The sequence below is a fragment of the Pseudorhodoferax aquiterrae genome (assembly GCF_014652235.1).
In the GTDB taxonomy this organism is placed as follows: domain Bacteria; phylum Pseudomonadota; class Gammaproteobacteria; order Burkholderiales; family Burkholderiaceae_C; genus Pseudorhodoferax; species Pseudorhodoferax aquiterrae.
The window spans coordinates 1-55,925 of sequence record NZ_BMYK01000016.1 but is presented as its reverse complement, the minus strand read 5'-3'; the positions used below and the strand labels follow the sequence as shown (position 1 = coordinate 55,925).

Annotated in this window: 50 protein-coding genes and 1 pseudogene (1 of these 51 running past the window's edge); 32 read left to right on the top strand and 19 right to left on the bottom strand. The window is 71.0% G+C overall.

Translation table 11 applies throughout. The features are described 5' to 3' along the window. The 4 genes from IE209_RS21455 to IE209_RS21440 form a co-directional block, all read left to right on the top strand. Positions 1-1,013 carry the 3' portion of an acyl-CoA dehydrogenase gene (locus tag IE209_RS21455; RefSeq protein ID WP_189689023.1) on the top strand. 163 nt of this gene lie to the left of the window's left edge, so 1,013 of the gene's 1,176 nt are visible here — the last part of the coding sequence; its start codon lies beyond the left edge, outside the window; it ends in the stop codon at positions 1,011-1,013. Continuing rightward, a complete protein-coding gene (locus IE209_RS21450) occupies positions 1,010-3,127 on the top strand; it encodes an acetate--CoA ligase family protein (protein ID WP_189688948.1) in 2,118 nt (705 codons plus the stop codon). Before IE209_RS21455 ends, IE209_RS21450 begins: the two co-directional genes overlap by 4 nt. A gap of 59 nt (positions 3,128-3,186) precedes the next feature. Continuing rightward, positions 3,187-4,194 (top strand): tripartite tricarboxylate transporter substrate binding protein, encoded by a 1,008-nt coding sequence (locus IE209_RS21445; RefSeq protein ID WP_189688947.1) that lies wholly within the window; start codon positions 3,187-3,189, stop codon positions 4,192-4,194. A gap of 119 nt (positions 4,195-4,313) precedes the next feature. Then, on the top strand, positions 4,314-4,886 hold the full coding sequence (locus tag IE209_RS21440) for a DUF3455 domain-containing protein (protein ID WP_189688946.1): 573 nt from the start codon (positions 4,314-4,316) through the stop codon (positions 4,884-4,886). Positions 4,887-4,901: 15 nt separating this feature from the next. Here the strand turns inward: IE209_RS21440 and IE209_RS21435 are convergent, their stop codons facing one another. Next, entirely contained in the window at positions 4,902-5,738 is an 837-nt protein-coding gene (locus IE209_RS21435) for a hypothetical protein (protein WP_189688945.1), read from the bottom strand. 136 nt (positions 5,739-5,874) lie between these two features. Beyond that, a complete protein-coding gene (locus IE209_RS21430) occupies positions 5,875-6,342 on the bottom strand; it encodes an Lrp/AsnC family transcriptional regulator (protein ID WP_189688944.1) in 468 nt (155 codons plus the stop codon). Positions 6,343-6,431: 89 nt separating this feature from the next. Between IE209_RS21430 and ilvB the strand changes: the two genes are divergently transcribed. Further along, complete coding sequence (gene ilvB, locus IE209_RS21425; RefSeq protein WP_189688943.1) at positions 6,432-8,219, top strand: biosynthetic-type acetolactate synthase large subunit; 1,788 nt, start codon at positions 6,432-6,434, stop codon at positions 8,217-8,219. Positions 8,220-8,289: 70 nt separating this feature from the next. Continuing rightward, positions 8,290-9,816, top strand: a complete 1,527-nt coding sequence (locus IE209_RS21420; RefSeq protein ID WP_189688942.1) for an MFS transporter — start codon at positions 8,290-8,292, stop codon at positions 9,814-9,816. 232 nt (positions 9,817-10,048) lie between these two features. Here IE209_RS21420 and IE209_RS21415 read toward each other — a convergent pair whose 3' ends face one another. Further along, positions 10,049-10,852, bottom strand: coding sequence for an IclR family transcriptional regulator (locus tag IE209_RS21415; protein WP_189688941.1), 804 nt, complete (start codon positions 10,850-10,852; stop codon positions 10,049-10,051). A gap of 186 nt (positions 10,853-11,038) precedes the next feature. Here IE209_RS21415 and IE209_RS21410 point away from each other — a divergent pair, with 186 nt between their 5' ends. The 6 genes from IE209_RS21410 to IE209_RS21385 all read left to right on the top strand — a co-directional run bounded on the left by IE209_RS21410 (position 11,039) and on the right by IE209_RS21385 (position 18,406). After that, the gene (locus tag IE209_RS21410) at positions 11,039-12,433 is read left to right on the top strand and encodes an alpha/beta hydrolase (protein WP_373305395.1); all 1,395 of its coding nucleotides are present in this window, start codon (positions 11,039-11,041) and stop codon (positions 12,431-12,433) included. A 56-nt stretch (positions 12,434-12,489) separates the two neighbouring features. Continuing rightward, positions 12,490-13,464, top strand: coding sequence for a tripartite tricarboxylate transporter substrate-binding protein (locus tag IE209_RS21405; protein ID WP_189688939.1), 975 nt, complete (start codon positions 12,490-12,492; stop codon positions 13,462-13,464). 94 nt (positions 13,465-13,558) lie between these two features. After that, on the top strand, positions 13,559-13,756 hold the full coding sequence (locus IE209_RS21400; protein WP_189688938.1) for a hypothetical protein: 198 nt from the start codon (positions 13,559-13,561) through the stop codon (positions 13,754-13,756). 22 nt (positions 13,757-13,778) lie between these two features. Continuing rightward, on the top strand, positions 13,779-14,723 hold the full coding sequence (locus tag IE209_RS21395) for a LysR family transcriptional regulator (RefSeq protein ID WP_189688937.1): 945 nt from the start codon (positions 13,779-13,781) through the stop codon (positions 14,721-14,723). Between the two features lie 89 nt (positions 14,724-14,812). Then, on the top strand, positions 14,813-17,149 hold the full coding sequence (locus IE209_RS21390) for an esterase-like activity of phytase family protein (RefSeq protein ID WP_229882983.1): 2,337 nt from the start codon (positions 14,813-14,815) through the stop codon (positions 17,147-17,149). Between the two features lie 99 nt (positions 17,150-17,248). After that, positions 17,249-18,406, top strand: coding sequence for a GGDEF domain-containing protein (locus IE209_RS21385; protein ID WP_189688936.1), 1,158 nt, complete (start codon positions 17,249-17,251; stop codon positions 18,404-18,406). Here IE209_RS21385 and IE209_RS21380 read toward each other — a convergent pair whose 3' ends face one another. From IE209_RS21380 to IE209_RS21370, 3 genes are all read right to left on the bottom strand, one after another. Continuing rightward, positions 18,407-19,750 (bottom strand): APC family permease, encoded by a 1,344-nt coding sequence (locus IE209_RS21380; RefSeq protein WP_229882982.1) that lies wholly within the window; start codon positions 19,748-19,750, stop codon positions 18,407-18,409. Continuing rightward, on the bottom strand, positions 19,747-20,673 hold the full coding sequence (locus IE209_RS21375) for an SAM-dependent methyltransferase (RefSeq protein WP_229882981.1): 927 nt from the start codon (positions 20,671-20,673) through the stop codon (positions 19,747-19,749). Before IE209_RS21375 ends, IE209_RS21380 begins: the two co-directional genes overlap by 4 nt. Positions 20,674-20,791: 118 nt before the next feature. Continuing rightward, entirely contained in the window at positions 20,792-23,203 is a 2,412-nt protein-coding gene (locus IE209_RS21370) for a DUF3772 domain-containing protein (protein ID WP_189688934.1), read from the bottom strand. A 57-nt stretch (positions 23,204-23,260) separates the two neighbouring features. On the opposite strand from IE209_RS21370, the gene IE209_RS21365 reads away from it, so the two are divergent. From IE209_RS21365 to IE209_RS21340, 7 genes and pseudogenes are all read left to right on the top strand, one after another. Beyond that, positions 23,261-24,367 carry an MBL fold metallo-hydrolase gene (locus IE209_RS21365; protein WP_189688933.1) on the top strand — a complete coding sequence of 369 codons (1,107 nt, stop codon included), beginning with the start codon at positions 23,261-23,263 and terminating at the stop codon, positions 24,365-24,367. A 155-nt stretch (positions 24,368-24,522) separates the two neighbouring features. After that, positions 24,523-24,957 (top strand): DUF1016 N-terminal domain-containing protein, encoded by a 435-nt coding sequence (locus IE209_RS34365; protein ID WP_308433204.1) that lies wholly within the window; start codon positions 24,523-24,525, stop codon positions 24,955-24,957. Next, positions 24,905-25,581, top strand: a pseudogene (locus tag IE209_RS34445) (PDDEXK nuclease domain-containing protein). Before IE209_RS34365 ends, IE209_RS34445 begins: the two are co-directional and overlap by 53 nt. Positions 25,582-25,713: 132 nt before the next feature. Further along, on the top strand, positions 25,714-26,082 hold the full coding sequence (locus IE209_RS21355) for a YciI family protein (RefSeq protein ID WP_189688932.1): 369 nt from the start codon (positions 25,714-25,716) through the stop codon (positions 26,080-26,082). 73 nt (positions 26,083-26,155) lie between these two features. Next, complete coding sequence (locus tag IE209_RS21350) at positions 26,156-26,584, top strand: YciI family protein (RefSeq protein WP_189688931.1); 429 nt, start codon at positions 26,156-26,158, stop codon at positions 26,582-26,584. Between the two features lie 15 nt (positions 26,585-26,599). Next, complete coding sequence (locus IE209_RS21345; protein ID WP_189688930.1) at positions 26,600-27,013, top strand: VOC family protein; 414 nt, start codon at positions 26,600-26,602, stop codon at positions 27,011-27,013. Then, positions 27,013-28,302: an RNA polymerase sigma factor gene (locus IE209_RS21340; protein WP_189688929.1), complete on the top strand. Its 1,290-nt coding sequence runs from the start codon at positions 27,013-27,015 to the stop codon at positions 28,300-28,302. Before IE209_RS21345 ends, IE209_RS21340 begins: the two co-directional genes overlap by 1 nt. On the opposite strand, the gene IE209_RS21335 is transcribed toward IE209_RS21340, so the two are convergent. Next, positions 28,299-30,350 carry a TonB-dependent receptor domain-containing protein gene (locus tag IE209_RS21335; protein WP_229882980.1) on the bottom strand — a complete coding sequence of 684 codons (2,052 nt, stop codon included), beginning with the start codon at positions 30,348-30,350 and terminating at the stop codon, positions 28,299-28,301. The genes IE209_RS21340 and IE209_RS21335 overlap by 4 nt on opposite strands. A gap of 108 nt (positions 30,351-30,458) precedes the next feature. On the opposite strand from IE209_RS21335, the gene IE209_RS21330 reads away from it, so the two are divergent. Both IE209_RS21330 and IE209_RS21325 read left to right on the top strand, forming a co-directional pair. Continuing rightward, positions 30,459-31,253 carry a response regulator transcription factor gene (locus IE209_RS21330; RefSeq protein ID WP_189688928.1) on the top strand — a complete coding sequence of 265 codons (795 nt, stop codon included), beginning with the start codon at positions 30,459-30,461 and terminating at the stop codon, positions 31,251-31,253. 47 nt (positions 31,254-31,300) lie between these two features. Beyond that, complete coding sequence (locus IE209_RS21325; RefSeq protein WP_189688927.1) at positions 31,301-32,632, top strand: sensor histidine kinase; 1,332 nt, start codon at positions 31,301-31,303, stop codon at positions 32,630-32,632. Positions 32,633-32,637: 5 nt separating this feature from the next. On the opposite strand, the gene gdhA is transcribed toward IE209_RS21325, so the two are convergent. The 5 genes from gdhA to IE209_RS21300 form a co-directional block, all read right to left on the bottom strand. Next, positions 32,638-33,981: an NADP-specific glutamate dehydrogenase gene (gdhA, locus tag IE209_RS21320; protein ID WP_189688926.1), complete on the bottom strand. Its 1,344-nt coding sequence runs from the start codon at positions 33,979-33,981 to the stop codon at positions 32,638-32,640. Between the two features lie 122 nt (positions 33,982-34,103). Next, positions 34,104-35,045 (bottom strand): PDR/VanB family oxidoreductase, encoded by a 942-nt coding sequence (locus tag IE209_RS21315; protein WP_189688925.1) that lies wholly within the window; start codon positions 35,043-35,045, stop codon positions 34,104-34,106. Then, a complete protein-coding gene (locus tag IE209_RS21310; RefSeq protein WP_189688924.1) occupies positions 35,045-36,511 on the bottom strand; it encodes an NAD-dependent succinate-semialdehyde dehydrogenase in 1,467 nt (488 codons plus the stop codon). The genes IE209_RS21315 and IE209_RS21310 overlap by 1 nt, the downstream gene beginning before the upstream one ends. Positions 36,512-36,516: 5 nt before the next feature. Then, a complete protein-coding gene (locus tag IE209_RS21305) occupies positions 36,517-37,491 on the bottom strand; it encodes a tripartite tricarboxylate transporter substrate binding protein (RefSeq protein WP_189688923.1) in 975 nt (324 codons plus the stop codon). Positions 37,492-37,517: 26 nt separating this feature from the next. After that, entirely contained in the window at positions 37,518-38,531 is a 1,014-nt protein-coding gene (locus tag IE209_RS21300) for a Rieske 2Fe-2S domain-containing protein (RefSeq protein ID WP_189688922.1), read from the bottom strand. A gap of 112 nt (positions 38,532-38,643) precedes the next feature. Between IE209_RS21300 and IE209_RS21295 the strand changes: the two genes are divergently transcribed. From IE209_RS21295 to IE209_RS21260, 8 genes are all read left to right on the top strand, one after another. Further along, a complete protein-coding gene (locus IE209_RS21295; RefSeq protein WP_189688921.1) occupies positions 38,644-39,393 on the top strand; it encodes an IclR family transcriptional regulator in 750 nt (249 codons plus the stop codon). Positions 39,394-39,582: 189 nt separating this feature from the next. After that, positions 39,583-41,691 carry an elongation factor G gene (fusA, locus tag IE209_RS21290; protein WP_189688920.1) on the top strand — a complete coding sequence of 703 codons (2,109 nt, stop codon included), beginning with the start codon at positions 39,583-39,585 and terminating at the stop codon, positions 41,689-41,691. A gap of 75 nt (positions 41,692-41,766) precedes the next feature. Continuing rightward, positions 41,767-42,240 carry an Rrf2 family transcriptional regulator gene (locus tag IE209_RS21285; protein ID WP_189688919.1) on the top strand — a complete coding sequence of 158 codons (474 nt, stop codon included), beginning with the start codon at positions 41,767-41,769 and terminating at the stop codon, positions 42,238-42,240. After that, positions 42,230-43,117 (top strand): NAD(P)/FAD-dependent oxidoreductase, encoded by an 888-nt coding sequence (locus IE209_RS21280; RefSeq protein ID WP_189688918.1) that lies wholly within the window; start codon positions 42,230-42,232, stop codon positions 43,115-43,117. Before IE209_RS21285 ends, IE209_RS21280 begins: the two co-directional genes overlap by 11 nt. A gap of 18 nt (positions 43,118-43,135) precedes the next feature. After that, entirely contained in the window at positions 43,136-44,590 is a 1,455-nt protein-coding gene (locus tag IE209_RS21275) for a sensor histidine kinase (protein WP_189688917.1), read from the top strand. Beyond that, the gene (locus tag IE209_RS21270; RefSeq protein ID WP_189688916.1) at positions 44,587-45,210 is read left to right on the top strand and encodes a response regulator transcription factor; all 624 of its coding nucleotides are present in this window, start codon (positions 44,587-44,589) and stop codon (positions 45,208-45,210) included. Before IE209_RS21275 ends, IE209_RS21270 begins: the two co-directional genes overlap by 4 nt. Positions 45,211-45,297: 87 nt before the next feature. Continuing rightward, complete coding sequence (locus IE209_RS21265) at positions 45,298-45,783, top strand: GlcG/HbpS family heme-binding protein (protein WP_189688915.1); 486 nt, start codon at positions 45,298-45,300, stop codon at positions 45,781-45,783. Further along, positions 45,780-46,463, top strand: coding sequence for an ankyrin repeat domain-containing protein (locus tag IE209_RS21260; RefSeq protein WP_229882979.1), 684 nt, complete (start codon positions 45,780-45,782; stop codon positions 46,461-46,463). The genes IE209_RS21265 and IE209_RS21260 overlap by 4 nt, the downstream gene beginning before the upstream one ends. A gap of 11 nt (positions 46,464-46,474) precedes the next feature. On the opposite strand, the gene IE209_RS21255 is transcribed toward IE209_RS21260, so the two are convergent. The 6 genes from IE209_RS21255 to tyrS form a co-directional block, all read right to left on the bottom strand. Continuing rightward, entirely contained in the window at positions 46,475-47,419 is a 945-nt protein-coding gene (locus IE209_RS21255) for an NAD-dependent epimerase/dehydratase family protein (protein WP_189688914.1), read from the bottom strand. After that, positions 47,416-48,435, bottom strand: a complete 1,020-nt coding sequence (locus IE209_RS21250; protein ID WP_189688913.1) for a fumarylacetoacetate hydrolase family protein — start codon at positions 48,433-48,435, stop codon at positions 47,416-47,418. Before IE209_RS21250 ends, IE209_RS21255 begins: the two co-directional genes overlap by 4 nt. A 24-nt stretch (positions 48,436-48,459) precedes the next feature. Beyond that, a complete protein-coding gene (locus tag IE209_RS21245) occupies positions 48,460-49,242 on the bottom strand; it encodes an SDR family NAD(P)-dependent oxidoreductase (protein ID WP_189688912.1) in 783 nt (260 codons plus the stop codon). Further along, positions 49,226-50,203 carry a Bug family tripartite tricarboxylate transporter substrate binding protein gene (locus tag IE209_RS21240; protein WP_189688911.1) on the bottom strand — a complete coding sequence of 326 codons (978 nt, stop codon included), beginning with the start codon at positions 50,201-50,203 and terminating at the stop codon, positions 49,226-49,228. Before IE209_RS21240 ends, IE209_RS21245 begins: the two co-directional genes overlap by 17 nt. 109 nt (positions 50,204-50,312) lie before the next feature. Next, entirely contained in the window at positions 50,313-51,218 is a 906-nt protein-coding gene (locus IE209_RS21235; RefSeq protein ID WP_189688910.1) for a helix-turn-helix domain-containing protein, read from the bottom strand. Between the two features lie 40 nt (positions 51,219-51,258). Continuing rightward, a complete protein-coding gene (gene tyrS, locus IE209_RS21230; protein ID WP_189688909.1) occupies positions 51,259-52,503 on the bottom strand; it encodes a tyrosine--tRNA ligase in 1,245 nt (414 codons plus the stop codon). 156 nt (positions 52,504-52,659) lie between these two features. Here tyrS and IE209_RS21225 point away from each other — a divergent pair, with 156 nt between their 5' ends. The 3 genes from IE209_RS21225 (at position 52,660) to IE209_RS21215 (ending at position 55,439) form a co-directional block, all read left to right on the top strand. Continuing rightward, positions 52,660-54,003 (top strand): M23 family metallopeptidase, encoded by a 1,344-nt coding sequence (locus tag IE209_RS21225; RefSeq protein WP_189688908.1) that lies wholly within the window; start codon positions 52,660-52,662, stop codon positions 54,001-54,003. Positions 54,004-54,010: 7 nt separating this feature from the next. Further along, positions 54,011-55,129 carry an anhydro-N-acetylmuramic acid kinase gene (locus tag IE209_RS21220; protein ID WP_189688907.1) on the top strand — a complete coding sequence of 373 codons (1,119 nt, stop codon included), beginning with the start codon at positions 54,011-54,013 and terminating at the stop codon, positions 55,127-55,129. 154 nt (positions 55,130-55,283) lie between these two features. Next, positions 55,284-55,439, top strand: coding sequence for a hypothetical protein (locus tag IE209_RS21215; protein ID WP_189688906.1), 156 nt, complete (start codon positions 55,284-55,286; stop codon positions 55,437-55,439). 20 nt (positions 55,440-55,459) lie between these two features. Here IE209_RS21215 and IE209_RS21210 read toward each other — a convergent pair. After that, the coding region (locus IE209_RS21210) for a transposase (protein WP_189688905.1) at positions 55,460-55,925 on the bottom strand (466 nt) is incomplete at its 5' end.

Genomic DNA, 55,925 nt, shown 5'->3' with positions numbered 1-55,925 from the left:
TGCGCGAGATGGGCGAGCTGGGTTTCCTGGGCGCGACCATCGAGGGCTTCGGCTGCGCCGGCATCAGCTATGTGGGCTATGGCCTGATCGCCCGCGAGTTCGAGCGCGTGGACACGGCCTTCCGCTCGGCGCTGGGCGTACAGAGCACGCTGTCGATGATGCCCATCTACCTGTTCGGCAGCCAGGCCCAGCGCGAGCGCTACCTGCCGGCCATGGCCAGGGCCGAGCGACTCGGCTGCTTCGGCTTGACCGAGCCCGACCACGGTTCGGACCCTGGCTCCATGGGGGCGCGCGCACGCCAGGTCGCAGGCGGCTGGCGCCTGTCGGGCACCAAGACCTGGATCACGCATGCGCCCATCGCCGACCTCATGGTGGTCTGGGCCAAGGACGACGAAGACGAGGTGCGCGGCTTCATCCTGGAGCGCGGCATGCAGGGCCTGGCCACCAGCAAGATCGAGGGCAAGTTCTCCGTGCGCGCCTCGCCCACCGGGCAGATCCTGATGGACGAGGTGTTCGTGCCCGAGGCGCAGCGCCTGCCCGGTGCCCAGGGCATCGGCGCGCCGTTCGCGTGCCTGAACAACGCGCGCTTCGGCATCTGCTGGGGCGCCATGGGCGCGGCCGAGTTCTGCTGGCATGCGGCGCGGCAGTACGCGCTGGACCGCCGGCAGTTCGGCCGGCCGCTGGCGGCCAACCAGCTGGTGCAGAAGAAGCTGGCCGACATGCAGACCGAGATCGCACTGGGGCTGCACGCCTGCCTGCAGCTCAGCCGCCTGCGCGACGCGGGCCGCGCCAGCCCGGAGATGGTCTCGCTCATGAAGCGCAACTGCGCCGGCAAGGCGCTGGAGATCGCGCGGCAGGCGCGCGACATCCATGGCGGCAACGGCATCTCCGACGGCTACCACGTGATCCGCCACGTGCTGAACATGGAAACCGTCAACACGCTGGAAGGCACCAACGACATCCACGCGCTGGTCCTCGGCCGCGCCCAGACCGGCATCTCGGCATTCGCATGAACCCCACCGACACCTCCCCCCGCGCTCAGGCCATCGCGCGCCTGCTGCACCCGCGCAGCATCGCCGTGGTCGGCGCCTCGGCCGACCTGGCCAAGGTCAACGGCCGCCCGCTCAAGCACCTGATCGACAAGGGCTTTCGCGGGCGCATCCTGCCGGTCAATCCCAAGTACCGCGAGATCGCCGGCCTGGCCTGCCTGCCCGACATCGCCAGCCTGCCCGAAGCTGTGGACCTGGCCATCGTCGCCGTGCCGGCCAGCGAGGTCGTGGACAGCATCGCGGCGCTGGGCGCGCGCGGCGTGCCCGCCGCCGTGGTGTTCAGCTCGGGCTTCGGCGAGATGGGCGCGGCCGGCCGCGCGCTGGAACAGCGCCTGGCCGACACGGCCCGGCGCGCCGGCGTGCTGCTGTGCGGCCCCAACTGCCTGGGCTTCATCAACGCGTTCGACAGCGTCTACGCCACCTTCAGCCAGTACGCCGACGGCGAGACCGGGCCGGGGCCGATCGCCTTCGTCACGCAGTCCGGCGCCTTCGGCACGGCCATCGCGGCGCTGGTGCGCCAGCGCGGCCTGGGGCTGGGCTACTTCATCAACACCGGCAACGAGGCCGACCTGCAGTTCGCCGAACTGATGCTGGCCGTGGTGGAGGATCCGCGCATCCGCGTGGCGGCCGGCTACCTGGAAGGCCTGAGCGATGGCGAGGGCCTGATGCGGCTGGCGCAGCGCTGCCGCGAACTGGGCAAGCCGCTGGTGCTGACCAAGGTCGGGCGCATGTCCAGCGGCGCCCGTGCAGCGGCTTCGCACACCGGCGCGCTGGCCGTGGAGGATGCGGTGTTCGATGCCGTGGTCCGCCAGCACGGCGTGCTGCGCGCGCGCAACGAGGAGCAGATGCTGGACATGCTGGAGGCGCTGGCGCAGCCGCGCGCCTGCGCCGGCTTCGGCCTGGGCATCGCCACGCAGTCCGGCGGTGCCGGCGTGATGATGGCCGACCGGGCCGAGGAGATGGGCCTGGCCGTGCCCGAACTGGGCGCCGCCACGCAGCAGCGCCTGGCCCGGGTGATGCCGGCCTTCGGCGCGGCCGGCAACCCGGTGGACGTGACGGGCCAGTTCGTCGCCCGGCCCGAGCTGCTGCGCGAAGCGGTGGTCACGCTGCTGGACGATCCACAGGTGCACGTGGGCATCGTCTGGCTGCAGCTCATGACGGCGCATGTGGACAAGCTGGTCGGCATCTTCGAGGAGATCCAGGCGCGCACCACCAAGCCCTTCTTCGTCTGCTGGGTGGCCGCGCCGGCGGCGGCGCTGCAGCGCTTGCGGGCGCTGGGCATCGTGGTGTATGGCGCGGGCGAGCGCGCGGTGGAGGCCGCCGCGGCGCTGGCGCGGCACCACGCCGGCCTGCGCAGTCCGCCGCCCGGCGCAGGGCTGGCCGCCATGGCCGCGCCCGCCGGGGCGGCCGAGCTGGAGGGCATGGTGCCGAGCGTGCAGGCCACGGCCTGGCTGCAGGCGGCCGGCCTGCCCATGGCCCCGGTGGTGCTCGCGCCCGATGCCGACGCCGCCGTGGCCGCCTGGCGCCGCTTCGGCGGGCCGGTGGCGTTGAAGATCGAATCGCCCGACATCGCCCACAAGACCGAGGTCGGCGGCGTGCTGCTGCGGCTCGACGACGAGGACGCCGTGCGCGCCGCCGTCGCCACGCTGCGGGCCAATGCCGCGCGCCATGCGCCGCACGCGCGCATCGACGGTGTCCTGGTGCAGCCCATGGCGGCCGGCCATGTCGAACTGGTGGTCGGCGTGCAGCGCGACCCGGTGTTCGGCATGGTGGTCATGGTGGGCAGCGGCGGCGTGCTGGTCGAGGTGCTCAAGGACGTGGCGTTCCGCCGCGCGCCGTTCGGCCCCGACGAGGGCATGGCCATGTTGGCCGAACTGCGCATGGGCGCGCTGCTGGACGGCGTGCGCGGCCAGCCGGCCGTGGACCGCCGCGCCATTGCCGGGCTGCTGGCCGATCTGTCGCGCTGGGCCGCGGCCACGCCCCGGCTGGCCGAGCTGGACCTCAATCCTGTGCGCGTCGGAGCCGAGGGGCCGGTCGCCGTCGACTGCGTGATGGTGCTGCGCGACCCGCCCGCCTGAGTTTCGCCCGCGCCCGGCCTGCGGCGCATCCCACGACCAACAAGCAAGGAGACAAGACCATGCACACGCGTTCATTCCTGCGGTGCCGGGCGCGGCGGCTGCTCGGCGCCGGCCTGCTGCTGCTGGCCCGCCTGGCAGCGGCCCAGGGCGGCTACCCCGACCGCGCCATCACCGTGGTGGCGCCCTACAGCGCCGGCGGCGACGCCGACCTGGCAGCGCGGACCTTCGCGGCCGCCGCCACGCGCGCGCTGGGCCAGCCGGTGGTGGTGCTGAACAAGGTCGGCGCCAGCGGCGTGATCGGCTCGGCCCAGGTCATCGCCGCGCCGCCGGACGGCTACACGCTGTTGCTCGCACGCACGGGTTCGCAAGCCATCCTGCCGGCCATCATGCCGACCTCCACCCGGTACAAGTGGGACGACTACACCTTCATCGGCACGCTGGAGCTCAATCCCTACGGCTGCGTCGTCAACGCCAGATCGCCCTACAAGACCTTCGGCGAACTGGTGCAGGGCATGAAGACGCGCGGCAAGGCGCTCAACTACGGCACGGCCGGCGTGCTGACCACCAACGACATGGGGCCGCGCCAGCTGTTCCGCCTGCTCAAGCTCACGGAGCAGACGCCGACCCAAATTCCCTACAAGGGCACCGGCGAGGCCGTGACCTCGCTGCTGGCCGGCCAGACGGAGTTCTCGTGCGGCAGCCTGGGCTCGTTCCTGGCCCACATCCGGGCCGGAAGCCTGCGCGCGCTGATGGTCACCTCGGCCGAGCGCATGGCCGAGCTGCCCGAGGTGCCGACCGCGCGTGAACTGGGCTACGAGGCCATGGAAGGCATCGTCGGATGGAGCGCGGTGCTGGCACCGCCCGGCCTGCCCTCGGACGTGCGCACGCGCCTGGTGGCTGCCATGCAGACCATCGCCAAGGATCCGCAATGGCGCGCGGCAACTGCGCAGACCGCCTCCGTTCCCTCCGTGAAGTCGCCCGAGGAGACGCGCGAGTTCGTGCGCCAGCAGTACGAGTTGTACCGGTCGCTGGGGGAGACGCTGGGCGTCACCGACGCCAAGATGTAGCCGCTCGCGGCAGCGGTGCAGAGGGGCAGGGGCGTTTACAAATTGTTTCGAGGGCCGCTGCATCCGGCCAGGCGCCTCGCCCGTAGTGGCAGCACCTTCAACAAGCCGGAGCCTCCCGTATGACCTCTTCGACCCTGACCCACCGCGCAGCCCTGGGCGCTGCCTTGTCCGCCACCGTGCTGCTGGCCGCCTGCGGCGCCATGCCGGGCGCCGGCGGCATGGGTTTCTCGCAGGCCAGCCTGCCCGCCAGCATCCAGGTGCCCGCCGGCAACCGCGTGGCCCTGGAAACCGTGGGCAAGGGAGAGATCCTGTACGAATGCCGCGACAAGGCCAACATGCCGGGCCAGACGGAATGGACCTTCGTCGGCCCCGAGGCCCGCCTCATGGACCGCAGTGGCAAGCAGGTGGGCCGCTACTACGGCCCGCCGGCGACCTGGGAGGCGAGCGACGGGTCCAAGCTCACCGCCACGCAGCTGGCCGTCGCGCCGTCGGGGCCGTCCAGCCTGCCCTACCAGCTCGTCAAGGCGAACCCGGCCATGGGCAGCGGGGCGATGAGCGGCGTGACCTACATCCAGCGCGTGGCGCTGCAGGGCGGCGTGGCCCCGGCCAGCATGCCGTGCACCATGGCCAGCAAGGGCCAGCGCGTGACGGTGCCCTACCAGGCCGACTACATCTTCTGGAAGGCCTCCTGACCCCAGCGGCCTGGTTCAGAACCCGGCCTGAAGGAACAGCTGCGGGCCGTTCATGCGGTACTTGATCTCGCCCGAGAAATTGCGCGCATCGGCGTCCACGCGCAGGTCGTGGTAGCGCCAGCCCAGGCCCAGTCCCACATGGGGCGTGAGCCTGTACATCGCGTTGGCCTGCAGGTTCACGAGGCGGCCGTCGTAGTCGCCGATGTGCAGCTTGAACAGGTCGACGCGCCCACTCAGCTCCCAGCGCCCGGCGCCGGGCCGCCAGCTGCCGTACACGCCCACCGTGGGCGCGGGCACGGTCTCCGAGCGCCGTTCGGTGAAGGCACCCACGGCCTGGCCGTTGACGATGGCGGCTCCCTGCACGCGCAGCAGGGCGTCGGTCACATGCGCGCCGAGCAGCACGCCGGCCTCGCGGTCCGGCTGCTTGAGGAAGGAGTAGCCCGCGCTGAGCCGGTAGGTCTGCGTGCGCATGCGCGTGTCGATGTCGGCCACGAACTGGCCGTCGCCGAAGCGGATGCCATCGGTCGTGGCGCTGCCGCTGCGGTCCAGCGAGAAGTACTCGAACTCGGCGCGCCAGCGCTCCGACAGCCGCCCGCCCAGCAGCACGGCCGGCACGGTCTTGCGGCGCGCCAGGCCGAAGTCGGTCTCGCCGTCCAGTGGCGTGCCCTGCAGCACGCTGTCGGTCTCGTCCAGCCGCACGCGCGAATCCATGTTGGGCCGGAAGGCCGAGACCTGCAGCCACACGCGTTGGTCCTGCGCGACCGTCAGGCCCTGGGCCAGCGCCCCGCTGCTGCAGGCCAACGCGGCCGCCGCCGCAAGACCCTGGGTGGGAAGCCGCCGACTGCTGCGCATGGTCTGCCTTTCTGTGCGTGGAATGTGCGCAACTTGCGGCGCATTTGCGCATGATCATGTGCAAATTCGGGGCGGTGACATGGCCAGCCGCCTGTGTCGCCGTCGGCCTGCAAGCCGCCGGCCTGTGCGCTGTGGCCTACACCGGCACCGTGGATTGCTTGAGCACGCGCAGCACGAAGTGCGACTTGCTGTGCCGAATGCCGGGGATCTTGTAGAGCTTCTCGCGCAACAGCCGTTCGTAGTCGCGCGTGTCGCGCACGGCGATGCGGATGTAGTAGTCGTAGTCGCCCGAGACCAGGTAGGCCTCCAGGATCTCGGGGATGGTCGCCAGCACCTGGCCGAAGGCGTAGAGCGTGTCCTCGGTGTGGCTCTCCAGCGTGAGCTGCACGATCACGGTGTCCTGGTAGCCCAGGCTGGCCGGGTCCACCTCCACCGTGTAGCGCTTGATCACGCCCTCGTCCTGCAGCCGCTTGATGCGGCTCCAGCAACTGGTGGGCGACAGGCCCACCTCGGCACCGATCTCCTGCAGCGTGCGGCGCGCGTCCTGCAGCAGGATGCGCAGGATGGCAAGATCGGTCTTGTCGAAGATTTTTCCGTCGGACACCTAATTCTCCGGATGAAATTCGGAGTTCAAGGCATGAACTTCGAAGAATCGGAAGCCTATTCTGCGCCATCGCCGAAAAAATGGAGGGCATGAAAACCTCCGACGTCCTCGATGCCCTGCCCGCCACCGTCTCCCCGGTGGCGCCCGCCGCTCCGCGCAACGGCGCCCAGGCGCTGCTGCACGCCCTGATCGAAGGCGGCGTCGACACGCTGTTCGGCTACCCCGGCGGTGCCGCGCTGCCGCTCTACGACGCGCTGCACGGCGAGCCGCGGCTGCGCCACATCCTCGTGCGCCACGAGCAGGCCGCCGTGCACGCGGCCGAGGGCTATGCGCGCAGCACGGGCAAGGTTGGCGTGGTGCTGGTCACCTCCGGCCCCGGCGTGGGCAACACCATCACGGGCCTGCTGGACGCGATGAGCGATTCCGTCCCCGTGCTGTGCATCAGCGGCCAGGTGGCCACGGCCGTGATCGGCACCCAGGCCTTCCAGGAAAGCGATGCGCTGGGCATGTCGCGGCCCGTGACCAAGTGGAACTTCCAGCCGCGCAGCGCGGCCCAGGTGCCCGACGCGGTGCGACGCGCGCTCAGCATCGCCGCCAGCGGCCGGCCCGGCCCGGTGCTGCTCGACGTGCCCAAGGACGTGCAGCTCGCGCCCGTGGGCCAGCCCGTGGTGGCGCGGCCGCTGCGCGCCGCGCCCGGTGGCAGCCTGCCGCGCGGCAGCCTGCAGCGCGCGGCCGACCTGATCTCCACCGCGCGCCGGCCCGTGTTCTACGGCGGCGGCGGCCTCGTCAACGCGGGCCCGGCGGCTTGCGCGGCCTTCGCGCAACTGGTGCGCCAGGTCGGCGGGCCCTGCACGCTCACGCTGATGGGGCTGGGCGCGTTCCCGGCGTCCGATCCCGCTTTCGTCGGCATGCTGGGCATGCACGGCACGCTGGAAGCCAACCTGGCCATGCACGAGGCCGACCTCGTCATCAACGTGGGCGCGCGCTTCGACGACCGCGTGACCGGCAAGCTCGACGAGTTCTGCCCGCACGCGCGCAAGATCCACATCGACATCGACCCCAGCGCCATCCACCGCACCGTGCAGGTCGACGTGCCCATCGTCGGCGACTGCGGCGCCGTGCTCGATGCGCTGCTGGCCCTGCCCGAGCTGCGCGGCCTGGACCCGGCGCGGCTGGCGCCCTGGTGGCAGCGCGTGGAGCGCTGGCGTGCCCAGCGCTGCCTGGACTTCGCGCCGCAGGCCGAGGCCATCCTGCCGCAGCAGCTCATGGCCAGCCTGCAGGCGCAGATCGCCGGACGCGAGGCCATCGTCTCCACCGACGTGGGCCAGCACCAGATGTGGGCCGCGCAGTACCTGCGCTTCGAGCGGCCGCGGCGCTGGCTGACCTCGGGCGGCGCCGGCACCATGGGCTACGGCCTGCCGGCCGCGATCGGCGCGCAGGTGGCGCACCCGGACGCGCTGGTCGTCTGCGTGAGCGGCGACGCCTCGGTGCTCATGAACATCCAGGAGCTGTCCACGGCCGTGCAGCACGCCACGCCCGTCAAGCTCGTGCTGTCCAACAACGGCTACATGGGCATGGTGCGGCAGTGGCAGGAGCTGATCCACGGCAACCGGTTGTCGCACAGCTGGAACGCGGCGCTGCCCGACTTCGTGGCGCTGGCCAAGGCCTTCGGCTGGGGCGCGCGGCGCGTGTCCGACCCGGCCGAGCTCGACGCGGCACTCACCGAATGCCTGGCCTGGGATGGACCGTTCTTCCTCGACGTGCAGGTCGCGGCGCAGGAGAACTGCTTCCCGATGATGCCGGCCGGCGCGGGCCACCACCGCGTGATGCTGGGCAAGGACCGGTGGTATGTGGACGAGGGGGGCGACGCAGCCTGAGCTTCGGCGCGTGTCGATCCTGGCACGCCTGCTTCGTCGAGAGGACATCCGCAGCCTGTAGATTCCGGCGATGTCTTCTGCTACCTCTGCCACGCGCGCCACGGCGCGCGAATGGACCGGCCTGGCCGTGCTGGCTCTGCCCTGCCTGGTCTACGCCATGGACCTCACCGTGCTGAACCTCGCGCTGCCCGTGCTGAGCCGCGAGCTGCAACCCTCCAGCGCCCAGCTGCTCTGGATCCTGGACATCTACGGCTTCTTCGTCGCGGGCTTCCTGATCACCATGGGCACGCTGGGCGACCGCATCGGCCGGCGCCGCTTGCTGCTGCTGGGCGCGGCCTTCTTCGCGGGCGCCTCGGCACTGGCGGCCCTGGCCCATACGGCCGAGCTGCTGGTCGCGGCGCGCGCGCTGCTGGGCCTGGCCGGCGCCACGATCGCGCCCTCGACCATGGCGCTGATCCGCAACATGTTCCACGACGCCGGACAGCGCCAGTTCGCGATCGGCATCTGGATCGCCGCCTTCTCGCTGGGCAGCGCCATCGGCCCGCTGGTGGGCGGCGTGCTGCTGGAGTTCTTCCACTGGGGTTCGGTGTTCTGGCTCAACGTGCCCGTGATGGCGCTGACGCTGGTGCTGGGCCCGCGCCTGCTGCCCGAGTACCGCGACCCGCAGGCGGGCCGGCTCGACCTGGCCAGCGTGGTGCTGTCGCTGGCGGCCGTGCTGCTCACGATCTACGGCCTCAAGCAGCTCGCCGAGCATGGCTCCGCCCTGGCGTCCTGGGCCACCACGCTGCTGGGCCTGGCCGTGGGTGCGCTGTTCCTGCGCCGCCAGGGCCGCATCGCCTACCCGCTGCTGGACCTGCGGCTGTTCCGGCATGCGCCGTTCTGCGCCGCACTGGCAGCCTATGGGCTGACCTGCCTGGCGATGTTCGGCGTCTACATTTTCATGACGCAGTACCTGCAGCTGGTGCTGGAGCTCACGCCGCTTGCGGCCGGCATCGCCACGCTGCCCTGGGCGCTGTCCTTCGTCGTGGGTTCGCTGGCGGCGCCGCGGCTGGCGGCGCGCTGGCCGCGGGCCCGTGTGATCGTCGTGGGCCTGGTCGCTGCGGCGCTGGGTTTCGGCCTGCTCGCGGCCGGGCAGGGCCTGTGGACACTGGTGCCGGCCACCGTCGTCATGGCGCTGGGCATGGCGCCGGTGTTCACGATCGGCAACGAGATCATCATCACCACGGCGCCGCCCGAGCGCGCGGGTGCGGCCTCGGCGCTGTCGGAGACGGCCTCGGAATTCAGCGGCGCGCTCGGCATCGCGCTGCTGGGCAGTGCCGGCATGGTGGTCTACCGCCATGGGCTGGGCGCCGGCTGGCCGGCCGGCCTGGAGCGGGAGTTGCTGCCGGCCGCCGGTGCTTCCCTGGGCGGCGCCGTGCACCTGGCCGAGGGCCTGCCCGCGGCCACCGCGGCGGCGCTGCTGCAGACGGCGCACGCTAGCTTCACCAATGCCTTGCAGGCCATCGCGCTGGCCGGCGCGGTGATGGTGGCCGGCGCCGCCTGGCTGGTCGCGCGCATGCTGCGCGGCGTGGACCTCTCGGCTGCGCCGCAGCACTGAGAACGTGTGAACGAACCGCTCACACCCACGCGAGGCCCCGATGAGCAGCCGTTTCCATCATGTTCGTTGCGCTCGGGGCCTCGCCCTTCGGGCCGGGGCGCGCCAGGCCGCATGCGGGCGTTGCGGTCCTTGCCCGGGCACGAGCCCGGGCGGCGGCCCGCGCCTACGCCTGCGGCCCGCCGCGCCCCGTCGTGGGCGCGATCGGTTCATTCACCCGTTCTGAGCGCCTGACCTACACCTCCTCGCTGCGCACGAAGGACTCCAGGCCCTTGACCATGCGCGCGAGTTGCGGGCCGATCTCCTGCTCCAGCAGTTCGCGCGGGAACTTGCTGGCCTGACCGCCCGCGTTGAGCGTGACGACGCGGCCGTCGGGCTGGCGGATGGCCGCGGCCACGCCGGCGATGTCGCTCTGCCAGTCGCGCACCACCACCGTGAAGCCGCGCGCCTGCCAGTGCGCACAGCCGGCCGCGATGGCCTCGCGCACCTGGGGCCAGCGTTCGCCCTCGGCCTGGCGGATCTCGGCCAGCAGGCGCTCGCGCTCGCGGGGCTCCATGACGGCCAGCAGCGCGTGGCCCATGGCGGTGTCGGCGATCGGGATGCGCGAGCCGATGTCCAACCCGAGCGAGAGCGGGGCGCCCGAGCGGCAGTTCTCCAGGTACAGCACCGACAGGCCGTGCCGGATGCCCAGCGACACCGAGATGTCGTAGCGCTCTGCCAGGTCCTGCATGTAGGGCCGCGCGATGCGCCGCAGCTTGAGGTTGGAGACCATGGTGATGCCCAGCGCGGCCGTGCTGTCGCCCAGCGCGTACTTGCCGCTTTCGCGCGAGTGCCGCAGGTAGCCCTGCACGCACAGCGTGTAGGCCAGGCGCACCACGGTGGGCTTGGGCAGGCCGGTGCGCGCGGCGATCTCGCTGTTGCTGAGCCACTTCTCGTCGACCTGGAACGCGGCCAGCACGTCCAGGCCGCGCGCCAGCGCGGTCACGAAGCGGCGGCTGTCCGCTCCCTCGTCGAAATCGATCTGGCTGGTCCTTCCCATGGCGGCCTTGGATTAATTCTGCTATGCGGAATTATTCGAGTGGCCTTGCCGAATCCTGTGTCATGGATTTCCCTAGGTAATCGCTTTCCATACGAGGTGGATACTGAAATTCTCCTGTTTTGACCGGTCGAGAATAATTCCGCTGAGAGAAACACGGCCCATAACCACCCCAAGGAGATGAACCCCGTGACTGTCTTTGCCCTGCGCGGCCGCCTGGTCGCCACCCTGTCCGTTCTTGGCGCCCTGGCGCTCACCGCCTGCGGAGGCGGCGACGACGGCCCGCCGGAGCCGGAGGAAACGCGGGCGCAGGACAGCCGGCAGTTCACCGTGGACGAAACCCGCCTGCCGTTCGCCGCCCTGGCCGGCGCACCGGAGACCGACCGCTGGTGGGGCGTGCTGGACGGCGCCGGCTACCGCGTGGAGGTGCCCAGGAACTGGAATGGCATGCTGGTCATGTACGCCCACGGCTATGGCGGCACGGGCGCGGCCCTCAGCGTGAGCGACGCGCCCATCCGCGCGCACCTGATCGCCAAGGGCTATGCCTGGGCCGCGTCCAGCTTCTCCAAGAACTACTACGACGTGCGCGCCGGCATCGAAGACACCAACGCGCTGGCGCTGGCATTCCAGCGCATCGGCGCGCAGAACGGCCGCACGCTGGCCGCGCCGACGCGGACCTACATCATCGGCACCTCCATGGGCGGCCACATCGCGGCCGCGGCCGTCGACGCCGAGGCCCTGGAGACCGCCAACCACAAGCTGCGCTACCACGGCGCCGTGCCCATGTGCGGTGTGCTCGGCGACACCGAGCTCTACAACTACTTCGGCGCCTCGCAGATCGCCGCCCAACAGCTCGCCGGCGTGCCCGTCACGGCCTGGCCGGTGGCCAACTGGAGCACGCTGGCGCCCCAGGTGCGCTCGGCGCTGTTCACGAGCTTCCCGGGCGCCACGACGCCGCTGGGCGACCAGTACAAGGAGATCGTCAAGCAGCTCACCGGCGGCGAGCGGCCGATGTTCAACGAAGGCTTCGCCGGCAGCATGAACGCCACCGTCTGGGGCACCTTCGGCCGCGACGGCACCATCAACGGCATCCTGAACAAGGACGGCTACGACACCACCGGCATCGTCTACCAGTTCGACAACGACCCGGCGCAGACCGCGGCCGAGGCCGCCTTCAACCAGGCCGCCTACCGGCTCAAGGCCGACCCGGAAGCCAACCGCCTGCGCCGCGACGGCCTGCGCTGGTTCCCCAAGACGAATGCGCGCATCAGCGTGCCGGTCGTGACCATCCACACGCTGGGCGACGTCTACGTGCCGTTCAGCATGGAGCAGATCTACAAGCGCCGTGCCGTGGCGCAGGGCACCGACCAATGGCTGGTGCAGCGTGCCATCCGCGGCGTGAGCCATTGCGACTTCACGCTGGACGAGCAGACCGCCGCCTTCGATGCGATGACGAACTGGGAGCAGAACGGCGTCAAGCCCGCAGGCGACGAGGTGCTCGACCGCGCCACCGTGGCCGACCCGGCCTACGGCTGCAAGTTCTCCTCGCCCACGCGCACACCCAACAGCTGCCCGGCCAGCTGAGCCTTTCCCCAACGGCCCGGCCTGCACCGGGCCATGTTTCCCTGGAAGTTGACACCATGAACGCACGTTTCCTGAAGCGCCTCACCCTGTCCCTGCTGCTGCTGGCCGCCGGCCTGGCGGCCGGCCCCGCCCTGGCGCAGGGCGACCGTTTCCCGAGCAAGCCGATCAAGATCCTGATCGGCTTCACGGCGGGGGGCTCCACGGACGTGCCGTTCCGCGTGCTGGCCGAGAACGCATCGAAGATCCTCGGCCAGCCCGTCATCATCGAGAACAAGCCCGGCGCGGGCGGCATCCTGCCGGCGCAGATGATGCAGAGCCTGCCGGCCGACGGTTACACGCTGGCCCAGGTGCCGCTGCCGGTGTTCCGCCTGCCCTACACGCAGAAGATCAACTGGGACCCGGCGACCGACCTGCAGTACGTGATCGGCCTGGCTGGCTACTCCTTCGGCCTGGTGGTGCCGGCGGATTCGCCGATCAAGACCATGCAGGAGTACATCGCCTACGCCAAGGCCAACCCGGGCAAGCTCAGCTACGGCACGCCCGGCGCGCTCACCACGCTGCACCTGACGATGGAGAACATCGCCATGCAGACCGGCATCACGCTGAACCACATCCCCTACAAGGGCAACTCCGAGTCGCTGCAGGCCGTGATCGGCAACCACGTGATGTCGGTGGCCGACACGCCGGGCTGGGGCCCCTACGTGGAGCAGGGCCGCCTGCGCCTCCTGTCCACCTGGGGCGAGAAGCGCTCTGCCAAGTTCCCGAACGCGCCCACGCTCAAGGAGGTGGGCATCAACCTCGTGCAGACCTCGCCGTTCGGCCTGGTCGTGCCCAAGGGCACCGACCCCAAGATCGCGCAGCAGCTGCACGACGCCTTCAAGAAGGCCATGGAGATGCCCAACTACAAGGAGTCGCTGGCCAAGTTCGACATGGACACCTACTACATGGACAGCGCCACCTACAAGCAGTACGCGCTGGACACCATGAAGACCGAGAAGGTGATCATCGAGAAGCTGGGTCTGGCGAAGTAAGCCCGCAGCGCGCCAGGTGGCACTGGCCCGCCATGGACACAGCCCGAGCCGCAGGTGTACAAACATCCGTGGCCAATTTTGTGCGGTACCCACCATGAAGCAGCAACAGCGTTTCTGGGAAGTCGACTTGATCGAACTGGTCAAGCGCTGGGCCGAGGACATGAAGACCTTCCTGCTCACGGTGCTGCTGTTCCTCGGGCTGTCGCTGCCCGTCGTGATCCCGACGCTGATCCTGTGGTACCTGGTCTCGATCGACTTCCGCGCCGTCGGCGGCATGACGCTGCCGCCCTGAGCGCCGCGGAGACAATGCGCGCATGGACGAACTCAAGACCATGCGCACCTTCGTCAAGGTGGTGGACGAGGGCAGCTTTGCAGGCGCGGCACGGGCGTTGAACGTGGCCAACTCGGTGGTCACGCGGGCGGTGGCCGAGCTCGAGGAATCGCTCAAGTCGCGGCTGCTGAACCGCACCACGCGCGCGCTCTCGCTGACCGACGTCGGCGCGCAGTACCTGGAACGCGTGCGCAGCATCCTCGAGGACATCGATGATGCCAACAACCAGGCCAGCGAGGCCACCGGCACCATCCGCGGCCAGCTGCGCGTAGCGGCGCCGCAGGACTTCCTGACGGCCAGCCTCGCACGGCTGGTGCCGCGCTTCGCGCAGCGGCACCCCGGGCTCAACATCCAGCTGCTGCTGTCCAGCCCCGAGGCCACGGTGCCCGACGACGCGGCCGACGTGACCATCCTGATCCACAACCCTGACCCGCTGGATGGGAACTTCGTCGCGCGGCTGCTCGCCCATGCCGAAGTCGTGCTGTGCGCCACGCCCGAGTACCTGCGCCAGCATGCGCCCATCGCCAAGCCCGAGGACCTGCTGCAGCACACCATCCTCGTGCCCGAATCGGCCTTCGAGCGCAAGGTCTGGCTGTTCCACTCCGACGGCCGTGACGGCACGCCGGAGACGGCCACGCTGCAGCCGCAGCGCTCTGCCATCTCGGCGCACAACGCGGCCGTGCTGATCGCGGCCGCGCGCGGCCACTTCGGCATCGCCGGCGCGCTGTCGCTGAACGTGGCCGACGACCTGCAGGCCGGCGCATTGCAGCGCGTGCTGCCGGACTGGGCCGCCGCCAGCTACCGCGTCTACGCGGCCGTGCCCAGCCGCAGCCACCTGCCGCGGCGCACGCGCGCCTTCATCGAATTCCTCGTGGAGCACTACGGCGGCGAGCCCAGCGACCCCTGGCTCAGCGGCAAGGTGCGCTGACAGGGCCGCAAGCCCGGCGCACACGGTGTCATCGCGGCGTCACGCCGCTGCCATACAACACCGCTCGCCCACAACCCGAGGAGAGCGTTTTGCACAAGAACTGGATGTCGCTGGCGGTCAGCGGCCTATCGGCCGTGGCCCTGGCGGCCGCGCTGGCGGCCTGCGGCAGCGACAAGGACGAGCCCGCCGCGTCGGTCCCCGCTGCCGACAAATTCTTCAACCGCACCGCGACCTTCACGGTCTGCAGCCAGATCGGCGCGTCCTGCGAAGCCGACGCGGTGACGGCGGCCGAGATCGTCGCGGCGAGCGAAGACGGCATGACGCTGGTCTACAGCAACAGCCCCAAGGGCGAGATCGGCTTCGTCGACATCGCCGACGTGAAGGCCCCCAAGGGCCTGGGCGCATTGGCCATGGGCGGCGAGCCGACCTCGGTCACCGTGCTAGGCGCACACGCCATCGTCGCCGTCAACACCTCGCCGAGCTTCGTCGCGCCCAGCGGCAAGCTGGTGGTGGTGGACATCGCCACGCGCAAGGTGGTCGCCGAGATCGCGCTGCCGGGCCAGCCCGATTCCATCGCGCGGAGCAAGGACGGCAAGTACCTGGCCGTGGCCATCGAGAACGAACGCGACGAGGACCTGGGCGACGGCGCGCCGCCGCAGCTGCCGGGCGGCAGCCTGGTGATCGTCGACGTGGCCGGCGCCCCCGGCACCTGGAAGACGCGCACGGTGGACCTGACCGGCATCGCCACGCTGTACCCGAGCGACCCCGAACCCGAGTACGTGGCCATCAACGACGACAACGTCGCCGTCGTCACGCTGCAGGAGAACAACCACATCGCGCTGGTCGACCTGGCCAGCGGCAGGCTCACGCGGCACTTCAGCGCCGGCACGGTCGACCTGACCCAGGTCGACCTGACGGACGCGCCGCGCCCCAACCAGGTCAGCTTCACCCAGTCCCAGGCGGGCCGCCTGCGCGAGCCCGACGGTGTGACCTGGCTGTCCAAGACCCGCTTCGCCACCGCCAACGAGGGCGACCTGAACGGCGGCAGCCGCGGCTTCACGGTGTGGAACACCGAGGGCAACGTGGTCTGGGACGCTGGCAACCAGCTGGAACACCTGGTCGCGCGTGTGGGCCATTACAACGACAAGCGTTCGGACGCCAAGGGCAACGAGCCCGAGAACGTGGCCTTCGGCCGCTTCGACGGCACGGACTACCTGTTCGTGGCCTCCGAGCGCTCCAGCGTGGTCTCGGTCTACGACATGAGCCGGCCCGACGTGCCGGCCTTCAAGCAGGTGCTGCCGACCGCGCTGGCGCCCGAAGGCGTGCTGGCCATCCCCTCGCGCAAGCTGCTGATCGTCGCCAGCGAGGCGGACGACCGGGCCAGCCTCGTGCGTTCCAGCCTCAGCATCTACCAGTACCAGACCGCCGCGCCGGCCTATCCGACCATCCAGTCGGCGGACCGCGCCGACGGCACGCCGATTCCATGGGCCGCACTGTCGGGCCTGGCGGCTGCGCCCAGCGGCTCCCTCGTCTACGCGATCGACGACAGCTTCTTCCGCGGCAACCGCATCTTTGAGATCGACACCGCCAGCAAGCTGGCGAAGCTGCAGCGCGAGATCCGCATCACCGACCCCGACCGCAGGATCGCCGCGCTGGCCGCGCTGCTTCCCGCCGCGAAGGACGCCAACGCCTTCGACGCGACCGACCTGGCGGCGCTGGTCAATGCCGACGGCACGGTCAACCTGGACCCCGAAGGCATCTCCTTGGCCAGCGACGGCGGCTTCTGGATCGCCTCCGAAGGCGCGGGCACGGTGGGCGAGGCCGCGCGTCCGGTGCTGTCGGCCAACCTGGTGTTCAAGCTCACGGCCACGGGCGTGATCCAGCAGATCATCCAGCTACCGGCCGAGGTCAATGCCAAGCAGCAGCGCTTCGGCTTCGAAGGCATCGCCGAATCCAACGGCAAGCTGGTCGTGGCCTTCCAGCGCGCCTGGGCCGGCGAGACGCGGCCGCGCATCGGCGTCTACGACCTGGCGGCCCGGACCTGGCAGTTCATGTTCTACCCGCTGGACGCCGTGGCCTCGCCCAACGGTGGCTGGGTCGGCCTGTCGGACATCACGGCCATGGGCAACAACCAGTTCATGGTCGTGGAGCGCGACAACCAGGGCGGGCCGGACGCGCGCATCAAGCGCCTGTACCGCATCGACCTCACCGGCCAGGCCGACGGCGCCGTGCTGACCAAGACGCTGGTGCGCGACCTGCTGCCCGATCTCAAGGCGCCGGGCGGCAACGTGGTCGAGAAGATCGAGGGCCTGGCGCGCCTGGCCAACGGCGAGTGGCTCATCGTGAACGACAACGACGGCGTGGACGACGGCGCCAACAGCGGCGAGACGTTGCTGATCCGGCTGGGGCAACTCGGCGGCGCTTGACGGCCGCCGCGCAGGCGGGGCAGGGCGCGGCGGGCCGGATACGGTACCCTCGCGCCTTTTCTTTCGCCCGGCCGTCCCGGCTGTTCTGCTTTCCGCGCCATGTTCGCCCTGGATCTGCGTTCCCTGACCCTGATGGCGTTCATGACCAGCGCGGCCATGGGCTTCGTGCTGCTCATGCTCCGGCGGCACTACCCGGGCTCGATCCGCGGCATGTGGCTGTGGGGCCTGGCGCCCGTGGTGGCAGCCTCCTCGACCGTGTTCTACGGGCTGGAGAGGCTGTTCACGCCGCTCGTGACCGTCGTCTTCGGCAACGGCCTGCTCATGAGCGGCTGCGCGCTGTTCTACTTCGGCACGCGGCGCTTCTACGGCCTGCGCAGCGGCTGGCGGCCCTGGGCGGTGGTCGGCATGCTGCTGCTCATGGGGCAGGTGTTCTTTCTCGTCGGCTACCCGGACTACCGTCTGCGCCTGGCCCTGTTCGCCAGCACGCTCTCCGTCGTGCTGGTGCTGCACATCCGGCTGCTGCTGCAGCGCGCGGGGCCCGGTTTCGCAGCGCGGTTCACGGCCGGCGTGCTCGCGGTGCAGACCCTGGTGCTGCTGGCGCGCGCGGTCTCCACCTTCTGGCTGGACACGCCCACCAGCCACCGCTTCGCGCCCTCGCCCATGCAGTCCGTCTACATCGCCACTTACAGCTTCTCGGTGCTGCTGGTCAGCGTGGGCGTGCTGCTGATGGCCAGCGAGCGGCTGCGCTCGGAGTTCGAGCATCTGGCCAACCACGACAGCCTGACCGGTGCGCTGGCCCGGCGCGCGGTGCTGGAGGACTGCACGCGCGAGTTCGGCCGCTGGCAGCGCTTCGACCATGGCTTCGCGCTGCTGATGGTGGACGTGGACCACTTCAAGTCCATCAACGACGGCCACGGCCATGCCGTGGGCGACCGCGTGCTCTCGCGCGTGGTCGACGCGCTGGGCCATGCGCTGCGCAACGTCGACCGGCTCGGCCGCTACGGCGGCGAGGAGTTCCTGGTGCTGCTGCCCGAGACCGGTGCCGGCGAGGCCCGCATGGTGGCCGAGCGCATGCGCCAGGCCGTGGCGCGCCTGCCGGCCACCGCCAAGGTGCCGGCCTGCACGGTCAGCGTGGGCGTGGCCTGCGTGCGCCATGGCGACGCCAGCCTGGCCGCCGTGCTGGCGCGCGCCGATGCCGCGCTCTACGAGGCCAAGCGGTTGGGGCGTGACCGGGTGGCCGTCGCCATGGACGCCTGATCAGCGCCTGGATGCACGCATCAGCCCCAGCACCACCAGCCCGCTGGCCAGCACGCCCACGCCGACCCAGGCCGCGTTGAAGCCGCCCAGCTGCTGCGAGTACACGTAGCCCAGGCTGGACCACAGCATGTAGGCACTGCTGGCGCAGAACAGCGCGGGCAGCACCGGGTACAGCGGCACGCGGAAGGGCCGCTCGCGCGCACCGTCGATGGCGCGCAGCCGGAACAGCGCGATGCCCACCAGCAGGAAGAACAGCCAGAACACCGGCGCCGTGTACTCCACCATGGCCTGGAAGCCGCCCTTGAAGGCCACGCCCAGCACGATCAGCACCAGCGCCAGCGCGCACTGGATCGGCAAGGCGTTGCGCGGCACGCGGCGCTCTTCGTCCCAGGCGGCCAGCAGCTGGAGCGCGGGCCAGTCCTGGCCCAGCGCGCTGGCGGTGCGCGCGCCCACGATCATGGTGGCGTTGATGGAGGTCAGCGCGGCCGCCGCGACCATGGCCGCGATGAGCTGGCCGGCGCCGGGGCCGAAGGCGGCCGCCAGCACGTCGGTGGCCACGGCCTGCGACTTGGCCATGCCGGCCAGGCCCAGCACCGACCAGTAGGCCCAGTTCACGAGCAGGTACAGCGCGGTCAGGAACAGCACCGAGATGAGCAGCGCGCGTGCGATGGCGCGCCGGTCCTTGAGGTCGGCGCTGATGTACGCCGCATCGTTCCAGCCGCCGAAGGTCAGCAGCACGAAGACCATGCCGAAGCCCACACCGGCCAGCGAAACCGGGCCGGGCGCGGCAGCCGGCGGCGGTGCGCTGCCGCCGCCCACGGCGAACCACAGCGCCGCCCCGACGATCAGCACCAGCCCGCCGACCTCCACGGCCGTGAGCCAGGACTGCGTCTCGGCACCGCTGCGGATGCCGCGCAGGTTGATCAGCGTGAGCACCACGGTGGCAATGGCCGCCCACAGCGCGCTGCTGTAGGGCCCGAGCGGCAGCAGCTGCGTCATGTAGTCGCCGAACACGAAGCCCAGAAGCGCGATCGAGCCCGTGGTGATGACCGCGAAGCGTGCCCAGGCGTACAGCAGCGCCGTGCCGCGGCCGAAGGCGCGCGAGAGGAAGTGGTATTCGCCGCCCGCGCTCGGGTAGGTGCTGGCCAGCTCGGCATAGCAGAGCGCGCCGACCAGCGCGATGAACCCGCCCGCCACCCACAGCGCGAACATCCAACCCGCGCTGGGCACGCTGCCGGCGACCAGCGACGGCGCCTTGAAGATGCCGGCTCCGATGACCACGCCCACCGTGATGGCGATGGCGTGGCGCATGGTCAGCGGCGCGGCGGCCGCCGGCGATGTCATCGGGCGGTGCTCGCGGCGAACGCGCTGGCTTCCTGTTCCGCCGCGGCCGTGGTGGGCGCGATCGGCGCGGCTTCGCCGGTGCGGCGCGCTTCAAAGGGCACGCCGGCCTGGCCGGGCCGCGTGGCCGTGCCCGTGATGCGGGCGCCATCCACCTTGCCCTCGAACTGCCAGAGCTGGCCCTTGGGATCGCGCAGGCCGAAGCCGATCTGCGCGCCCGTGATGCGCGGGCGCACCAGGCTGGCGCGCAGCTCGCCGAACACCGCGTCGCCGCTGAGCACCTGGTAGCGCTGTGCGATCGACAGCGCGGCCTCGGGCAGGCCGGCGCCGGTGAGCTTCCAGTTGCCCGAGGCGTTGGCCGGCACGTGCCACAGATAGACGTCGCCGTAGCCGGCGCGGGCGGTCTCGTCGGGCGTCCAGTCGCCCATCGTGAACGAGTGCGAGACCACGCGCGTGCCCGGCGCCATCTTGAACAGCAGCGGGCGCAGCCGCAGGTTGAGCGCGGGCAGCAGGTACATGGTGACCACGGTGGCGCTGGAGAAGTCGGCCTGGAAGATGTCGGCCTGGCGGAACTGCACCTTGTCCGCCACGCCGGCCTCCTGGGCACGCCGGTTCGACAAGCCCACCATGTCCGGGTTGTATTCGAGGCCGGTGGCGCGCGCGCCGAACTCGCGTGCCGCGGCAATCGCGATCTTGCCGTCGCCCGAACCGAGGTCGAACACGCGGTCCGTGGGCTGGACCTCCGCCATCTGCAGCATGCGCGTGACGGTCTCGTCCGGCGTGGGGATCCAGATCACGTCCTTGCCGGCCTGCCCGCGCTGCGGCTCGTAGCCGCTGTTCTGGGCCAGAGTGGCAGAGGCGGCGAGGCCGGCCAGCGAGAGCACGGCGAGCCGGCGGGACAGGGAAGCCTGGGCGGTGAAGGTCACTGGAGGTCCTTGCTTCTGGGGAAACAGTCCGCGGTGCCCCGTGCAGCGCGGCTGGGCCGGCGCATTGTGGGGGGACGACCGCGCCGCACGCGCGACGCCCCCAGGGTTTCTGCGGACTTCAGGCCGGCGCGGCAGGCGGCGGCGCCACCACCACGGTGGGCGGCGCGGCCATCGCCAGGCCGGCATCGCGGAAGGATTCCAGCATCGCGAACAGCAGGTCGCTGCGCACGCCACCGGCGGTGCGCGGCCCGTCCACGTAGCAGATGGCCTGGAACACCAGCATGCCGTTCTCCACGCCCTCCAGCGACAGCGAGGGCGCGGGCGTGGGCAGCACCTTGGGGTGGGCGGCGCAGGCCGCCAGCATGAGTTCGCGCACCTTGGGCGCGTCGGTCGCCAGCGGCATGGGCAGGCGGATCAGCACGCGGCCCTCGGCGTTGCTGAGCGTCATGTTGCGCACGGTCTTGGTGATGAACTCGGAGTTGGGCACGATCACGGTGGAGCGGTCGCCGAGCTGGATCTCGGTGGCGCGCACGTTGATGCGCTTGATGTCGCCCTCGGTGGTGCCCAGCACGACCCAGTCGCCGACCTTCACGGGCCGCTCGGCCAAGAGGATCAGGCCCGAGATGAAGTTCTGCACGATGGCCTGCAGGCCGAAGCCGATGCCCACCGACAGGGCGCTGGCGATCCAGGCGATGCGGTTCACGCCGATGCCCAGCGCCGACATGCCGGCCGCCACCACCAGCACCATGCCCACGTAGTTGAGCAGCGTGGCCAGCGAGCTCTGCATGCCCGGCTCCATCGTCGTGGTGGGCAGGTAGCGCTCGCGCAGCCATCGCTGGAACACGCGCAGCGCAACGAAGCCGCCCACCAGCACGGCGATGGCGCTGAACAGCGCGGCCGGCACCAGCTGGAACTCGCCGATCTTGAGCCCGCTGCCGATGCGGCCGGTCTGCTCCAGCACCTCGTCGGGCCGCGTGCCCAGCGGCGCCAGCAGCGCGATGACCATGTAGAAGAACAGCACCAGCCGCGCCAGCGCCGACAGCACCACGGCGGCCTGGTCCAGCGTGGCCGGCGCGAAGCCGAAACCGCGCTGCAGCCGCTGGCCGAAGTCGCTTTTGGAGGCCACCACGGCCATGCACAGGTCGTCGGCGAACTTGAACAGCACGTAGAAGGTCACGCCCACCAGGCCCGTCCAGGCCAGTTGGGAGGCCAGCAGGCTGCCGATGGTCATGTAGCCGGCGGCGGTGAGCACGATCACGCCGACCAGGGCCAGCGCCACCGCGCCCATCGCCAGGCCCACCCACAGGGGGCGGCCGGCCTCGGGCGGCGCCGCCTCGCCCTCGGCCGCGGGCGTGGCCGCCTGCGGCCCGTGCAGGCGCCGCAGCGCGCCCAGGATCAGCAGCGCCAGCGCCAGCGCCGTCACGATCTGCACCAGGTGCACGGCGGCCAGGCTCGCGCCGACGATCTCGACGATCTGCGTCGGAATCCAGACCAGCACACCGACCAGCGCGAACAGCCAAGGATAGGGGTTGAGCCGCAGCGCCAGCGCGTCCGGGATGCGCGGCAGCCGCCAGGACGGCCGCCGGTTGGCCAGCAGCGCGCGGCCCAGGCCGGTGACGAAGGCGATGAAGAGCATCGAGTCGTCGGCCAGCGCCACCAGCTTGCTGCTGAGCGGCCCGAAGGCGGCGTGCGCGCGCAGCTGCGACAGCAGGCCGCGCATGGCCACGGCCACGACCAGCAGGTTCACGGTCACGATGGCGATCACCAGCAGCGAGCGGCGCAGCCGCCCGCCGGGCAGCAGGCGCTGTGCCAGCCGGGCCAGGCCGTGCTCGGCCAGCAGGTCGCCCACCGTGATGGCCAGCACCGCGAGCGCCAGCGCCAGCAGCACGGGGCCGATGTGCTCCGGTTGTCCCATGCGCCGCACGGCGGCCTGCAGTTCGTCGAGCAGCGGGGCCAGGCGCGCCTGGTCTTCCGGCCAGGCGTCGGCCAGCTGCTGCCAGAACACGCTGCCCAGCGGCGAGGGCGCGCGGCCCGTGAGCTGGGCCTCGAACAGGTCGCGCTGGCGGTTGCGCAGGTCGTCGCTGCGCTGCTGGGCGTCGACGATCACCAGGCGCGCCAGCCGGATGTCGGCGTCCACGCCGTTGCGCTCGCGCGTGAGGCTCTGGCGCTGGCGCGTGATGTCGGGGTCTTCGCTGGCGCCGGCCGCCGGCGCCGGGCCCAGTTCGCCCAGGCGCGCGTTGAGGTCGTTGAGCTGGCCGGTGCGCGCCGCGATGACCTTGTTGGCGCTGGCGATCAGCGCGCCGTAGCGGCCCTGCAGCGCGCGCACGGCATCGGCGCCGACGGCGGTCTCGGGCAGTTTCTCGAAGTCGCTGCGCAGCGTGGCCACGTCGGGCAGGGATTCGGCCGGGGCGGGCGTCGCGGAGGCCGGCAAGGCCGGCTGCGCCGGGGTCTGGGCCTGCACGGGCTGCGCCTGCAGCGCCAGCAACAGCGAGAAGACAGCGGCCAGGGCGGCCAGGCGGATCCGGATCATGCGCGGATCATAGGTAAGCTCGCGCCGCGCCTTTTCGCGCTGCACCGTTCGTTTCCCATGCCTGCATCTGCTTTCCACGGGCGTCTTCTGGCCCGCGCCATCGGTCTGGTCGTCGTGCTGCTGCTGGGCGGCTGCGCCAGCACCCGCGCCTGCGAGGCCGGCCTGTCGGCCTCGCCCCAGTACGAAACCGAGGGCTGCCGCTTCCGCAATGCGGTCAATCCCGAGGCCAAACCCTCGCAGGAGGGCTGGCGCATCTGGAGCCGCTTCTTCTTCGGCAAGAAGGAGGGCACGGTGCCGGTGGACGCCATCCCCGTGCGCCCGCTCACGCAGGCCCAGCTCGCCGCACTGCCGGCGGACGCCAACCACATCGTGCGCCTGGGCCATTCCTCGCACCTGCTCAAGCTGCAGGGGCGCTACTGGCTGATCGACCCGGTGTTCGGCGAGCGCGTCTCGCCCTTCAGCTTCATGGGCCCCAAGCGCTTCCATGCGCCGCCGTTGGCGCTGACGGAGCTGCCGCCCATCGAGGGCCTGATCCTCTCGCACGACCACTACGACCACCTGGACGTGCCGACCATCGCGTACCTGAAAGACCGCGTGCAGCGCTACTTCGTGCCGCTGGGCGTGGGCCGCCGGCTGGTGGAGATGGGCGTGGCGCCCGAGCGCATCAGCGAATTCGACTGGTGGCAGGCGGCCACGCACGCCGGCGTGCAGCTCACGGCCACGCCCTCGCAGCACTTCTCGGGCCGCGGCCTGTGGGACCGCGACAGCACGCTGTGGTCGTCCTGGGTGCTCCAGGTCGGCGGCCAGCGCATCTTCTACAGCGGCGACTCGGGCTACTTCGGCGGCTTCGCGCAGATCGGCGCGCGCTTTGGCGGCTTCGACATCGCGCTCATGGAGAACGGCGCGTACGACGCCTGGTGGCCCTCGGTGCACATGACGCCCGCCGAGACCGTGCGCGCCTTCGGCGACCTGCGCGGCAAGACGCTCTACAGCGTGCACAACAGCACCTTCGACCTGGCCTTCCACCGCTGGCAGGCGCCGCTGGCCGAGCTGGCGGCGCTGGCCCAGGCCGCGGGCATCGACCTGGCCACGCCGGAGATCGGCGAGGTGCTGACGGTGGGAGTGCCACGGCAGAACCGGCTGTGGTGGGAGGGGTTGCGGTAACCACCGCACGTCCGAAGGGGCCGCTTGCTGCTGAGTACCATGTCGCTGCCCGCAACCGGTCAGAGGGTAGGCATGCAACAGAACATCCGCTCGAACGTCAACGTCCTCAGAGCCTGCGCGCCACAGCGATGGTGCCTCGTCGAGGGGATACCGGCATGAGCGGTGTGCCTGCCCCCACGTCCACCAGTCTGCACGCTGAACTGCGCGCGCTGATCGCCAGCAGTCGCCAGCGACTGGCCGGCGCGGTGAACGCCGAGCTGACGCGTCTTTACTGGAGCATCGGCCAGCGGCTTGATGCCCAGGTGTTGGGCGGCGAGCGTGCCAGCTATGGCCTGGCCCTGCTGGACCAGCTCGGCCAGCAGTTGTCGCAAGAGTTCGGGCGCGGCTTCGAAGCGCGCAACCTGCGCCGCATGCTCAAGTTCGCACAGGCCTTTCCGGATGCCGGGATTGTGTCGACGCTGTCGGCAAAATTGAGCTGGAGTCACCTGGTTGGCCATCGTGGGCCTCAAGACACAACCGGCGCGCCAGTTTTATGCCATGCAGGCGGCACAGGACGGCTGGAGCGTGCGCGAGCTGGCCCGACAGATTGAGCGCAAGGTCTTCGAACGCAGCACCATTGCCAGTGCCCAGGCACCGGCCGCTCTGCTCGGGGTGACGGCCCAGGATCTCGACGCTGCGCACGGCCCGGTCTTCAAAGACCCCTACTTTCTGGACTTTCTGGGCTTGCGCCAGAGCCATGACGAGGCCGACCTGGAGGCCGCCATCCTGCGCCAGCTCGAAGCCTTCATCCTGGAGTTGGGCCGGGTTTCGCCTTCGTCGAACGCCAGAAGCGCATGGTCATCGACGGGGACGACTTCTACCTCGACCTGCTGTTCTACCACCGTCGGCTGCGCCGCCTCGTGGCCATCGAACTCAAGCTGGGCCGTTTCAAGGCGGCGCACAAGGGCCAGATGGAGCTGTATCTCCAATGGCTGGACAAGCACGAGCGCCAGCCCAGCGAGGAGGCGCCTATCGGCCTGATCCTGTGTGCCGAATCCAGCCGTGAGCAGGTGGAATTGCTGCAGATGCACAAGGACGGGATCACGGTGGCGGAGTACTGGACCGAACTGCCACCGAAAGCGGAGCTGGAGCAGCAGTTGCACCAGGCACTGGTCGAGGCGCGGGAGCGGTTGGCGCAGCGCGGACTGTTGCTGGACGGCGGACAGGATGGATGAATCGAGGCCTGTCGTGAACGACGAACGGCCTGTACCGGCACACGCATCGCATGGCAACCGTGGGCCGATGCCGTGGGATCGACACCATGCTGCTTCTATGATCCGAAGCTTGTCTTGCACCGGACCTGCCGAATGTCCTACCTGCTGCTGATCCACGAACCCGTCGGCCAGCGCGCCACGCGCAGCGAGGCCGAAGGCCGCGCGGCCTACGACCAGATGCTGCGCTTCGGCGCCGACCTCAAGGCGCGCGGCCTGCTGGTGGCCGCCGAGTCGCTGGCCTCCGAGCATGCGGCCACGCGCGTGCAGCGCCGCGGCGGCAAGACCCAGCTGCTGGACGGCCCCTTCGCCGAGGCCAAGGAGATGGTGGGCGGCTTCTTCCTGCTCAACTGCGCCACGCGCGAGGAGGCGCTGCAGATCGCCGCGCAATGCCCCGCGGCCGAATGGTGCACGGTGGAAGTGCGCGGCCTGGCGCCCTGCTGGGACGACGGCCGGCCAGCCTGACAATTTTTTCGACGTCTCTGTCGAATCCGGGTCCGGCGTTTCGTCGTGCAGGCATGGTCACCAGGAGAACACCATGCGCTTCATGATTCTGGTCCGGTCCGTGCCGGCCTTCGATGCCGAGACCCAGCCGGTCTCGGGCGATCCGGCGCAAGCCGCCATGTACGCGGCCATGGCCGCTTACCACGAGGAGCTGGCCCGCGCCGGCGTGCTGCTGGATGCGGCCGGGCTCAAGCCCCAGTCCGCCGGCTGGCGCATCCGCTACGGGGAGGGCGACCGGCGCACCGTCGTCGACGGCCCCTTCGCCGAAGCCAAGGAGCTCATCGCCGGCTACACGCTGATCCAGGTCCGCTCGCGCGAGGAAGCGCTGGAATGGGCGCGCCGCTACCCCAACCCGGTCGGGGCCGGCCAGCCGGCCGAGATCGAGGTGCGCCAGCTCTACGAGATGGACGACTTCCCGCCGGGCGACACCACCGAGCGCTTCAAGAACATCGGCACACTGTAAACAGAGGAGACCCCCATGCCGCAGCAACACGCACAGATCTTCGTCAACCTGCCGATCAAGGACATGGCGCGCAGCCAGGCCTTCTTCCGCAGCCTGGGCTACGACTTCAATCCACAGTTCACCAACGAGCAGGGCGCCTCGCTCGTGCTGGGCGAGAACCTGTTCGCCATGCTGCTGGTCGAGCCCTTCTTCCAGAGCTTCACGAAGAAAACCATCGTCGATGCGCACCAGAGCGTCGAGGTGCTGGTCTGCCTGTCCTGCGCCAGCCGCGAGGAGGTGGACGGCCTGGTGCGCAAAGCCCGCGCGGCCGGGGCCACCGTGCCCGGCGAGCCGCAGGACTACGGCTTCATGTATTCGCACGGCTTCACCGACCTGGACGGCCATGTCTGGGAGCTGGTCCACATGTCGGGCGAACCGCCGCAGGCCTGATGCACGACGCTGCGCACGAGGCGACCCACCAGGCGATCGCGGCGGTCTGGCGCATCGAGTCCGCCAAGATCGTGGCTGTGGTCGCGCGCATGACGCGTGACATCGGCGTGGCCGAGGAACTGGCGCAGGACGCGCTGATCGCGGCGCTCGAACACTGGCCCCGCGATGGCGTGCCCGACAACCCGGCCGCCTGGCTCACGACCACGGCCAAGCGTCGCGCGCTGGACCACCTGCGCCGCGACAAGCTGGCGGCCGAGAAGCTGGAGCAGGTCGGCCATGACCTGGATGCACAGGAGGCCTTGATCGTGCCGGACTTCGTCGATGCGCTGGACGCCGCCCGTGCCGACCAGATCGGCGACGACCTGCTGCGGCTGATCTTCACGGTCTGCCACCCGGTGCTGTCGGCCGACGCGCGCGTGGCGCTCACGCTCAAGCTGCTGGGCGGCCTGTCCACGCAGGAGATCGCGCGCGCCTTCCTGGTGCCCGAGCCCACCATCGCCCAGCGCATCGTGCGCGCCAAGCGCACCTTGGGCGAGGCCGGCGTGGCCTTCGAGCTGCCGCAGGGCGCGGCGCTGGCCGAGCGCCTGGCCTCGGTGCTGGAGGTGGTCTACCTGGTGTTCAACGAGGGCTACACGGCCACGGCGGGCGACGACTGGATGCGGCCCGAACTCGTGCAGGAGGCGCTGCGCCTGGGCCGCATGCTGAGCGGCCTGGCGCCCGCCGAGCCCGAGGCCTGGGGCCTCATCGCGCTCATGGAGCTGCAGGCCTCGCGCGCTGCGGCGCGGCTGGACGCGGCCGGCCGGCCCGTGCTGCTGGCCGACCAGGACCGCGGCCGCTGGGACCGGCTGCTGATCCGCCGCGGCCTCGTGGCGCTGGAGCGCGCGGCTGCGCTGGGCGGGGCCGACGGCTTCTACGCGCTGCAGGCCGGCATCGCCGCATGCCATGCGCGCGCCCCCACGGCGGCGGACACCGACTGGGCCGGCATCGCCGCGCTGTACGGCCGGCTCGCACAGGTCGCGCCTTCGCCCGTGGTCGAACTCAACCGCGCGGTGGCGGTCGGCATGGCCGAGGGCCCGGCCGCGGCGCTGGTGCTGGTCGACCGCCTGCAGGGCGACAAGGCCTTGCGCAACTACCAGTGGCTGCCCAGTGTGCGCGCCGATCTGCTAGGCAAGCTGGGCCGCCACGCCGAGGCCCAGGCCGAGTGGCTGCGCGCCGCCGGACTGGCAGGCAACGGCGCGGAGCGCGCGCTGCTGCTGGCGCGCGCCGCGCAGGCCGCTGCGCGGGACTAGAAGCGCGCCGTCGCGCCGACGAAGTACATGCGTCCGCCGTTGTCGTAGTTGGCGCCGGTCTCGCGGGTCTGCTTGTCGCCCAGATTGATGACGCCGGCGCGCAGCGTCAGCGCCTCGTTCAGGCGGTAATTGGTCGCCAGGTCCACCGTGGTGTAGGCCTTGGCGAAGGTGGTCGCCGTGCCCGTCACCACCACCTCCTTGCCGGTGTAGCGCGCGCTGAGGTCGGCGCTCCAGTCCGGCCGGATCTGCCAGCTCAGCGCCGAGTAAGCCACCAGTTGGGGCACGGCCAGCAGGGCCGCGCCCGTGGTCAGGTTCTTGGACTCGAACATGCGCGTGAAGTTGTTCTTCCAGGCCAGGCCCTTGGCCAGCGGCACGTTCAAGTAGGCCTCCAGGCCGCGCGTGCGGGCGCGCTGGGCGTTCTCCATGCGCGTCCACCAGTAGCCGTTGAAGAAGCCCAGCGGCTGGTAGTCGATCTTGTTGCGGAAGTTGGTGTGGAAGTAGGTGGCCCCGGCCGACCAGCCGGCCTGGTCGTACCCCAGGCCCAGCTCGTGGTTAATGCTGGTCTCGGGCTGCAGGTCGGGGTTGCCGACCATGAAGCAGCCCGCCCTGCCTTCGGGGTCGCGGAAGCTGCTCGTCCAACCCATGCCGACCAGGCTGCGGCAGCCGTTGCCGCCGGACTGTGTGGCCGCGCTCGGCGAGTTCTCCTTGAGTCCCGGCGCACGGAAGCCGCGCGACACGCCGCCGCGCACGGTCCAGGCCTCGGCCGGGTGGTAGACCACGTAGGCGCGCGGGCTCCAGTTGGTGCCGTACTTCCTGTGCCGGTCCATGCGCAGGCCCAGCGTCAGCGCCAGGTTCTCGCGCAGAAACAGCGTGTCCTCGCCGAACAGCGCCCAGGTGCTGTTGCCGAGGGCCGAGCCGCTGACCGGCGCACCGGTGTAGTCGATCGGCGCTAGGCCGATGGTGTCGCGGTTCTCCAGTTCCTCGCGGCGCCACTGACCGCCCAGGGTCAGCGCGTGGTCCAGGCCCAGCAGCTTGAGCGGCAGGTCCACGCGGCCGTCCAGCGTGGTGTCGCGCGCGTTGTTGCCGACGGTGTTGCCCTCGTCCTCGTATCGGTGGTGCGTGAGGTTGAGCTTGGAGCGCACATCGCCCCACCTGCCGTCGTGGCTCAGGCCGAAGTGGGTGTGGACCAGCTTGGCCAGACCCCAGGCGCCGACCAGCGGATCGCCGTCGGCATCCACCGTCTTCGAATCGGTGGCGCGTTGCGTGCCCTGGCCGGCTTCGAAGCCCAGCACCTGGTCGGGCGTGAGCTGCCAGTTCAGCAGCGCGTGGAGGCTCTGGTTCTTCGCACCGGCGGTGGACTGGTAGCCGCCTGTGAAGCCACCCGTGGACTCATCGGCATCGCGCACCGTGTAGTTGCCGCCGAGGCGCAGGCCGATGCGGTCGGACAGCGACCCGCTGACGTTGAAGCCGGTCTGCTTGCGGTCGCCACGCTCCGAATCGCTGGGCCGGGAGTAGTTGGCCGTGACCGAGCCGCCCCAGCGCGTGCCGATCTTGCGCGTGATGATGTTGATCACGCCGCCCATGGCGTCCGAGCCGTACAGCGAGGACATCGGCCCGCGCACGACCTCGATGCGCTCGATCATCTCGGGCGTGATCCAGTCCAGGTCCTGCTGGCCCAGGTCGTCGCGGTAGTTCACGCCGGCCGAGCTGCCCTGGCGCTTGCCGTCGACCAGGATCAGCGTGTACTTGTCGGGCAGGCCGCGCAGCTTGATCTTCGACTGCGGGCCGGTGGCGGCCGTCCCGCCGGTCACGCCGGGGATGGTGGACAGTAATTCGCCGATGCTCGTGACGGGCTTTTTCTCGATGTCCTCGCGCGTGATCACGCTGATGCTGGCCGGCGCCTCCTGGATGTCCACGGCCTGGCCCGACGCCGTCACGACGACGGTCTGCAGCGACTGGGCAGTTCCGTGGTCCTGCGCAAGAGCGGGGGACAGCGCCAGGGACAGAAGGCAGGGCGCCATGGCCAGGCCTCGGGTGGTGTTTCGCACGCTCGGATTCCTCGTTGGATGGGGCTCTGCCGCAACAACCCGTGCGGCAAATGAGATTTATTCGCAACGGGGATAATAGGAATCGGAAACCTGCCGTTGATCTTTCTTATGAATTCTTTGCAAACCGTGTGGCGCGGCGCAGCCGGGGTGGCGGCAGCGTGCGGCCCGCTACCGCGCGTCCTGCTCGTCGACGACGACCTGGAGCTGTGCCGCATGCTGCAGGAGTTCCTGCAGGCCGATGCCGTGCAACTGGACTGCGTGCACGACGGCGGCGAGGCTGTCGAGCGGCTGGCGCAGGCGTGCTTCGACGTGGTGCTGCTCGATGTGATGCTGCCCACGCTGGACGGCTATGCCGTGCTGCACGCCCTGCGGACGCAAGCCCTGTCCATGCCCGTGCTGATGCTCAGCGCGCGCGGTGCCGAGGACGACCGCATCATGGGCCTGGAGGCCGGTGCCGACGACTACCTGCCCAAGCCGTTCAACCCGCGCGAGCTGCGGGCGCGGTTGTTCGCCATGCTGCGGCGGGGTCTGCGTCCCGCGGCCGAGGCGCCGGCGCCCGAGCCGGTGCTGTCCCTGGATGGGCTGCGGCTGCTGCCGGGCAGGGCGCTGGCGGCCATCGGCGAGATGACGGTGGCACTGACCGCGGCCGAGGCGCGCATCCTGGAGGCGCTCATGCGCGCGCCGAACCGGCCGGTTTCGCGCGCCCAGCTCACGCGCTGGGGCCTGGGCCGCGCGCTGCTGCCGGCCGACCGCAGCCTGGACACGCACGTGAGCAACCTGCGCCGCAAGCTGGGGCTGGACGGTGTGCGCGGCGGCGTGCCCGTGCTGCGCAGTGCGCGCGGTGTGGGCTACGTGCTGCATGCGGCCGGTCCGCAACGCGATGGTGCGGAGGTGCCTGCCTGAACACGCGGCTGTTCCGTCGCATCTTCCTGTCCTTCTGGGCGGGGCTGGTGCTGATCCTGCTCATCGGCATCGGCGTGACTTTGGCCGTGACCTCGGCGCGGCTGCATGCGCTGGATGGCGTCAGTTCCGCCCAGCTCACGCAGGCCGCGCGCCATGCGGGCCAAGGCGGCGATGCTGCGCTCGCACGCTGGGTGCGCCAGACCGAAACCCTGCATCCCACGCTGCGCGTGTTCCTGGTCGACCGCGCCGGTCGCGAACTGCTGGGCCGGCGGCTGCCCGTGCGTCTGCAGGATTGGGTCCAGCTCAACCTGGCGCAGACCGTGGCGCAATGGGAAGGCGGCGGCGGCATGGCCCAACACCGGGCGGCCGTGCCGGTGCCCGATTCCTGGTGGAACGTGCCCGCCATCGAGAGCGCCGGTGGCGGCGTGCGCTTCGCACTGTTCCTGCCCTTCGACTCTTCGGCCTACGAGGTGCTGGGCGTGTCCCATGTGCTGGTGCTGCTGTTCCTGTGCGCGGTCTGCGTGAGCGGCCTGGCCTGCTGGGTGGTGGCGCGCCACATCATGCGGCCGGTGCTGGGCGTGCAGCAGGGCTTGCGCAGCCTGGCGCGCGGCGAACTCGGCGTGCGCATGGCCCCGGCCCTGGCCGGGCGCCAGGACGAGCTCGGCGCGCTCGCGGCCGACTTCGATGCGACCGCGCAACGGCTGCAAGAGCTGGTGGCGGCACAGGAGATGCTGCTGCGCGACGTCTCGCACGAGCTGCGCTCACCGCTCACGCGCCTGCGGCTGGCCCTGGAGCTGGCGCGCCGCGGCGGCCCCGCCATGGCCGCACAGCTGGACCGCATCGAACGCGAATGCGGTCGGCTGGATGCCCTGACGGGCCAGGTGCTGCAACTGGCGCGCCTGCGCGAGCCGCGCGCTCCCACCCGGGTGCCGCTGGACCTCGTGGCGCTGGTGGCCGACACGGTGGCCGACGTGGCCTACGAGGCCGAGGCCGCCGGCAAGGCCGTGGCCTGGCGCCCGCCCGCCACGCCCGTGCCGGTGCACGGAGCCGCCGCCGAACTGGCCAGCATGCTGGAGAACGTGCTGCGCAATGCGCTGCGCTTCACGCCGCGCGGCGAGCGCGTGGACGTGGCGCTGGACATGCAGGCCGGCCTGGCCGTGCTGTCGGTGCGCGACCGCGGCCCAGGCATCGCGCCCGCCCACCTGGACCAGGTGTTCGCGCCCTTCTTCCAGTCCGACCCGGCGCGCAGCAGCGGCCACGACGGTGCCGGGCTGGGCCTGGCCATCGCCCAGCGCGTGGCGCAGCGCCACGCGGGCCAGATCCGGCTGGCCAACCGTGCGGGCGGCGGCCTGTCTGTGGACATCCGCCTGCCGTGCTGAGCGGCTTACAGCACGCCCTGGGCCAGCATCGCGTCGGCCACCTTCACGAACCCGGCGATGTTGGCACCGTCCACGTAGCTCACGCTGCCGTCCTTGCGCGTGCCGTGCTTGACGCAGGCGCCGTGGATGCTGCGCATGATCTCCAGCAGGCGTGCGTCCACTTCCTCGCGCGGCCAGCTGATGCGCATGGCGTTCTGGCTCATCTCCAGGCCCGAGGTGGCGACGCCGCCCGCGTTGCTGGCCTTGCCCGGCGCGAACAGCACGCCGCGTTCCTCGAACACCTTCACGGCTTCCAGCGTGGAGGGCATGTTGGCGCCCTCGGCCACGCACAGCACGCCGTTGTCGGCCAGGCGGCGCGCGTCCTCGCCGGTCAGCTCGTTCTGCGTGGCGCAGGGCAGGGCCACGTCGACCTTCACGCCCCAGGGCGTGGCGCCGGCCTGGAAGCGGCCACCGGCACGCTTGGCGTAGTCGCTCACGCGGCCGTACAGGTGGTTCTTGACGTCCATGAGCTCGGCCAGCTTCTCGGTCGTGAAGCCGTCCTCGTCCACCACGGTGCCGCTGGAGTCCGACACCGTGACCACCTTGGCGCCCAGCGCCATGGCCTTCTCGATCGCGTACTGCGCGACGTTGCCGGCGCCGGAGACCGACACGCGCATCCCATCCAGCGACTTGCCCTGGTGCGCCAGCATCTCCTGCGCGAAGTAGACCGTGCCGTAGCCCGTGGCCTCAGGGCGGATCAGCGAGCCGCCGAAGGCGAGGCCCTTGCCCGTGAACACGCAGTCAGCGCGGTTGGTCAGCTTCTTGACCATGCCGGCGATGAAGCCGACCTCGCGGCCGCCCACGCCGATGTCGCCGGCCGGCACGTCGGTGTCGGCACCCACATGGCGGAACAGCTCGCTGGCGAAGGCCTGGCAGAAGCGCATGACCTCGGCCGGGCTCTTGCCCTTGGGGTCGAAGTCCGAGCCGCCCTTGCCGCCGCCCATGGGCAGCGTGGTCAGCGCGTTCTTGAGGGTCTGCTCGAAGGCCAGGAACTTCAGGATCGACAGGTTCACCGAGGGGTGGAAGCGCAGGCCGCCCTTGTACGGGCCGATCGCCAGGCTGTGCTGGATGCGGTAGCCGCGGTTGACCTGGATCTGGCCATGGTCGTCCTGCCAGGACACGCGGAACACCACGATGCGCTCGGGCTCCACCAGCCGCTCCAGCAGGCTTTGCTCGGCATAGCGCGGATGCTCGGCGATGAAAGGCCACAGGCTTTCCATGACCTCGGTGACGGCCTGGATGTATTCGGGCTGGCCAGGGTTGCGCTGGGCAACGTGGGCCATGAAGGCGTGGCAATCGGCGTACGGCATGAGGCGATGCAAGGATGGAATAACGTTGGAGGGGCGCCATTCTCGTGCATTTGCGCACCAAAATGGGTTCATTGCCCCTGTGGTTCCGTCCGAATTGGTGCTCGCGCCTGGATTTGGTGCGCTCAAAGATCGAGCCGCAGCACCGGGCTGCGCGCGCCCGAGCAGCAGACCATCATGGTCCGGTTGCCGGCGCGTTCGGCCTCGCCGAGCACGCTGTCGCGGTGTTCGGGCACGCCCTCCAGCACGCGCGTCTCGCAAGCGCCGCAGATGCCCTGCATGCAGGAGTACGGGGCGTCGATGCCATGGGCCAGCAGCTGGTCCAGGATGGTCGTGCCGGGCGCGACCGGCAGGCACCGGCCAGAACGCGCGAGTTCCACCACGAAGCCGCCGTCCAGTGCCGGCGCCTGCTGCGCGGCAAAGCGTTCCAGGTGCACGCGCTCGGCCGGCAGGGCGGCCGTGGCCGCCTCGAAGGCCTGCAGCATGGCCTGCGGTCCGCAGCAGTAGAAGTGGGCGCCGGCCGGTGCGGCCTGCACGGTGCGTGCGAGGTCCATGCGGCCGCTGGCAGCGTCGCTGAAGTACAGGTGCACCTGCGCGCCCAACGCCTGCAGTTCGTCCGCGAACGCGGCGCCCGCGCGCGTGCGGGCGCCGTAGTGCAGCTCCCAGGGCCGGCCCAGCTGCGCAAGCCGGGCCTGCATGGCGCGCAACGGCGTGATGCCGATGCCGCCCGCGATCAGCACGCTGTGGCCAGCGTCCTCGTGCAGCGGGAAGTGGTTGCGCGGCGGGCCGATGGACAGCAGCGTGCCCGCGTGCAGGCGCTCGTGCACGCAGCGCGAGCCGCCGCGGCCGCCGGCATCCAGTGCCACGGCCACCACATAGCGCTGGCGCTCGGTCTGCGCATTGGTCAGCGAGTAGCTGCGCACCAGCCCGCCGGCCAGGTGCAGGTCGATGTGGGCGCCGGCCTGGAACGGCGGCAGCGCTGCGCCGTCCGGCCGGCGCAGCTCGTAGGAGTGCACGTGCTGGGCCTCGCGGCGCACGGCCTCCACGCGGACCACAATGGTCTCCATCAGCCCAGTCCGCCCAGGCACACGTACTTCACGACCAGGTACTCCTCGATGCCCTGGCGCGCGCCCTCGCGGCCGAAACCCGACTGCTTGATGCCGCCGAACGGTGCCACGGCCGTGGAGATCAGCCCGCTGTTGACGCCCACCATGCCGGTTTCCAGCGCATCGATGCAGCGCCAGATGCGCGCGTGGTCGCGGCTGTAGAGGTAGGCGCCCAGGCCGAATTCCACGTTGTTGGCCGCGGCGATGGCCTCCTCCTCGCTGCGGAAGCGGAACAGAGGTGCTACCGGTCCGAAGGTCTCCTCGCGCGCGAGCAGCATGCGCGCGTCGGCGTCCGCCAGCACGGTGGGGCGGTAGTACGTGCCGCCCAGCGCATGGCGCTCGCCACCGGCCAGCACGCGGGCGCCGTGCGCGCGCGCATCGGCCACGTGGCGTTCGACCTTGGCCAGCGCATCGGCGTCGATCAGCGGGCCGATCTGCACGCCGGGTTGCGCGCCCGGCCCGACCTGGAGCGCCGCTGCGGCGCGCGCGAGCCGGGCCGCGAAGTCGTCGTAGACCGCGTCGTGCACGTAGATGCGGTTGGCCGCGATGCAGGCCTGGCCCGCGTTGCGGAACTTGGCGGTCAGCAGGCCCTCGACGGCGGCGTCCAGGTCGGCGTCCTCGAACACCAGGAAGGGCGCGTTGCCACCGAGCTCCAGCGAGAGCTTCTTGAGCGTGGGCGCCGACTGGCGCATCAGCAGCCGGCCAACCTCGGTCGAGCCCGTGAAGCTGATCTTGCGCACGCGCGGGCTCGCGGTCAGCGCACCGCCGATGGCCACCGGGTCGCCCGTCACCACGTTGAGCACGCCGGGCGGAATGCCCGCGCGCAGCGCCAGTTCCATGAGCGCCAGCGCGCAGAGCGGCGTCTGCTCGGCCGGCTTGAGCACCAGCGTGCAGCCGGCCGCCAATGCCGCCGCGGCCTTGCGCGTGACCATGGCGTACGGAAAGTTCCAGGGCGTGATGGCGGCGCAGACGCCGACCGGCTCGCGCAGCGCGAGCAGGCGCCGGTCGCCGGCCGGGCCGGGGATCACCTCGCCGTAGGTGCGGCGCGCCTCCTCGGCGTACCAGGCGATGAAGGAGGCGGCGTAGCCGACCTCGGCGCGCGCGTCGGCCAGCGGCTTGCCTTGCTCGGCCGTCAGCAGCCGGGCCAGGTCCTCCGCGTGCTGCAGCACCAAGGCATTCCACTGGTGCAGCAGCGCGCCACGGGCGCCGGCGTCCAGCCGCTTCCAGGCCGGCAGGGCGGCCTCGGCCGCGTCGACGGCGCGCCCGGTCTCGGCCGCGCCCATCCGCGGCACCTGGGCCAGCAGCGCGCCGCTGGCGGGGTCGTGCACCATGAGGTGCCCCCCGTCGTCGGCGTCGCACCAGGCGGCGCCGATGCGGGCCTGCTGGCGCAGCAGTTGCGGGTCGTCCAGGACCAGGGGAGAGGGCATGGCGGTCACTCCAGTTCGATGCGGAATTTCTTGATCAGCGCGTCCCAGCGCGCGTGGTCGGCGCGCAGCAGCCGCGCGAACTCGACCGGCGTGGTGCCGGTGGGCTCGATCTCCAGCTCGCGCAGGCGCGCCGCGATGTCGCTCTGGCCGATCACGCTGCGCGCGTCGGCGGCGATCTTCTGCACCACGGCGGCGGGCGCGCCCTTGGGCAGGAACAGGCCGTACCAGCCGACCAGCTCGTAGCCGGGCAGGCCCGACTCCGTGAGCGTCGGCACCTCGGGCAGCGAGGCCAGCCGGTGCGGGCCGGTCACCGCGAGGATGCGCAGCGAGCGGTCCTTGTGCCGCGCAGCGGCCGTGGCCGAGGAGACGAAGCCCGTGGTCACGCGGCCCGAGATCAGGTCGATCAGCATCGGGCCTTCGCCGCGGTAGGGCACGTGTGGCAGGTCCACGCCGGCGCTGGCCTTGAGCAGCTCGCCGAAGATGTGGCCGGTGGAGCCGGCGCCGAAGGAGCCGTAGCTCGGCGGCGTGGTGCCGCTCTTCAAGCCCGCGAGCAGCGCGCCGACCGAGGTGTAGGGGCTGGCGTTGCCCACCGCCAGGCCCATGGGCTGGGTGCCGAGCTGGGTCACCGGCGCCAGGTCGCTGAACGGGTCGTAGGGCAGCTTGCGGTACAGGCTCGCGTTCTGGATGAAGCCCGTCAGGTGCAGCAGCACGGTGTGGCCGTCGGGCTCGGCGCGCATCACGAGCTGCGTGGCGATGATGCCGTTGGCACCGGTGCGGTTGTCCACCACGACGGGCTGGCCCCACAGGCGGGCGAGCTTCTCGGCGATGGGGCGGACCATGGCGTCGGCCGAGCCGCCGGCCGGGTAGGGCACGACGATGGTGACGGGCTTGGTCGGCCAGGTGGCGGCCGGGGCGGCGTGCGCGAAGGCGGCCGCGCAGAGCGCGGCGCACAGCAGCAGGCGTCTGGAGGGAGAAGGCATGGCGGTCGTGGGGCGGGTGGAGTGGTTCACTGCGCCTCGGCCTGGGCCAGGCGCGCGAGGATGCGGCGGGTGGCCAGCGGCGCCTGGTCCACGGCGATGTCGAACATCGGCGCGTCGGGGCCGTCGGTGCAGGCGTTGCGCCACTGGTCTTCCATGAGCACCTTGTCCTCGTTCAGCGTGACGAGGAAGGCGTCGGCCAGTTGCTGGGTGGTCGCCTCGTCGTCCTGCCCGAAGTCGCGGTACATGGTGGAGAACTTGAAGTGCGAACCGCGCGTCTGCGGCGTGCAGGGGCCGACCACGCGGATGCGGCGCACCTGGGCCGGGTCGGTGTTGCCGACCGGCTCGGAGGTGATGTCCAGCCGGATGTTGGCGCCGGGCCAGAAGTGGATGGTCTGGGTGCGCTTGACCTCGTCCCAGCCGAACAGGCGGCGGAACACCGGCGGCGCGGCGATGCGGTCCCAGGCGCGGCGCACCACCACCGTGTCGCCGTCGATGCGGGTCTCGGGCCGGGTTTCGGCCACCAGCGGCGTGCCCACGGTCTGGCGGTGCGCATAGGAGACGTGCGAAAGGTCCATCACGTTCTCCAGGTTGTAGGTGTAGGGCGCGGCCACGTGCAGCGCGTCCGAGCGGCGGCCCACGTAGGCGGGGTTGCTGCAGATCTCGGCGTAATCCGGCACCAGGCTGGCATCGGCCAGGGCCTTGTCGCCCATCCAGATCCACAGGAAGCCGTCGCGCTCCACGAGCGGGAAGGCGCGCACGCAGGCCTTGGGCGGAATGCGTTCCTGGTTGGGAATGCGCACGCAGGCGCCGCTGCCGTCGAATTCCAGGCCGTGGTAGCCGCACTGCACGCGGTCGCCGACCAGGCGGCCCAGGTGCAGCGCCACGCGGCGGTGGCTGCAGCGGTCTTCGATGGCGGCGGCGCTGCCGTCCTGGCGCCGGAACAGCAGCACCGGCGTATCGAGCAGCGTGCGCGGGAACAGCGCGCCGGGCAGCAGTTCGTGCGCCATGGCGGCCACGTACCAGCAGTTGCGGGGGATCATCGGTCGTCTCCGTCGTGGGGGTGCGGGAACTGTAGGATTCGCAGCCGCTCCGATGCTTCACATATGTGAAGTCTGGTTTCGGGTTCACCCGCATGCAGGGACACTGGCCACCATGGACGAGAAGACGCCCGCCACGATCAAGTCGGCCCGCCGCGTGCTGGAGGTGCTGGAGCTGTTCGCCGAGCGCCGCGGGCCGGCCACGGTCTCCGCGGTGTCCGAGGCGCTGGACTACCCGCTGTCCAGCACCTCGGTGCTGCTGCGCAGCCTGGAGCGGCTGGGCTACCTGCAGCAGGACCTGGCCACGCGCGCGTTCCGCCCGACCCTGCGCGTGATGCTGCTGGGAACCTGGATGCACGACGACCTGTTCGGCCAGGGCAGCCTCTTGGCCAGCATGAACACGCTGCGCCTGCGCACGGGCCAGACCGTGATGGTGGGGCTGCGCCAAGGCGTGCACGTTCGCTTCATCCTGTCGCTGCCCAGCCTGCGGGCCAATGGGCTCAAGTTCCCGGTCGGCGTCATGCGGCCGGTGTGCCGGTCATCGGTCGGCAAGATGCTGCTGACGCGGGAGTCCGACCGCGACGTGCAGCGCATCGCGCGCGCCGCCAATGCGCAGGCCGAGGCGGCGCACCGTGTCGACGTGGCGGCCTTGCTCGACGAGGTGCGGCTGAGCCGGGCCCGCGGCTGGGCCGAGACGCGGGACTACCCGCGTCCGGGCTTCGCCACGCTGGCGGTGCTGTTGCCCGAACTGGCGGGCCAGCCGCCCATGGCGGTGACGCTGGGCATGCGGCTGGAGACGCTGCAGGCGCGCGCGGATGCGTTGCGCCAGGCGCTGCAGGAGGCGGCGCAGCGTCTGGGCCCTTGAATTCGTGGCAAGCGCCATCACCTCGTTTGGTCTAAAGTCGCGCCTTCCTTTGTGGAGATTCCGATGTACCAAGTCGCACGCACCCTCGCATTCACCCACCCCTGAGCCGTGCGCGCGCGGCTCGCCCTTGTCTTTGGGCCGGCCGCTTTCCTTTTCACGCGGGCCGGCTCCTTCCAGTGAGTTGTCACCATGTCCCGCAAAACACCGATCCAGAACGTCCGCAACATCGGCATCAGTGCCCACATCGATGCCGGCAAGACCACGACCACCGAGCGCATCCTGTTCTACACAGGCGTGAACCACAAGCTCGGTGAGGTGCACGACGGCGCCGCCACCATGGACTGGATGGAGCAGGAGCAGGAGCGCGGCATCACCATCACCTCGGCCGCCACCACCGCCTTCTGGAAGGGCATGGCCGGCACGGGCGTGGAGCACCGCATCAACATCATCGACACGCCCGGCCACGTGGACTTCACGATCGAGGTCGAGCGCAGCATGCGCGTGCTCGACGGCGCCGTGATGGTCTACGACGCCGTGGGCGGCGTGCAGCCGCAGAGCGAGACCGTCTGGCGCCAGGCCAACAAGTACAAGGTGCCGCGCCTGGCCTTCGTCAACAAGATGGACCGCGTGGGCGCGGACTTCTTCCGCGTGCAGCGCCAGATCGCCGACCGCCTGAAGGGCAATGCCGTGCCGATCCAGATTCCGGTCGGCGCGGAAGAGCACTTCCAGGGCGTGGTCGACCTCGTCAAGATGAAGGCCATCGTCTGGGACGATGCGAGCCAGGGCGTGCGCTTCACCTATGCCGACATCCCGGCCGAGCTGGCCGAGCTGGCCAACACCTGGCGCGAGAAGATGGTCGAGGCCGCGGCCGAGGCCAACGAGACGCTGCTGGACAAATACCTCAACGGCCAGGCCCTGACCGAGGAGGAGATCAAGGCCGCCCTGCGCCAGCGCACCATCGCCGGCGAGATCGTGCCCATGCTGGCCGGCAGCGCCTTCAAGAACAAGGGCGTGCAGGCCATGCTGGACGCGGTCGTCGACTACCTGCCCTCGCCGCTGGACATCCCGGCGATCGTGGGCCATGACGAACACGACCACGAGAAGACCGTGGAGCGCCATCCCTCGGATGCCGAGCCGTTCTCCGCGCTGGCCTTCAAGATCATGACCGACCCCTTCGTGGGCCAGTTGGTGTTCTTCCGCGTCTACTCGGGCACGGTGAAGTCGGGCGACCAGGTCTACAACACGGTCAAGGGCAAGCGCGAGCGGCTCGGCCGCATCGTGCAGATGCATGCCAACACGCGCCAGGAGATCGACACCGTCTACGCGGGCGACATCGCCGCGGCCGTGGGCCTGAAGGACGTGACCACGGGCGACACGCTGAGCGACCCGGCGCACGTGGTGCTGCTCGAACGCATGGTCTTCCCCGAGCCCGTGATCTCGCAGGCCGTGGAGCCCAAGACCCAGGCCGACCAGGAGAAGATGGGCGTGGCGTTGTCGCGCCTGGCGCAGGAGGATCCGTCCTTCCGCGTGCGCACCGACGAGGAATCCGGCCAGACCATCATCTCCGGCATGGGCGAGCTGCACCTGGAGATCCTGGTGGACCGCATGCTGCGCGAGTTCAACGTGGCCGCCAACGTGGGCAAGCCGCAGGTGGCCTACCGCGAGGCGATCCGCAAGACCGTGGAGGATGTGGAGGGCAAGTTCGTCAAGCAGTCCGGCGGCAAGGGCCAGTACGGGCACGTGGTGCTCAAGCTGGAACCGCAGGAGGAAGGCAAGGGCTACGAGTTCGTGGACGCCATCAAGGGCGGCGTGGTGCCGCGCGAGTTCATCCCCGCGGTGAACAAGGGTGTGCAGGAGGCGCTCAAGGCCGGCGTGCTGGCGGGCTACCCGGTGGTCGACGTCAAGGTCACGCTGACCTTCGGCTCCTACCACGACGTGGACTCGAACGAGAACGCCTTCCGCATGGCCGGCAGCATGGCCTTCCGCGAGGGCATGCGCCGCGCCACGCCGGTGCTGCTCGAGCCCATGATGGCCGTGGAGGTGGAGACGCCCGAGGACTTCATGGGCAACGTGATGGGCGACCTGTCGTCCCGCCGCGGCATGGTCCAGGGCATGGAGGACATCCCGGGCGGCGGCGGCAAGCTCGTGCGCGCCGAGGTGCCGCTGGCGGAGATGTTCGGCTACTCGACCACGCTGCGCTCGCTGAGCCAGGGCCGTGCGACCTACAGCATGGAGTTCAAGCACTACGCGCAGGCGCCGCGCGAAGTGGCCGACAAGGTCGTGGCCGACCGCCGCTGATCGGGTGACCCAGCGCCGGCCGGGGGCATTGCGTCCCCGGCCGGCGTTTTTTTTTCATGCAACTCATAATGTTGCATGAACAAAGACAGCCGACTGTCGGGCGTGCTGCACGCCCTGCTGCACATGGCCGAGATGCCGGGGCCGGCCACTTCGGAAACGCTGGCGCGCGCCATGTCCACCAACCCGGTGGTGGTGCGCCGCCTGATGGCCGGCCTGCGCGAGGCCGGCTTCGTCGCCTCGGCCAAGGGCCATGGCGGCGGCTGGGTGCTGTGCTGCCCCCTGGAGCGCATCACGCTGCGCGACATCCATGAAGCGGTGGGCGCACCGGCACTGCTGGCCGTCGGCCACCGCAGCGAAAACCCCCAATGCCTGGTGGAACAGGCCGTCAACACCGCCCTGCAGGGCGCCTACCAGCAGGCCGAGGCGCTGCTGCTCGCGCGCCTGGGCGAGGTCACGCTGGCCCAGCTGTCGGCCGACTTCCACCGCCGCATGCTGGCCAGCGGCCGCCAGCCCCACGGTTTTTCAGAGGAGATCGGACATGGACATTGACGCCCTCGTCGTCGGCGGCAGCTTCGCCGGCATCTCGGCCGCCCTGCAACTCGCGCGGGCACGCCGCCGCATCGCCGTGGTGGATGCTGGTGCGCCGCGCAACCGTTTCGCGGATGCCTCGCACGGCTTCTTCGGCCACGATGGCCGCGCGCCACTGGACCTCATGGCGCAGGCGCGTGAGCAACTGCTGGCCTACCCGACCGTGCGCTTCGTGGCCGCGCAGGCGACAGAGGCCGCGCCGCGAGGCGAGGGCTTTGCACTGCAGCTGGACAGCGGCGAGCGGCTCGTGGGCCGGCGGCTGCTGCTGGCCACCGGTGTGCGCGATCTGCTGCCCGATCTGCCCGGCCTGGCCGAGCGCTGGGGCCGGAGCGTCGCCCACTGCCCCTATTGCCATGGCTACGAGTTCGACCGCCAGCCGCTGGGGGTGCTCTACCGCATGCCGCTTTCGTTGCACCAGGCCCAGTTGATCGCCGAGTGGGGGCCGACCACGCTGTTCCTGGACGGTCACGCCATCAGCGACGAGGAGCGCGCCCACATGGCGGCCTTGGGCGTGGCGGTCGAGCCGGGCAAGGTGCTGGCGTTGGAAGGCGAGGGCACGGCGCTGGCCGGCGTGCGGCTGGCCGGGCGCGTGGTGCCGCTGCGCGGCCTGTTCCTCGCGCCCACCGTGGCCATGGCCAGCCCGCTGGCCGAGCAGCTGGGCTGCGCCTTCGAGGCCACGCCGGCCGGCCCCTTCATCCGCGTGGAGATGGGCCAGACCTCGGTGCCGGGCGTATTCGCGGCCGGTGACGCGGCCATGGCCTGGAGCAATGCCGCGCAGGCCGCGGCCGCGGGCACCCTGGCCGGCGCCGCGATGCACCGTGCCATGGTCTTCGGCTGAGCCCCCACAATCCGCGGCATGCACTGGATGCCGCGTTCCTGGAGATGGTGGCTGGCCTGGGCCCTGCTGAGCCTGGCCGGCGCGCTGCTGCTCGCGCAGCTGGCCTTGCAGCGCGAGCAGGCCGCGTTCGAGACCGACGCGCGCATCGCCCACCGGCTGCTGAGCCAGCGCGTGGTCGCGCACGACGCGGTGCTGGCCATGCTGGCGCTGTTGCAACCCGACGACGCGGCGCTGGCGCGGCTGCCCTCCGTGTATTCGCAGATCCTCACGATCCGGCGCAGCGGTGCGCCGACGCCCTGGGCCGAGCCCCTGTTGCGCCAGGCCGAGGCGCGCTCGCGTGCGACCGGCCAGCCCGCCCTGGCCGACCTGGATCTTGGCAGGGGCCGCTACCGGCTCGTGCAAGCGGCCCAGCCGGCTTCCTACGCCCTGCAGATCGACGTGGCGAGCATGGTGCCCTGGGACGAATGGCCGATGGCGCGCGACAGCAGCCCTGTGGCCGTGGCCCTGGTTCTGGGCGATGAGCGCCTGCCCGTGCAGGCCGGGCGTGCAGTCGCCCACGGCTGGGCCTACGGCTTTCGCAAGACGCTGGCCGCACCCAGCCAGCCCTTCGCGCTGGTCGCCACACGCACCGTCGGCTGGTCCGAACTGCCCTGGGGCCGGATGCTGGCGCTGTCGGCCGGTGTCGCCGCCGTGCTGGCGGCTGGGCGCTGGCTGCGCATGCAGTCGGCCGCACGGCGCCGTGCCGAAGCGCTGGTGCGTCTGGGCCAGGTGGGCCGGCTCAACGCACTCGGCGAACTGGCGGCCGGCATGGCGCACGAGCTGAACCAGCCGCTCACGGCGCTGCTGGCCAGCACGCAGGCCGCGCGCCGGCTGGTGGCCGAGGACCCACCCGAGATCGCCACGGCCCGCGCCGCCATGGACCAGGCCGTGGCCCAGGCGCGCCGCGCCTGCGAGGTCGTGGGTCGGCTGCGGCGCGCGGTCGAGCGGCCCGGGCTCGGCGCGGCCTTGCAGGCGGTGGACCTGCCGGCCGCGGTGCGCCGCGCGCTGGACCTGCTGGAGCCCGAGCTGCAACGCCGCGCCGTGGTGCTGCAACTGGATGGTGCTGCGGCCGATCTGCGGGTGCGCGCCGACCCGGTCGCCCTCGAGCAGATCGTGCACAACCTGCTGCTCAACGCCTTGCAGGCGCTGGAACAGGTGCCGCAGGCCGAGCGCCGGCTCGCGCTGCTGCTGTCGCGCGAACAGGCCGAGGGCGTGCTGGCCGTGCAGGACAGCGGGCCGGGCCTGGCTCCCGAGGTGCTGCCGCATGTGTTCGAGCCCTTCTTCAGCACGCGCGAAGGGGGGCTGGGCCTGGGCCTGTCCTTGTGCGAAAGCCTGGCCCAGGGCATGGGCGGCAGCCTCAGCGCGGCCAACGCCAGGCTGCGCGGCGGCGTGTTCCGGCTGCGGCTGCCGCTGGCTGACGGAGCCATCGCATGACCAGCACGCCGCTGGTCCAGCTCATCGACGACGACGCGGCCGTGCGCGAGGCCTTGTCGCTCTTGATCGCCACCATCGGCCTGCGCGTGCAGGCCTGGGCCGACCCCGAGGACTTCCTCGCGCACTTCGAGCGCGCGGCGATCGGCGCCATCGTGCTGGACATGCGCATGCCCGGCACCTGCGGCCTGGCGGTGCTGCAGCGCCTGGTGGCCGAGGGCGTGGACCAGCCCGTCATCATGCTGACCGGCCACGGCACGGTGGAGCTGTGCCGGCGCGCGTTCAAGTCCGGCGCGGCCGAGTTCCTCGAGAAGCCCGTGGACGAGGATCTGCTGATCGAAGCCCTGCAGAACGCCGTGCGCCAGCACGTGCGCTCGCGTGAGCGCGTGCAGGCCGACCGCGCCGCGCGGGAGCGCTACGCCCAGCTGTCGCCGCGCGAGCGCGAGGTGCTGGGCCTGATCGTGGAGGGCCTCACGAACAAGGAGATCGGCCGCGCGCTCGTGCTGTCGCCGCGCACGGTCGAGACGCACCGCGCGAACCTGTTCGACAAGCTCGGGGCCGAGTCGCTCGCGCAGCTGATCCGGCGCTACGCGGCGCTGGTCGATGGCGAGGCGGCTGCGTAGTTCTACGGAGGTGCGGGCGTAGCCGTCCGCATGGCGCTGCGGCGGCGCCATTCCTACAGTGACGGCTCTTTCTTCGGAGACCCACACATGAGAACTCTTGTCGCCGCCAGCCTTCTGGCCATGGCTTCCCAGGCCAGCTTCGCCCAGGCCGTGCGCACCGAGCGCAACATCTCGCTGGACCTGGCCAACCAGGTCGCTGCCGCCGCCGTGTCAGCCTGCGCCGCCAACGGCTACGCCGTGGCCGCCACGGTGGTCGACCACGCGGGCGGCGTGCGCGCCGTGCAGCGCGCCGACAACGCCGGCCCGCACACGCTGGCCTCGAGCGAACGCAAGGCCTGGACTTCGGCATCTGCCAAAAGCCCGACCCAGGCCATGATGGAAGGCGCGCAGAAGAACCCCGGCGCGGCCAACCTGGTCCACCTGCCCGGCTTCCTGCTGCTGGGCGGCGGTGTGCCGCTCAAGGTCGGCAACGAGACCATCGGAGCGGTCGGCGTCGGCGGCGCACCGGGCGGGCATCTGGACGAGCAATGCGCTTTGGCCGCCATCGCCAAGGTGCAGGACCTGCTCAAGTGAACAAGGTCTGGCTGGCCTGTGGATGGGCCCTGGCGCTGGCCTGGACTACCGCGGGCCTGGCCCAGACCGCGCCCAGCGCCGCCGAGGCAGCGCGCTACACCGGCGTGCTGGCCGCAGCGCAGCGCGGCGACCTCGCGGCGCTGGAGCAGCTGACGCCGGCCGCGCTGCAGGTCCGCGACGGCCAGGGCCGCACGGCCCTGCATGTGGCCACCTTCGCGCGCCAGCATGCGGCGATCCGCCGCCTGGCTGGCGCCGGTGCCGACCTCGGTGCGCTCGAGAACGACCGCTACGACGCGGTCACGATCGCCGCCGTGGCCGACGACGAGGACACGCTGCGGCTGCTGCTTTCGCTCGGCGCCAGCGCCCAGCGGGTCACGAGCCGTTACGACGGCACCGCGCTGATCGCGGCCGCGCACCTGGGCCATGCCGGGGTGGTGCGCCAGCTCATCGCAGCCGGCGCGCCGCTGGACCATGTCAACAACCTGCACTGGACGGCAGCGATCGAGGCCGTGGTGCTCGGCGACGGCGGGCCGCGCCACCAGGACACCCTGGCCGCGCTGATCGCGGCCGGTGCCAACCTGCAGCTAGCCGACCGCCAGGGCCTCACGCCGCTCGCGCTGGCCCGGGCGCGCGGCCACACCGCCATGGTCGCGATGCTGGAACGCGCGGGCGCGCGCTGAGGAGCCTGGCGTCAGGGCACCGCCCTGCGCAGCAGGGCGTCGAGACCACCGTCGTGGCGAAAGCCCAGCGCCTCGGCCTGCGGCGCGTGCAGCACCGGAAAGCGGCCGAAGTGCTGCTCGGTCTGCGCATCCGGCCGGTAGTCGACGCGGCCGGCGCGCGCGCCGTGCCGCTGCGCGATGGCCTGCACCACCTCGCCGACCGTGGCCGTCAGCGCGGGCAGCTGCACCACACGCGCAGGCGCCAGCCGCGCCGGCGGAATGGCGGCGGCGTGCAGCAGGTTGTCGACGCAGCACGCCAGGCTCATCCACCAGGCGCGCGCGTCGGGTCCGACGGGGCAGACATAGGCCTCGCCGGCGCTCAGCCGGTGCAACAGGTCGCTCATGAAGGCCGAGCCATGGCCCGTCGGCGATGGCGGCCGGGCGACGATGCCGGGCAGGCGCAGCGACAGGCCGTCGACCCCACCGCGCCGGCTGAGGTCGGCCAGCAGGATCTCGGCCATGCGCTTGTGCGCGCCGTAGCTCAGCAGCGGCTGGGTGGGCTGGTCCTCGTGCATCGCCGGCTCCATGGGCAGCGCGCCGTACACGGCGATCGAGCTGGCGAACACCACGCGCGCCGGCGGACCGGGCAGCTCGGCGAGCCGCTGCCACAGTGCGGCCGTGGCCAACAGGTTCACGGCCATGCCGCCATCGGGCAGGGCTTCGGCGCGGCTGCCCGGCAGGCTGGCGAGATGGAACACGCCATCGGGCGGTTGCGCCAGCGCCTGCTGCAGCGTGGCTGGCGCGGCGAAGTCGCCGGCCACGGCGCGCACGCGCCGGTCGCGCAGCCAGGGCAGCGCTTGCGCATCCAGTTGCCGGTCCACGGCGACCAGTTGTTCGAGCCCGGGCTGTTGCAGCAGGCGCTGGACCAGGCCCTGGCCGACGAAGCCGCCGGCCCCCGTGACCAGCACGCGCTTCATGGGCGAGCGGTCCGGTCGGCCACCTCTGCCACCGGTGCGGCCTGCACGACCCGCTGGTCGATCACGCCGAACGGCGCCTGGTCGCCGGGCGCCATGCGCGCGCGCATGCGCACGCGGTCGCCGAAGCGCATGAAGCCGGTGCGCGGCGCGCCCTGCTCCAGCATCTCGATCACGCGGCGTTCCGCGATGCAGGTGGAGCCGACGGCGCGGCCCGCGTTGGAGACCGTGCCCGAGCCGATCAGCGTGCCCGCCGACAGGCGCCGCGTGCGTGCCGCGTGCGCGATCAGTTCGCCGAAGTGGAAGTTCATCTCCGCGCCGTGCGGATGCCCGAAGGCCTCGCCGTTCCAGTGGACCTCCAGTTCCAGGTGCACGCGGCCATCCTGCCAGTGCGGGCCCAGCTCGTCGGGCGTCACGGCCACCGGCGCGAAGCTGGTGGACGGCTTGGCCTGCAGGAAGCCGAAGCCCGATTGCATCTCGCGCGGGCCCAGCGCGCGCAGGCTCCAGTCGTTGAGCTGCACGAGCAGCCGCACGGCGCCGAGCGCGGCGGCCGGTGTGACGCCCATCGGAACGGGGCCGACGATGACGCCGAACTCGCCTTCGAAGTCGATGCCCAGGGCTTCGTCGGGCAGGGGCACGTCCTCGCAAGGCCCGAGGAAATCGTCGGCAGCGCCCTGGTACATCACCGGCACGGTGTCGAACTGCGGGATCGGTGCCGTGCCGAAGGCGCGCTCCATCAGGCGGCCGTGGTTCAGGAAGGCCGAGCCGTCGCACCACTGGAAGCAGCGCGGCAGCGGCGCCATGCAGTCCGCGGGCACGAACGGGGTGGCATCTGGCACCTGGCCCGCGTTCAGGCGGTCGGACAGCTGGGCCAGCCGGGGCGCGGCGTCCGGCCAGTCGGCCAGCGCCTGCAGCAGGTGGGGGGTGATGGCGTCGGCCGGAACGGCCTGTTGCAGATCGCGCGAGACGACAACGAGGCGGCCGTCGGGCCTGCCGTTGCGCAAGGTGGCGAGTTTCATGGGAATGGAAGTGAAGTGGCCGCCTTAGCTGCCGTCCGAGACCAAGGTGCCGCCATCGACGACGATGTTTTGTCCGGTGACGAAGGCGCCCGCGGCGCTGGCCAGCATGGCCACCACGCCCGCCACCTCGTGCGGCTCGCCCACGCGGCGCAGCGGCGTGGCCGCGAGCCGGCGTTGCAGGAAGGCGGCATCCTCGAGCAGCGGCGCCGCCAGCGGGGTGCGCACCAGCCCGGGCGACACGGCGTTCACGCGCACGCCGCGCGGACCCCACTCGACGGCGAGGTTGCGCGCCAGCTGGGCCAGCGCCGCCTTGCTGAGCCCGTACAGACCGATGCGCCCGTTGCCGCGCAGGCCGGCGATGCTGGCCATCAACACCACGCTGCCGCCCCCGCCTGCGGCCATGGCCGGCAGCAAGCGGTCGGCGAAGCGCGCGGCGCCGCGCAGGTTGACGTCGAACACGCGTTGCCAGTCGGCGTCCCCGGCCTGGGCCAGCGGCGCCGCAGGACCCTGCATGCCGGCGTTGCAGACCAGCACGTCGAGGCGTCCGTGCCATTGCAGCGCGGCCTCGGCGGCCTGGGCCACGCTGGCGGCGACGCCCACGTCGCAGGCCAGCGCCAGGGCCTGCGCGCCCGCGGTCTGCAGCGTGCGCGCCGCCCGTGCGCAGGCCTGCGCGTCGCGGTCGACGAGCACCACGGCCGCACCTTGCTGCGCGAGCAGTTCGGCGATGGCCCAGCCGATGCCGCTGGCCGCGCCCGTGACCAGCGCGACCCGGCCGGCCAGGCCGAAGAGATCAGTCGAGCGTGACATGGGCCTCGCGGATCACCTGGCCCCAGCGGGCCGTCTCGCTGCGGACGAGTTCGGCGAATTCCGCCTGCGAACTCGGCGCGACCGTCAGCCCGAGATCGCCGTAGCGCTGCGCCACCTCGGGCGATTGCACGGCCTGCACGACGGCCGCGTGCAGGCGGTCGATGACGGGTTGCGGCGTGCCGCGGCGCACGACGACACCGGTCCAGCCCGGTGCGTCCAGCTCGGGCATGCCCAGCTCCGTCAGCGTCGGCACGTCCGGCAGCTGCGCCAGCCGGCGGCGTGCGCCGACCAGGGCCACGGCCCGGAGCTTGCGCTCGCGCACCATGGGGATGCTGTTGGCCACCACGTCCAGCATCATGTCGATCTGCCCGCCGATCAGGTCCTGCACCGCCGGCGCGGCGCCCTTGTAGGCCACGTGGGTGAAGTTGCCCTTGGTCTGGCGCTTGAGCATTTCGCCCCAGATGTGGGGCTGGCTGCCGATGCCGTAGGAGCCGTAATTCAGGCCGCGCGGTGAGGCCGCCGCGCGCAGCAGGTCGGCCCAGCTGTTGATGGCGCTGGTGACGGGCACGACCACCAGCAGCGGTGCCGTGAGCAGGCGCGTCAGCGGCGCGAAGTCCTTCAGCGTGTCGTAGTTGAGCTTGGGGTACAGGCCCGCGTTCATGGCGAACGGACCGAGGTCGCCGTAGAGCAGGGTGTGGCCGTCGGCCGGCTGCTGCTTGACATAGGCAGCGCCGATCTGGCCACCGGCGCCGGGCTTGTTCTCCACGATGACCGTCTGGCCCAGGCCTTCCGCGAGTTTTTGCGCCAGCAGGCGCGAGAGCGCATCACCGAAGCCGCCGGCCGGGTAGGGAACGACCCAGTTCAGCGGGCGCGCGGGGAAGGCGGGGGCGGGCTGGGCCCGGGCGGCCGGGGCCAGCGCAAGGGCTGCCGCGGCGCCCAGCAGGGAACGTCGTGAATGCATGGGTCTCCACCATCGGGTTGCACCGCGTTGTGGCCGCGGCGGCGCGAGTATCGGCAGCGGCGGACGCCGCTGCGATCGGGATCTTGCGAAGCCTGTCGGTTTCCTGCGTTCAGGCCGAACGCCGCAGGGCCGAAGGGGCGCAACCCCAGTGGCGGCGGAACACCTGGGCGAAGTGGGCCGCCGAGGCGTAGCCGGTCTCCTGCGCGATCTCCAGCACCGACTGGCGGCCGGTCAGCAGCAGGTGGCGCGCGTGCTGCATGCGGCGTGCCGTCACGAACTGGTGGGGCGACTGGCCGCAGCTGGCCTTGAAGCAGCGCGCGAAGTGAAAGGGGCTCAGCCCCAGCGTGGCCGCCAGCGTTTCCAGCGGCCAGGGCGCGTCCAGGCGCGATTCGACCAGGTCGGTGATCTGGCGCAGCTGGCGCCCGCTCAGAGATGCCGCCGGACGGCGGCCCGCATCGGCATGGCTGTAATGCTCCAGCAGGTGCACCGCCAGACCCATGGCCATGGCGTCGCCGAAGCCGGCCTGCAAGGAGGTGTTGCTGTCCAGCGAGGTGTGCAGCACCTCGGCGAGCGAATGCAGCAGCGCGTCGGCCTGGCCGAAGCTGCTGCGCAGCCGCCGGGTGGCGGCCCCCGTGTCGCCGGCCGCGCGCTCCAGCCACACGGGCGACAGGTCGATGTGCAGGTTGTCGCGCGGCAGCTCGCTGCGCCAGAAGGTCGGGGTGCCCGCGGGCACCAGCACGGCCTGGCCCGTGTGCCAGACGGTGTCGGCCGCGAGCGCGCCGTGCTGTTGCAAGAGGCGCGTGGGCGGGCCGCGCCGGATGACGATGCAATGCTGGCCCGTGGGCGGCACGTACAGGTCTTGCACCGGGCTGGCCTGCTCCCAGACCACCATGCCGTGCCAGGGGCGGCCCAGGCTGGAGCGCCGCACGGCGCCGGGCACGGCCTGGGCGGCCACATCGATATAAGCGTGCTCCAGCGCGCGCCAGCGTTGCGGATCGATGGCGGCGTCCAGCATGGCCGGCCTGAGGGCGGTGATGGCGGTGGTGGCGTCGGACTCAGCCCAGCGTCACGCGCGCGAACTTGCGCTTGCCCACCTGCACGACGTAGGTGCCGGCCGCGAGCTTGAGTCCCTTGTCGCTGACCACGCTGGAATCCACGCGCACGCCGCCGCCGTCGATCAGGCGGTTGCCTTCGCCGCTGGAGGCCGCCAGGCCGGCCGCCTTGAGCAGGGCGCCGATGCCCATGGGCGCACCGCTGAGCTGCACCTCGGGGATCTCGTCGGGCACGCCGCCCTTGCTGCGGTTGATGAAGTCCTGCTCTGCCGCATCGGCGGCCTGGGCGCTGTGGAAGCGCGCGGTGATCTCCTTGGCCAGCGCGACCTTGGCGTCCTTGGGGTTGCGCCCGCCGTCGACCTCGGCCTTGAGCGCGGCGATCTCGGCCTCGCTCTTGAACGACAGCAGCGTGTACCAGCGCCACATCAGCACATCGCTGATCGACAGCACCTTGGCGAACATGGTGTTGGGCGCTTCGGAGATGCCGATGTAGTTGTTCTTGCTCTTGGACATCTTCTCCACGCCGTCAAGCCCTTCGAGCAGCGGCATGGTCAGGATGCACTGGGGCTCCTGCCCGTACTCGGCCTGCAGGTGGCGGCCCATGAGCAGGTTGAACTTCTGGTCGGTGCCGCCCAGTTCCAGGTCGCTCTTGAGCGCGACCGAGTCGTAGCCCTGCAGCAGCGGGTACAGGAATTCGTGCAGGCTGATCGAGGTGCCGGCGCGGAAGCGGTCGTGGAAGTCGTTGCGCTCCATCATGCGCGCCACGGTGTACTTGGCCGCCAGCTGGATCAGGCCGCGCGTGCCCAGCGGGTCGCTCCACTCGCTGTTGTAGCGGATCTCGGTCTTGGACGGATCCAGCACGAGGCTGGCCTGCTTGTAATAGGTCTGGGCGTTGGCTTCGATCTGCTCGCGCGTGAGCGGCGGGCGCGTGCTGTTGCGGCCCGATGGGTCGCCGATCGTGGTCGTGAAGTCGCCGATCAGGAAGATCACAGTGTGGCCCAGATCTTGCAGCTGGCGCATCTTGTTCAGCACCACGGTGTGGCCGATGTGGATGTCCGGCGCGGTCGGGTCCAGGCCCAGCTTGATGCGCAGCGGCTGGCCGCTGGCCTCGGCCTTCTGCAGTTTCCTGATCCAGTCGGCCTGGGGAATGAGTTCGTCGCAACCGCGCAAGGTCACTGCCAGGGCGTGCTGTACACGATCGCTCAACGATTGAATGCTCTCGTTAATTTTGTCTACAGACGTGTCCATTAGGGTTATCCATTTGTTGCAGGCCGGTGACGTCGATATACTGCGCCCGGTTTTTTGGTGCAATTTTAGGTTGCGCTGTAAGACGAAAACCCGATCTCTTGCAATCCGCCGCGGCGGGTTCGCTTCCGTTTCTTCCTTCGTTCAGGGGACAAGCTTTTGAAAAACGGGCTGGCCACCGTTCTCGATTCCGTTGTGCCTTTCTTGCGGCGCCACCCCAAACGTCTGACTGCCTTGTTGGCTGCCGTGCTGCTGTGCGGCGGCGGCGGCGCCTTTGCCGTGGCCTCGCTCGGCCCTGACGTGTCCGACATGCCGGTGCGCGAGCTCACGCAGAGCGTCACGCCGCTGGCGCTGGACACGCAGATCGAGGCGCTGGACCTGCACCGCTTCAACCTCTACCGGACCGAGACCACACGCTCCAGCGACACCGCGCGTTCGCTGCTGGACCGCCTGGGCATCGCCGACACGGCTGCCGTGGCCTATCTGAGCCGCGATGCGCGCGTGCGCCAGAACCTGCTGGGCCGCGCCGGCCGGCTGGTCACGGCCGAGGCCGCCGACGACCACAGTCTGCAACGCCTGAGCATGCGCTGGATCACCAGCCCCGACGCCACGGTGTTCCAGCGCCTCGTGGTCGAGCGCACGCCGCAGGGCTTCACGTCCCGCATCGAGCAGGCGCCGCTCACGGCCGGCAGCCAGCTGGCCAGCGGCGTGATCACGTCCTCGCTGTTCGCTGCGACCGACGACGCCGGCCTGCCCGAATCGGTGGCCTCGCAGATCGCCGAGATGTTCTCGGGCGACATCGATTTCCGCAGCGCGCTGCGCCGCGGCGACCGCTTCTCGGTGGTCTACGAGACGCTGGAGGCCGACGGCGAGGTGCTGCGCGCCGGCCGCGTGCTGAGCGCCGAGTTCGCCAACAACGGCAAGGTGTTCCAGTCCATGTGGTTCCAGGAGCCTGGCCAGAAGGGCGGCTACTACGGCCTGGACGGCCAGAGCCTGCGCCGCGCCTTCCTGGCCTCGCCGATGGAGTTCTCGCGCGTGACCAGCGGTTTCGCCAACCGCTTCCATCCCATCCTCAAGCAATGGCGCGCGCACCTGGGCGTGGACTACGGCGCGCCCACCGGCACGGCCGTGCGCACCGTGGGCGATGGCGTGGTCGAGTTCGCCGGCGTGCAGAACGGCTTCGGCAACGTCATTTATGTCAAGCACCGCAACGACATGGTGACGGTTTACGCCCATCTCTCGCGCATCCTCGTCAAGAAGGGCGAGCGCGTGGAGCAGGGCCAACACATCGGCGCCGTCGGCGCGACAGGCTGGGCGACCGGCCCGCACCTGCACTTCGAATTCCGCGTGAACGGCGAGCACCAGGACCCCATGGTCATGGCCCGGCAGGCCGAGGCCGGTACCGTGTCGGCCGCGGCCAAGGCCGCGTTCGAGCGTCAGGCCTCCGTCATGCGCCAGCTGCTGGCGACGGCCGGCGCAGTCCAGCAGGCCAGCGCACAGTAAGCCGGCGATGGCCGAGCGCTTCATCGGCCTGATGTCCGGCACCTCGCTGGACGGCGTGGACGGCGTGCTGGCCGAAGATGCAGGCCAGGGCCTGCGCGTGCTGGCCCATGTGGCGGCCCCGTTCGACGCCGCGCTGCGCGCCGAGCTGCTGGCCCTGAACACGCCCGGCGACAACGAGCTGCACCGCGCAGCGCTGGCTGCCAACGGCGTGGCGCAGGCCTACGCCCAGGTCGTGCGGCAGCTGCTGCAGCATGCGGGCCTGGCGCCCGCCCAGGTGCGTGCCATCGGCGCCCATGGCCAGACCGTGCGCCACCAGCCCCAGGCATTCGATGGTGTGGGCTACACGCTGCAACTGCTCAACCCTTCGCTGCTGGCCGAGCGCAGCGGCATCGCCGTCGTCGCCGACCTGCGCAGCCGCGACCTCGCCGCGGGCGGCCAGGGCGCGCCGCTGGTGCCGGCCTTCCACCAGGCGCAGTTCGGCCAGCCGGATGCCGTGCTCGCGGTGCTGAACCTGGGCGGCATCTCCAATCTCAGCGTGCTGCCGCCGCAGGGCCGGGACGCGGCCGTGCTCGGGTTCGACTGCGGGCCGGGCAATGCGCTGCTCGACCTCTGGTGCCAGCGCCACCGTGGCCAGCCCTACGACGCCGATGGCGCCTGGGCCGCCAGCGGCCGGGTGCATGCCGGCCTGCTCGCCGCGCTGCGGGCCGAGCCCTTCTTCGCCCAACCGCCCCCCAAGAGCACGGGGCGTGACCTGTTCCATGCGGACTGGCTGGCGGCGCGGCTTGCGCCGTTCCCGGGCCTGGCGCCGGCCGACGTGCAGGCCACGCTGGCCGAGCTGACGGCCGGGGTCTGCGTGGACGCCGTGCGCACGCATGCGCCCGCGGCCGCGCGGCTGGCGGTCTGCGGCGGGGGCGCCTTCAACGGCGACCTCATGCGCCGACTGCAGGCCGGCCTGCCGCGGTTGCAGGTGGTGTCGTCCCAGGCCCTGGGGCTGCCGCCGCAGCAGGTCGAGGCGGCGGCGTTCGCCTGGCTGGCCAGCCGCACGCTGCGCGGCCAGACCGGCAGCCTGGCCAGCGTGACGGGTGCGCGCGGCGCGCGCGTGCTCGGAGCGGTCTACCCCGCCTGAGCCGCCGCCGTGGTGGCGGTGTTTCCTTGCGGGAACAAAGGCTTATTTGTAACGGGAGAAAGCCCGTCGGGTTTGGACCCGCCATGGGCCGGTGTCATCATGGGCCATCCCCCCGGCGGCTGGCCGGTTGTTTTTTGAGAAAGATAGAGGATCGATGTCTTTGCTGGTGTTGGTGCTTGGCCTGTCGGGAATCGCGACCGCGGTGCTGGTCTGGTATGTGCGCTGGCGCCGCGAACGGCGTGCCGAACAGGCTCGGCTGTGGCAACAGCACCGCGAGTGGCAGTCGACGCGCCAGCACGAGCAGTCCTGAGAGGGTGTATCTAAAATGATTCACCCAGCCAGCCTAGTCGCGAGCATACGCGCTTCGGCGAGCCAGACCCAGGCCACGGGCGCCCATTTGGAGCGGTCATGGTGAGCGATGAGCCTGCGCGCACGCTCATTCCAGGCATGGGTGCGCTCGACGACCCAGCGTTTGGCCTGGACGACAAAGCCCTTGGCGGGAACCTCAGGCCACAGTTGCTGCTGCTCGGCGACGAAGGTGCCCGTCACGCGGTTGGAGGGCCGGCGCACGATCTCCACGGCAATGCCGTGGGTCTTCTCCGGATTCATCGCGCACTGGCCACCGTAGGCCGAATCTGCGTAAAGCCTCTTCAGGCCCGTCACCTTGGCACAGGCTTGCGCGACAACGCAGGTAGCACCGTCGCGGTCCTGCACGCTGGCGCAAGTGACAGTCACGGCCAGCAGCAGCCCCAGCGTGTCGACCACCAGGTGGCGCTTGCGGCCTTTGACCTTCTTG

What these genes read in the sequence shown, in the direction of transcription:
- IE209_RS21450 (WP_189688948.1), top strand. Translation starts at nt 1,010, where the DNA reads ATGAACCCCACCGACACCTCCCCCCGCGCTCAGGCCATCGCGCGCCTG.
- IE209_RS21445 (WP_189688947.1), top strand. Translation starts at nt 3,187, where the DNA reads ATGCACACGCGTTCATTCCTGCGGTGCCGGGCGCGGCGGCTGCTCGGC.
- IE209_RS21440 (WP_189688946.1), top strand. Translation starts at nt 4,314, where the DNA reads ATGACCTCTTCGACCCTGACCCACCGCGCAGCCCTGGGCGCTGCCTTG.
- IE209_RS21435 (WP_189688945.1), bottom strand. Translation starts at nt 5,738, where the DNA reads ATGCGCAGCAGTCGGCGGCTTCCCACCCAGGGTCTTGCGGCGGCGGCC.
- ilvB (WP_189688943.1), top strand. Translation starts at nt 6,432, where the DNA reads ATGAAAACCTCCGACGTCCTCGATGCCCTGCCCGCCACCGTCTCCCCG.
- IE209_RS21420 (WP_189688942.1), top strand. Translation starts at nt 8,290, where the DNA reads ATGTCTTCTGCTACCTCTGCCACGCGCGCCACGGCGCGCGAATGGACC.
- IE209_RS21415 (WP_189688941.1), bottom strand. Translation starts at nt 10,852, where the DNA reads ATGGGAAGGACCAGCCAGATCGATTTCGACGAGGGAGCGGACAGCCGC.
- IE209_RS21405 (WP_189688939.1), top strand. Translation starts at nt 12,490, where the DNA reads ATGAACGCACGTTTCCTGAAGCGCCTCACCCTGTCCCTGCTGCTGCTG.
- IE209_RS21400 (WP_189688938.1), top strand. Translation starts at nt 13,559, where the DNA reads ATGAAGCAGCAACAGCGTTTCTGGGAAGTCGACTTGATCGAACTGGTC.
- IE209_RS21395 (WP_189688937.1), top strand. Translation starts at nt 13,779, where the DNA reads ATGGACGAACTCAAGACCATGCGCACCTTCGTCAAGGTGGTGGACGAG.
- IE209_RS21385 (WP_189688936.1), top strand. Translation starts at nt 17,249, where the DNA reads ATGTTCGCCCTGGATCTGCGTTCCCTGACCCTGATGGCGTTCATGACC.
- IE209_RS21380 (WP_229882982.1), bottom strand. Translation starts at nt 19,750, where the DNA reads ATGACATCGCCGGCGGCCGCCGCGCCGCTGACCATGCGCCACGCCATC.
- IE209_RS21370 (WP_189688934.1), bottom strand. Translation starts at nt 23,203, where the DNA reads ATGATCCGGATCCGCCTGGCCGCCCTGGCCGCTGTCTTCTCGCTGTTG.
- IE209_RS21365 (WP_189688933.1), top strand. Translation starts at nt 23,261, where the DNA reads ATGCCTGCATCTGCTTTCCACGGGCGTCTTCTGGCCCGCGCCATCGGT.
- IE209_RS34365 (WP_308433204.1), top strand. Translation starts at nt 24,523, where the DNA reads ATGAGCGGTGTGCCTGCCCCCACGTCCACCAGTCTGCACGCTGAACTG.
- IE209_RS21355 (WP_189688932.1), top strand. Translation starts at nt 25,714, where the DNA reads ATGTCCTACCTGCTGCTGATCCACGAACCCGTCGGCCAGCGCGCCACG.
- IE209_RS21350 (WP_189688931.1), top strand. Translation starts at nt 26,156, where the DNA reads ATGCGCTTCATGATTCTGGTCCGGTCCGTGCCGGCCTTCGATGCCGAG.
- IE209_RS21345 (WP_189688930.1), top strand. Translation starts at nt 26,600, where the DNA reads ATGCCGCAGCAACACGCACAGATCTTCGTCAACCTGCCGATCAAGGAC.
- IE209_RS21340 (WP_189688929.1), top strand. Translation starts at nt 27,013, where the DNA reads ATGCACGACGCTGCGCACGAGGCGACCCACCAGGCGATCGCGGCGGTC.
- IE209_RS21330 (WP_189688928.1), top strand. Translation starts at nt 30,459, where the DNA reads ATGAATTCTTTGCAAACCGTGTGGCGCGGCGCAGCCGGGGTGGCGGCA.
- gdhA (WP_189688926.1), bottom strand. Translation starts at nt 33,981, where the DNA reads ATGCCGTACGCCGATTGCCACGCCTTCATGGCCCACGTTGCCCAGCGC.
- IE209_RS21315 (WP_189688925.1), bottom strand. Translation starts at nt 35,045, where the DNA reads ATGGAGACCATTGTGGTCCGCGTGGAGGCCGTGCGCCGCGAGGCCCAG.
- IE209_RS21310 (WP_189688924.1), bottom strand. Translation starts at nt 36,511, where the DNA reads ATGCCCTCTCCCCTGGTCCTGGACGACCCGCAACTGCTGCGCCAGCAG.
- IE209_RS21305 (WP_189688923.1), bottom strand. Translation starts at nt 37,491, where the DNA reads ATGCCTTCTCCCTCCAGACGCCTGCTGCTGTGCGCCGCGCTCTGCGCG.
- IE209_RS21300 (WP_189688922.1), bottom strand. Translation starts at nt 38,531, where the DNA reads ATGATCCCCCGCAACTGCTGGTACGTGGCCGCCATGGCGCACGAACTG.
- IE209_RS21295 (WP_189688921.1), top strand. Translation starts at nt 38,644, where the DNA reads ATGGACGAGAAGACGCCCGCCACGATCAAGTCGGCCCGCCGCGTGCTG.
- fusA (WP_189688920.1), top strand. Translation starts at nt 39,583, where the DNA reads ATGTCCCGCAAAACACCGATCCAGAACGTCCGCAACATCGGCATCAGT.
- IE209_RS21285 (WP_189688919.1), top strand. Translation starts at nt 41,767, where the DNA reads ATGAACAAAGACAGCCGACTGTCGGGCGTGCTGCACGCCCTGCTGCAC.
- IE209_RS21280 (WP_189688918.1), top strand. Translation starts at nt 42,230, where the DNA reads ATGGACATTGACGCCCTCGTCGTCGGCGGCAGCTTCGCCGGCATCTCG.
- IE209_RS21275 (WP_189688917.1), top strand. Translation starts at nt 43,136, where the DNA reads ATGCACTGGATGCCGCGTTCCTGGAGATGGTGGCTGGCCTGGGCCCTG.
- IE209_RS21270 (WP_189688916.1), top strand. Translation starts at nt 44,587, where the DNA reads ATGACCAGCACGCCGCTGGTCCAGCTCATCGACGACGACGCGGCCGTG.
- IE209_RS21265 (WP_189688915.1), top strand. Translation starts at nt 45,298, where the DNA reads ATGAGAACTCTTGTCGCCGCCAGCCTTCTGGCCATGGCTTCCCAGGCC.
- IE209_RS21255 (WP_189688914.1), bottom strand. Translation starts at nt 47,419, where the DNA reads ATGAAGCGCGTGCTGGTCACGGGGGCCGGCGGCTTCGTCGGCCAGGGC.
- IE209_RS21250 (WP_189688913.1), bottom strand. Translation starts at nt 48,435, where the DNA reads ATGAAACTCGCCACCTTGCGCAACGGCAGGCCCGACGGCCGCCTCGTT.
- IE209_RS21245 (WP_189688912.1), bottom strand. Translation starts at nt 49,242, where the DNA reads ATGTCACGCTCGACTGATCTCTTCGGCCTGGCCGGCCGGGTCGCGCTG.
- IE209_RS21240 (WP_189688911.1), bottom strand. Translation starts at nt 50,203, where the DNA reads ATGCATTCACGACGTTCCCTGCTGGGCGCCGCGGCAGCCCTTGCGCTG.
- IE209_RS21235 (WP_189688910.1), bottom strand. Translation starts at nt 51,218, where the DNA reads ATGCTGGACGCCGCCATCGATCCGCAACGCTGGCGCGCGCTGGAGCAC.
- tyrS (WP_189688909.1), bottom strand. Translation starts at nt 52,503, where the DNA reads ATGGACACGTCTGTAGACAAAATTAACGAGAGCATTCAATCGTTGAGC.
- IE209_RS21220 (WP_189688907.1), top strand. Translation starts at nt 54,011, where the DNA reads ATGGCCGAGCGCTTCATCGGCCTGATGTCCGGCACCTCGCTGGACGGC.
- IE209_RS21215 (WP_189688906.1), top strand. Translation starts at nt 55,284, where the DNA reads ATGTCTTTGCTGGTGTTGGTGCTTGGCCTGTCGGGAATCGCGACCGCG.